Consider the following 53524-nt stretch of genomic DNA (forward strand, 5'->3'; position numbering starts at 1 on the left):
ACACGTGGGACGCGATCATCGCCTTCCACTCCCCCAAGGGCTTCGGCTTCGGGCTGGGCAACATCATCCTGCTGATCAACGTGGTGGCGCTCTGGGCGTACACCATCTCCTGCCACTCCTGCCGGCACATCATCGGCGGCCGGCTCAAGCACTTCTCCAAGCACCCGGTGCGCTACCGCGCCTGGACCTTCGTCTCGGCGTTGAACGTCCGGCACATGCAGCTCGCCTGGATCACCCTCGGCACCCTGGCGCTGACTGACTTCTACGTCATGGCGCTCGCTGCGGACTGGTTCCCCGACCTGCGGTTCATCAACTAAAGGGCCCCCGACATGACCACAACCACGCGAATCGAACGACACCACTACGACGTCGTCGTGATCGGGGCCGGCGGCGCCGGCCTGCGCGCGGCGATCGAGGCCCGGCTCGCCGGCAAGAAGACCGCGATCATCTCCAAGTCGCTCTTCGGCAAGGCCCACACGGTGATGGCCGAGGGCGGCGCGGCCGCCGCGATGGGCAACGTGAACAGCCGGGACAGCTGGCAGGTGCACTTCCGCGACACCATGCGGGGCGGCAAGTTCCTCAACAACTTCCGGATGGCCGAGCTGCACGCGAAGGAGTCGCCGCAGCGGATCTGGGAGCTGGAGACGTACGGTGCGCTCTTCGACCGCACCAAGGACGGCAAGATCTCCCAGCGCAACTTCGGTGGCCACGAGTACCCGCGCCTGGCGCACGTCGGCGACCGGACCGGCCTGGAGCTGATCCGCACCCTCCAGCAGAAGATCGTCTCGTTGCAGCAGGAGGATCAGCGGGAGCTCGGCTCGTACGACGCCCGGATCAAGGTCTTCTCCGAGACCACCATCACCGAGCTGCTGCTCGACGGTGACCGGGTCGCCGGCGCGTTCGGCTACTACCGGGAGTCCGGGGAGTTCGTTCTCTTCGAGGCGCCGGCCGTGGTGCTGGCCACCGGCGGCGTGGGGCGCTCCTACAAGGTCACTTCGAACTCCTGGGAGTACACCGGGGACGGGCACGCGTTGGCGCTGCGCGCCGGGGCGACTCTGATCAACATGGAGTTCCTCCAGTTCCACCCGACCGGCATGGTCTGGCCGCCCTCGGTGAAGGGCATCCTGGTCACCGAGTCGGTCCGGGGCGACGGTGGCGTGCTGAAGAACTCCGAGGGCAAGCGGTTCATGTTCGACTACGTCCCCGACGTCTTCCGCAAGCAGTACGCGGAGACCGAGGAGGAGGCGGACCGCTGGTACACCGACGCGGACAACAACCGCCGCCCGCCGGAGCTGCTGCCCCGCGACGAGGTGGCCCGGGCCATCAACAGCGAGGTCAAGGCCGGCCGGGGCTCCCCCGCCGGTGGCGTCTTCCTGGACATCGCCAGCCGCCGTTCGGCCGATGAGATCCGCCGGCGGCTGCCGTCGATGTACCACCAGTTCAAGGAGCTCGCCGACGTCGACATCACCGCCGAGCCGATGGAGGTCGGGCCGACCTGCCACTACGTGATGGGCGGTGTCGAGGTGGACCCGGATTCGGGTGCCGCCTTCGGCCACGTCCGGGGGCTGTTCGCCGCCGGCGAGGTCTCCGGTGGCATGCACGGCTCCAACCGACTGGGCGGCAACTCGCTGTCCGACCTGCTGGTCTTCGGCAAGCGGGCAGGCGGGCACGCGGCCAGCTACGCCGACGGGCTGGCCGCCCGGCCGAAGGTGGCCGTGGACGCGGTCGAGGCGGCGGTGGAGACCGCGCTCGCCCCGCTGCAGCGGGACACCGGCGAGAGCCCCTACACCCTGCAGCAGGATCTCCAGGCCGTGATGGGAGATCTGGTCGGGATCATCCGTCGGGAGGGCGAACTGGAGGACGCGCTCCGCAGGCTCGCCGAGCTGCGCGAGCGGGTGGCGAAGGTGAGCGCGTTCGGCGGCCGGCGCTACAACCCGGGCTGGCACCTGGCTCTGGACCTGCGCAACATGCTGGTGGTCTCGGAGTGCACCGCGAAGGCGGCGCTGGAGCGGCAGGAGTCGCGTGGCGGGCACACCCGGGAGGACTATCCGGCGATGGAGCCGGCGTGGCGGCAGGTGAACCTCGTCTGCTCGCTGGACGGCGACACCGTCCAGCTGGTCCGCAAGCCGTTGCCGAAGATGCGGTCCGAGCTGCTCGGGCTCTTCGACCGAGCGGAGCTCGGCAAGTACCTCACCGACGAGGAGCTCGCCGACTTCGACGCTTCCGTCGCCGACGCTGGAGAGGCGGACAACCGATGAGCGCGAAGCGTCAGTTCCGGATCTGGCGGGGCGACGAGACCGGCGGTGACCTGCAGGACTACATGGTCGAGGTCAACGAGGGTGAGGTCGTCCTCGACGTGATCCACCGGTTGCAGGCCACCGACGCGCCCGACCTGGCCTGCCGGTGGAACTGCAAGGCCGGCAAGTGCGGCTCCTGCTCGATGGAGATCAACGGCAAGCCACGGCTGGGCTGCATGACCCGGATGTCGACCTTCGGGGACGACGAAACGGTCACGGTCACCCCGCTGCGGACCTTCCCGGTGATCCGGGATCTGGTCACCGACGTCTCGTTCAACTACGAGAAGGCTCGGGAGACGCCCGCGTTCGCCCCGCCGTCGGACGTCGCGCCCGGCGACTACCGGATGCAGCAGGTCGACGTCGAGCGCTCGCAGGAGTTCCGCAAGTGCATCGAGTGCTTCCTGTGCCAGACCGTCTGCCACGTGATCCGCGACCACGACGAGAACAAGCAGGCGTTCTCCGGGCCGCGGTACTTCATCCGGGCGGCCGAGCTGGACATGCACCCGTTGGACACCCGGACCGACCGCAAGCAGTACGCACAGTCCGAACAGGGTCTCGGTCTGTGCAACATCACCAAGTGCTGCACCGAGGTCTGCCCCGAGCACATCAAGATCACTGACAACGGGATCATCCCCATGAAGGAACGAGTCGTCGACCGCAGGTACGATCCCCTTGTGTGGCTTGGTAGCAAGATCTTCCGTCGGGGCGAGACGCCCCAGACCAGCGTGACCACCGCCCGTCGGGGCTCGGCTTCGTCGCCGGCCGCGGCCGGTGGCGGGTTGCACTCGCATGCGGGCGGCTCGCACGACCCGCGGGCCGAGGCGCAGGCGCAGAGCGGCGTCAACTGGGACCGGGAGGTGCCCCACCCGACCGCGCCCGCGGTCGACGACCGGGGCAGGCTGCCGCTGACCGAGCTCACCTTCGACCGGGCCGCCGCGCCGTCGCCGTTCGGCGACGACGTGACCTTCCCGCTGCCTCCGGAGCACCTGAACTTCGCCCACCCGGAGCAGGACAACAAGCACTGAGCACGACCACCAAAGACGGGGGCCCCGGCTAACGCCGGTAGGCCCCCGTCCCCATACCCGCACCCCACGCCCCAGCCCCCGCGCGCGCCCCACGCGCGCGCCCCACGCGCGCGCCGCGAGCCCCGCGAGCGCCCCGCGAGCGTTGATCATGAGGTTGACGGGCGATCCGCAGTCCGGCGAGCCCGTCAACCTCATGATCAACTGGTTGGTGGGTTGGCTGGTGGGCGGGACTGGGTCAGGAGGGGGCGGAGGGCGGCGACGATGGGAGCGTCGGCGGGGAGCCAGGTGACCGAATTCAGCTCGTCGGCCCCGAGCCAGCGGAGCGCCTCATGTTCCAGGGCCTGCGGCTGGTCGTCGTGCAGCAGTCTCGCGGCGTACACCTTGAGCACTGAGCGACCGTGGGCCATGCGTACGTTGCGGCCGACCCGGGCGCCGATTTCCACCCGGACGGCCAACTCCTCGACGCACTCCCGGACCAGCGCGTCGGTTTCGGTCTCCCCCGGCTCGACCTTTCCGCCGGGGAACTCCCACATCCCCGCCACCTCCGGAGGGGCGGAACGCGCACAGGCGAGCACCCGCCCGTCCTGGATGATCGCCGCTCCGACGACCACCTTCAGTTCCCGTCGCTCGGCCTGCCCGCCACTATTAGCCCGTTCGGTCCGCACGGGCGTCCAGGGTGCCAGATCAATCGGCGGTTTGGGTACCGTAGCCGTCCGCTAGGTCAATAGAACACGGAAGTGTGGGCGTGGACACCCCTTCCATGCGGCGACAGACTAGAGGGCACCGACAAGACACGGGATGGCGACGATTTGGCCACAAGCCGGCAACGGCGCTTGGGAGGTGCGGTGATGCGCGTGCTGTTCAACAGCCGGGCCAAGCACGACTACCTTTCCGACGCGTTGACCTTGCTATCTGGTTGGACGCGTGAAGGCGAGCAGATCCGACGGACGCTCGTGATCGACGATACCCAGCACGCGGCGCTGACCGAACGGGTGAAGGTGGTCGCTGACGCGCTGCACCTACGCCCCGAGATCAGCCGGCATTCCGACCGCACCCAGATCCGGGTCGGGCACGGCAACGGTGAGCCGCTGACCGAGGGCGAGGTCCTGCTGGCCGCCCGCATCGAGGACGCCTACCGGGCGGTCACCGAGTCTTGACGGTCCCGCGAATACCAGCGCAACTCCACCGAGTTGTCGTCCGGGTCGCGGACGTGGATCGAAGTCGCCGAGCCACGGGTGCCGAACCGCCTGACACGGCCCGGGTCCGTGAGTTCGTCCGCGCCGAGGCGAACGGCCGATGAGGCACGGGGAGTTCCGCCACTCCCGATTGGTCCAGGTGTACGACGCCGAGTGCGTCTGGGGGCCCGACGACGACTTCTTCCGGGCGGTGGTCGACGAGACCCCGGCGGCACGGGTCCTCGACCTGGGCTGCGGCACCGGCCGGCTGACCGTCGCCCTCGCCGCCGCCGGCCACACCGTCACCGGGGTCGACCCGGCCGCAGCATCCCTGGCCGCCGCACGCCGCCGCCCGTCCGGCGACCGGGTGACCTGGATCGAGGGCACCTCGGCGCTGCTGCCGGACCGGTCGTTCGACGTGGCGGTGCTGACCAGCCACGTGGCGCAGTTCTTCGTCGACGACGACGAGTGGGCTCGTACCCTCGATGACCTGCAACGGACGTTGGTGCCCGGCGGCCGGCTGGTGTTCGACGCCCGCGACCCGGCGGACCGCCGGTGGGAGCGGTGGAACCCGGTCGACTCGCGGCGATCGATCGGGCTGCCGGACGGCGGCGAGGTCGAAGCGTGGACCGAGGTGGCCGGGGTACGCGACGGCGCGGTCAGCTTCATCCACCACTACCACTTCGCCGACGGCGAGGCGTTGCTCAGCTCGGCGACCCTGCGTTTCCGCAGCGAGGCGCAACTACGCGACTCCCTGGCCGCGGCGGGCTTCACCGTCGAGGCGATCCACGGCGGCTGGCACCGCGAGCCGATCGGCCAGGGCGACGGTGAACTCCTGGTCATCGCGCACGTCGGTGGGCTGGCACCGGTTTCCTAGCCTGGGTTGTATGGCGAACATCGCGTACGACCGCAAGGAGCAGGTTCAGCAGATCGAGAGCGGACTCCTCGACGGTGAGCAGATCATCGCCGTCTACGACGCCGTCGGCACCGGCACCGGGTTCATCGGGCTGACCGACCGACGCGTGATCATCCAGGACCGCTCATTCGTCGGCAAGCGGTACGCGATCACCAGCATCCCGTACTCGAAGATCACCAGCGTGAGCGTGGTCAGCAACAAGTCCTGGGGCGGGGCGTTCTTCTCCACTGGTGCGATCGCCATCCACGTCGGGACGCACACCTACGAGGTGGAGTTCCGGGGCGCGCAGAAGAGCCACCACGTGCACAACGTCATCCTGCACCACATCTCCTGAACACCCGGCCGTCGAGGGCTCGGCGAGCGTAAATGCCTTGCCGAGCCCCGGCGGTCTCTGATGTCCTCACTCGACAGCCGCGCGAAGGGAGCAGCAACCATGCCGGAAAAGACGAAGTCCCCCCGATCGAACGTCATCCGACTTGAGGAATCGAGGCTTCGTGAGCAGGTCTGCTCCAACCACGGCGTCGCAGGCGCGCGCCGCTGACCCCCTGATCCACCCCGGCGGCCAGTGATGTCGGTCTTCGATGATCCCGGGCTCTTCGGCCGACTGTGGGCCGCCGGCTATGACGACGGACCCAACCCCGACCCAATGCCGGCCGTCGACTTCCTGGCCGACCTGGCCGACGACGGCCCAGTTCTCGAGCTGGCGATCGGCACCGGCCGGATCGCACTGCCGTTGGCCGAGCGCGGCCTGACCGTGCACGGTGTCGAGGCATCCGAGGAGATGCTGGCGACGATGCGGGCCAAGCCCGGCGGCGACCGGATCCCCGTCGTCGTCGCCGACATGGCGGACGTGCCGGTGCCCGGCCCGTTCCGCCTGGCGTACCTGGTCTTCAACACGCTGTTCAACCTGGTGGACGCCGAGCGGCAGGCGGACTGCTTCCGCAATGTCGCCCGGGTGTTGGCGCCCGGCGGCGCGTTCGTCATCGAGACGTTCGTGCCCGACCCGCGGAGCTTCGACCGGGATGAGCAGGTGCAGGTCCGTGCCGTGAGCGAGGACTCCGCGACGATCCGACTGCATCGGTACGACCGGCCGGCGCAGCGGTTCATCCGGCAGACCATCACCTTCGACGGCGAGGGTGTGCACCTGAAACCCTTCGCCATGCGGTACGCCTGGCCGCACCAGATCGATGCGATGGCCGAGCAGGCGGGACTCCGGCTCACCGAGCGGTACGCGGACTGGCACCGTCGGCCGTTCGAGGCCGACAGTCCATCGCACATCTCCGTCTACCGGGCGGGCTAGCGACGCGCCTGCGGCTTGGCGCAGCGCGGCGCTTGATCGACTCCGGTTCCCGGAAGTCGGGGTATCACAGCCCCGACGACACCCCGATGTCAGGGAACCGGAGTCGATCTCGCCGCCCAAACGGCAGGGGGTCCCCATGGGAGCCGGTGCCCTCGAGGAGGGGCTGCTCCAGAAGAGCGTGGTCGGCATGTACATGCCCGGGTTCGACCTCGACGCGTCGATCGACAACTACTTCGAGTCGCCCGAGTGGAATGACCTGATCTGCAAGTGGGAGGCGCAGGTCCGGGCCGTCGTCGACCGTAAGGGCCTGCCGCCGCAGCTCTACTGACAGGGGCGCCACTGCCCGCCCTCTTTGACCAGCGGCAATACCTGCGTGGCCTGCGCCCCGGTCGTGTCCTGGATGTACCGGACGGTTACCTCCGCGCGAACCTTGCCGTTGTAGTTGGCGACGTACACCCCGGTGACCTCGTAGCTCCTGATCTTCAACTGAGCCGACTGGACGCGGGTGAAGTCCGCCCGGGTGACGGCGTCGCGCGACTTCTGGCACAGCCGCCCGTAGGCGCCGTCGTAGTTGGCGGCCATCAGGTCGTCCAGGTACGCCGTGGTGGCCTCGCGGGCCGGGCCGGCAGCGTTGTTGTAGGTGCGGTAGAGCCAGGTCCCGCCACCGACACCGCACAGACAACAGAGTGCGAGCACCACGGCGACGACAATCAGGACGGTACGGGTGGTCCGGCTGGCTTTCGGCGTGGGCACAGGCATCGGCTCGTACGTCATGCCTGCGATGGTAGGTAAGCCGCAACAGTTGCCGGCTCCCCTTACGATCGGGACGGCTACGCATCGTCCTGTCGTACCTGGCGGGCAGGATGCGGGGCATGACTTCTCCGCAGCGGCACCACGCCATCGACTACGTAGAGCTCACGGTCACCGACCTCGACCAGGCCAAGCGGTTCTACGCCGAAGCGTTCGGGTGGCAGTTCACCGACTACGGGCCGGACTACGCCGGCATCCGTAGCCCCCACGGTGACTCCGCGCCCGAGGTGGGTGGTCTGCGCGCCGACCATGAGGTCCGGGCGGGCGGCCCGTTGGTGCTGCTCTTCTCGGCCGACCTCGACCAGTCCGTGCAGGCGGTGCAGGCCGCCGGCGGCCAGGTGGTCAACGGGCCGTACGAGTTCCCCGGCGGCCGCCGGTTCCACTTCACCGACCCGAGCGGCAACGAGTTGGGCGTCTGGGCCGAGAAATAGCGCGCGCCAACCGCGCTGTCAGATGCCCTCTGCGTCCAAGTCCTGCTCGCGTCTCGCTTGGTCATAGACAGCATCGGGGACGTCCAGCGACTCCCGCTGTAGCGAGTTGAGGCCCTCGGTCAACTGGGACAACCGCTCGTACGCCTCCGCTGGACCGATCGAAGCCGTCTCGAGGCCCAGCTTGAGGATGTCCATCTCACGCTTCAGGGCGGCGTACGCGGCCCCGGCGTTGCGGTGCTTCTCGGCGCGCTCGGAGAACTTGAAAAACGTCTGCAGCGAAGCAAGGACCGCGGCCAGCAGCGACAGGGCGCCGGCGAGAATCACCCACGCGGTCTGGGGCTTGCTTGAGATGTTGGCGAAGATGGAGGTGCCGACGATGGCCGTCGAGACGACGACCGGAATGCCGAGAAAATTGTGCCACCAATTGGCACGTTTGCCGGCTAGGTACTGAGCGCGGGAGCTCCGATGAGCCCGCAACCTCAGCCGCTCCAACAAGGTCAGCGCCGTAGGACCCTCGCCCTGCTCCCCGCCAAACGCTACGGCGGTGTCCCTGTCCACCAGCCACCGCCCCTTCGACATCGACCAAACTAGCTGACACTCGCCAGCGCGCAACCCTGCTCCGGCGCTACTCAGACCACTCCAAGGTTGAAGGCGAGTTCGGTGATCGTCCCAGGCGCGTCCGGATCGCGGGCCACCCTCGCGACCACCTCGCGGGCCGCGCTGGTGAGGTCGTCGGTCTGGAGGTAGGCACGAGTGGCGTCGACCAGGTGTGCGGCTCGGAAGATCGACGGGCAGCCACCGCCACCCTCACGCTGGGATGCACTCAGAGTCCGTCCCGGCGGAAGCTCGGCAGTCGCGTCCCACCGAGCGCTTGGCATGATCGCGTCGTGGACGTTGACGAATGCCTTGACCGCTTCGGCCTTCACCCGCCCGCCGCCGACCTGCCGCACATCAGGGACATCCTCGAAGCCCAAGCGGATCTTGATCAGTACGACCAGGACACAGACCTCATGAATCTGTGTTGCTTGCAACTGTTCAACGCCGGCCAGCTCACCGACGTGCTCACCATCTGGCAGGCCAAGGAATCAAGCTGGGACGCCCACTGCTCGATTGACGTCCAACTGCTGTGCGGAGCAGGGCTCAACGCCACGAAGGCGTACCTGGAGGCCGACGGCTCCGAGGACGCGGCCGAGGCATTGCGCTACCTCCGTGAGTGCGAGGTCACTGGCGACTTCGCCAACTTCTCGGTCGAGGAGCAGACACGCTGGCGGACCGAGTACTACCTCAGCTGAGCCGCATCCCGATCCGCCCACGTTGACGAGGAGTCGGTGGGCTCATCCGACGCTGCCCCGCCCAACCGGGGGGATCGTTCTCGGCCCATCCTCAACCCCGAAATACCAGAGGGTGCCCGCTGGGGCGGGTGGCAGGTCCCCGCGTACAAGGTCAATCAGTGCCTGTCCGAGATCCGCAATCGGCTGCGTATCGAGTGCCTCGATAGGTGACCGCCACGGCAACTTTTGGTCGTCAACGATTCGCCACCCTTCGATCTCGGCGCGGGTGACAGCGTCACGTTGACGCAGCCGCCGGCTGGCCTCGGAAACCATTCCCAGCAACTGCTCTCGCTGGGAGTCGTTCAGGTCAAGGTCCAAGTCCAGGTACGCGTGAGCGCCGAGCAGGGCGTGCCGACGAAGCTCGACGAGCGTGGGCGCCAGCCAAGGATTCTCCGGCTCCGCCGCGAGCGCTTCTTCCCCGACTTGTACCGTCTGGGCCAGCAAGATTCCGAGGCTGACGTCCCAGGCCCACATGCTGCATCCGCGGAAACCCACGGGGACGGTCCTGCTCATCAGATTCTCCCAACTCCTGGCTTTCGTGGCCGGCGCAAGCGTGCTGATGGCGCGATGATCGACGCTTCGGTGTTCAGCAACGACCGATCGGTCCACGGATTCGGCTACCGCTGGCTCGTATGGTCGCAGGCATGATCGGCAGGGTGCTCGCCGCCACGGCACGCCACAGGCGCGTTGTCTTGGCACTTGGGCTGTCGCTGGCGGGAGTGACCGCTGCCGCCGTCGGGTTTGTGCCGACCTTCGGGCGGCATTTGTTCTGGCCAGGGCTCTGTCTCACCCTGGCGGCCATGGTCCTGGCGGTCATCGCCATGGGAACCCGTCCGGCCCACTTCGTGGTGCAGCCAACGACTCCGGCCTTCGCCACCCCCGCACCGACGTGGAAGGTGTTCTTCGCCCTCGGCTACCTCGGGCCCACATCGGTCAACATCGGCGCATTGGTGCGCTCGGCCAGGCAGGGCACGATGTCGACGTTCGACCTGAGTATTGATGTCGGTTGGTTCCTGCTGGCCGCATTGCTGGTCGTCGAGGCGTGGCGGGGTCACGGGATGCAGCTCCGACCTCACGGGCTATGGCAGAGATCCCCTCTCGGCTCCCTCACCGTGCCGTGGGAGGCCCTACGGGCGGTGCGGAATCCCCCGGGCACCAATCGCCCCCTGTGGGCTCCGGATGGCGTTCGCGGAGCCACGGCTCGTTCGACGGCGTGGCATTCCGTGGAGCCGGGAGGCTCTTCGCACGGACGGCGTCGACGCCGAATTCCTTGTGGCTGTGATCGGGGACTACATCAGTCACCCTGAGCACCGCGCTGCGATCGGCAGCCAGGCCGAGTACGAACGGCTTCTGGCCGGGCAGCCCCAGCGGGGGATTTGTGTGGGCCCTGCCAAGAGATACGGCTGATGCCCCGAGGTACGGAAGCCGACCGCGACAGCTTGGTTCGGATTCTCCGAGTCGGACCAGGCGCGAAATCGCGTTCCGGTCCACCCGTCGCCAGGCCAGTGCGAAACTGGGTGCGTGCCAGCGCCGTCGGCGCCTCGGCACCGGTCGACCCGACCCGGCAGGTGGTCAACAATGTCCAACGGCAACGAGATTCGTCCCTACCGGCTCGACACGCCGGAGGAAGCGATCGCCGACATGCACCGCCGGATCGCGGCCACCCGCTGGCCCACCCGCGAGTTGGTCACCGACCGCTCCCAGGGCGTGCAGCTAAAGACGCTCCAGGAACTGGCCCGTTACTGGACGACCGATTATGACTGGCGTGCGCTTGAGGCACGGCTGAACGCCCTGCCGCAGTACACGACCGAGATCGACGGCGTCGAGATCCACTTCATCCACGTGCGGTCGCCGCACGAAAACGCCCTGCCCCTGATCATGACGCACGGCTGGCCAGGATCAGTCGTCGAACTGCTCGGGGTCGTCGGCCCGCTCACCGATCCGACGGCGCACGGCGGACAGGCCGAGGACGCCTTCCACCTGGTGCTGCCGTCCCTGCCCGGCTACGGCTTCTCGGGCGAGCCGGCCGTGCTCGGGTGGAACGCCGCCCGCATGGCAGGCGCGTGGGCGCAGCTGATGAGCCGCCTCGGCTACACGCGTTACGTCGCCCAGGGGGGCGATGTTGGCGCCGCCGTCACGGACGCGATGGGCCGGCAAGCACCCGAAGGGTTGCTCGGGATCCACGTCAATCTGCTCGCCGGGGCGATCGGTATCAAGGACAAACTGCCAGCGGAGTCCGAGCAGGAACGCACCACCCTCGACGCGCTCAACGCGTTCACGAAGGACGGCTTCGGCTACTTCCTGGAGCAGTCCACCCGGCCGCAGACGATCGGCTACTCACTGCTGGATTCGCCCGTCGGGCTGGCGGCCTGGATGCTCGACCACGACACGGACAGCTACTACAAGATCTCCCGCGCGTTCGTCGACGGCAAGCCGGCCGGCAGCCTCACCCGGGACACCATCCTCGACAACATCACGCTGTACTGGCTGACCGGCACCGGCACCTCGGCCGCCCGGTGGTACTGGGAGCAAGGACGGTTCCAGGCGGCAGCCAGCGCGGCGGGCCAGGCTCCTCCGCCGGTCACCGTCCCGGTGGGCTTCACGACGTTCCCCGGCGAGATCTGGGCCGCCCCGCGCAGTTGGGCCGAATCGGTCTACCCCGGCCTCGCGTACTTCAACGAGGTCGACAAGGGCGGCCACTTCGCCGCCTGGGAAGAGCCGGAGCTCTTCACCACCGAGGTGCGGGCCACGTTCCGGCCGCTGCGGTAATCCTGAGCCCGCTGCCACAGGTCATCCCAGCCCGGTGGGCACAGGGTGCTCGAGGCGCAAACGACCCTGACCAAGGGCGCGTGGGGCCATTCAGGATCCGGTCGTCTGGTATTTCCGAAGCGCAGCTTCGGCGAGCTGGATGAGGTAGGTGTCGCCACCGGGTTTGTTGCCCATCTCCTGCACGACCACCAAGGTGGTTCCGATCCGGACGACGATGCTGTCGCATTCCAGCACGTCAGACCCGGACGTCATGCTGCAACTGACGTGGACACTGTCATCGCCCAACCGCGGCCCTGTTGCGAATGCGAAGCGGTAGCTGCCGCCGACGCCCTGGCCGGTCGACGCGACGGTGGGGCAACGGTCGATGATGGTCCGTAGGTCGGTCATTGCTCGTCGTGCACCGTCATCGGTGTACGTCCTGAGGACTTCGCTCCCCACCCAGAGGCCATCCGGATCCGCGTCATAGCTGAGGGTGGCTGCGGCCATCTCCGACGGAGTCCCGGTGAGCCGCGTGGCTGACAGCAGCGGGATCAAGCTGGTCGAACAGGAAACTCCGACGCCTGGGCGTTGTTCTCCAGCATCCTTCGGCAGCACTGTCGCGATCTGCACAGAGAATCCGGGCGGCACCGAGTCCGTGGCGACCAGGCGCGCGGATAGCGTCGCGGAGTAGCCCGATCCGCCGGTCGCCGGAACTGCTGGCGAAGTTAATTCCGTGACTGTGGCCGAGCCCGTCGCTGGCGGGCTAGAGGGTGCTTTGCCCGCCGATCGATCCGCTGTATGAGCCGTTGACGAACCGCACGCGGCCACCATGCCGACGGCCAGTACAGCGGCTAACCCACGCAGCACCATCCTGAGCACCGGGCAGACCCCACCTCTCGCGCGAGACGCGTCAGGCTAGCAGCGCGCGTCCGGTCGACGCCTTTCAACGGTGGGCGTCGTCGAGCTGCCTTCTATGGCACTTAACCACTTCGGCATGGAGCAGCTGCGCGACCTTGCCATCTGGCTGGCGATGTATGAGCCGGTCGGCGATTACCTGCCGATGGCGGCTGCTCACGCTCTAACCCGAGGTGTTGACTCTCCGAGCCTGCGTGATCTCGCTGGCCTCTCGAAGGGCCAGTCACGGGAAGCCGTTGACCTGTTCCGGCAGGCGATGGACGAGCTCGGCTTCCGGTCCCGGACAAGAGCAGCGCCCGGCTACACCTCATGCGTAAGGCAGCGGCGAACATCGTTGCTGGAAAGGGCGACCCCGAGGACCTGGCCCACGAGATTTACTGGCAGGCGTGCTACTCCGGAATGCCGGAGCTGCGAGCGGTGGGCGATCGCTTCTTCGAGCCGTACGCCGGATGGGGCGCAACGAATGACCAAGCAGAGGAAGCGGTAGCGGCCATGAAGGCAGCTGCGCAGTCGTTCCTTCGCGACCATCCAGCAGATGACCCGACTCCTTGACCCCCAGGCAACCATCACAACTTGTTGACCTGCGGCTATGTGAGGTTGAGCTGCGGCAACAGTGCACCTACGTCCGCAGACCTCCGCTGGTATTCGTCCCCTTTGTCTCAGTTCGTCACCCACTCAGCGTCGTTGACTTCCATAGCGGTTTCGGTCAGCCCTCAGAGCCTGACTCCACTGGCTATGGTTGGCGCCATGATTCTTCGTCACATCACGATTGACTGTGCCGATCCCTACAGGCTGGCGACCTTCTGGAGTGAGACGACGGGATGGCCGGTGTCCGACGTGGACGTGCCGGGTGACGACGAGGTGCTCATCGAAGCTCCCTCGCCCGTGCCCGGCATCCTGTTCATCCGGGTGCCCGAGGCCAAGACAGTGAAGAACCGTATGCACTTCGACTGGCAGCCGACGGATCTGACCCGCGACGATGAGGTGGAACGCATCATCACCCTCGGGGCGAAGCTCCACGAGGACCACCGCACCGCCGACGGACGCGGCTGGGTCACGCTGCTCGACCCTGAGGGCAACGAATTCTGCATCGAGCAAGGTAAGGACCAAGCGACGGCACAAGCTTGACCAGCGGCACGTCCGTAGCGTCCGTCGTCGGCCGTCACGTCCTGGTCGTCGCCGCGGTGGGCGCACCTTCGTTCGTCGCCGTCCGCGATAGTTGATGTCAGCGGTAGACGTCGGACCGGCCGCACCGGCTGACCAGCACGGCAGCGCTGACCCTGGTCAGGTGGGCTCGTAGGGCCTCGGGGGCGGCGGCGACCAGGCCGCGCATCTGATTCAAGGCCGCGGTGCGGGCCTTGACCGCTCCTCGACGGGCGACCCGCAGGGCGCGGATCGCCTCAACCGGCCCAGTGCGGGCCTTCGGCGTGCCCATCGCGGTGCCCAGCAAGGGTCGCTCGGGCGGCGGCGATCGCGTCGATCGGATCGGACTTGCCCTGTGCGCGGCGGGCGCGGCGGTCCGGCCGGTCTACTTCCGTGACGACGATCTTTTTGCTGGTCAAGTAGCGGGCGAGGCCGGCCCCGTAGCTGCCGGTGCCCTCCACGCCCACGGCAGTCACTCGCCCGAAGGAGCGCATCCAGGCCAGCAGATCCGCGTAGCCGGCGGTGGTCGCTGGGAACTCGGCGTCGGCCAGGAGCCCGCCGGTGCCGTCGATGACAGCGGCGTGGTGGGTGTCGCGGTGGGCGGGAACCTGATTCGCGGGAACCGCCATGTCAGAGGCGGTGAGTAGCTTCTATGCAACACCGACAACCACGCCGAGGAAGGCCGCAGATGGAGCTACCGCTCAGGCGAGTCGAGCGCACCGAGACGCCCGTCATGTTCGTGGCCGCCAGAGACGGATCAGACGAGATCGGGCCAGCCTGGGACCACCTGGAGACCATGCTCGGGTCGCTGCACGGGCGCAAATTCCTCGGCGTGTTCGACGACTCCGGCATCTACCGCTGCTGCGTACGAATCCGAGACGGCGACGACCCTGACCAACTCGGCCTGCAATCAGGCGTCGTGCCGGGCGGCCAATACCTGAGCGCAACCGTGCGTGGTCCCCAACCCGCCGCCTACGCCCTGCTCACCCCGACCTTTGAACAGCTGCGGCGCTCCGGGGAACGAGACAACGCCCGCCCCAGCATCGAGTACTACCGCCGCCACGACCGGATCGACCTGCTCATGCCGATACGAGGCCGAGCCTGAACCGACCCCCCTTGTCCACGGCCCAACTAATGATCGTCTAGCCGGACGTGTCACCCACGTCCCGAGACTGATCTGTCACGCAGGTCCTGAGACCCGACACCTCCGGCAGGCGGCCGGTCGTGTCCCGCCTGGTGCCCTACGCCGGCGTCCCACGAGACGCTCGGCATGATCGCCGTGGGCAGCATTTGTCGGTGGGTGAGTTAAGCCTCCAGCGGCTTCCAGCGCTTGATGACAACCGGTTCGGTATGCGGGGCAGGCCATACCTGTACCCGAAGTCGCTCCATGGTCGCCGGATCGTCGTCGGATTCGATGCCGAGACGGTCAGCCTCGATCAGATTGCTTCTCGCGGCTCGAACGCGAATCGATCCCGCTGCTACCCCGAACCGTGCAGCTTCCGGCTCGTAGTCGGTGCAGCCCATGACGACGAGCCGGCCGGAGGGAACTTGCAGGCTTCCCTCCACGACATGGTCGAACTCCGCGCTGTCGTCTTCTGGCGCTGCCTCCAACACCTCCACGGTCACGGCCACGTTGACGTTGACGGTGGTGCCGACGGCCATGGCGTCCGTGTCGACGGCAAGGTTGTTCAGCACGGCCTCTTCGGTCCAGGCATTCCCCAGATCGGTCGCGGACCCGTCATCGAGCAGATGGATCTGGTAGTAGTCCGCGAAGAGCTCTAGTTCCGTGGAGACCAAGTCACCCTCCCAGTCTTGTGCCCAGCGACGTCTCGCCGCAGACCAAGGTCGACTGTCAAGCATCAGGTGGGACTCGACGCTCCGCAGGCGGCCAGCGGTTGGATCAAAGGATCGCCGGCCTGTCGTTGGAGGGGTCCGCAGTACCTTTGCCCGAACTCGGAAGGACGCACCCGCCGCGCCGTCGATGACGCGTGGGGTTGTGCCAACGATGCGCCCCAGGGCAACGACTCACCCGGCTGACCTGCGGGAACAGGCCGGATTCAGACGTTGAAGCGGAACTCCACCACGTCGCCGTCCTGCATGACGTACTCCTTGCCCTCGATGCGGACCTTGCCCGCCGCCTTGGCCGCGGACATCGATCCGTGCTCGACCAGGTCGTGGTACGAGACCACCTCGGCCTTGATGAAGCCCCGCTGGAAGTCGGAGTGGATGACACCCGCGGCCTCCGGCGCGGTGGCGCCGACCGGGACGGTCCAGGCCCGCGCTTCCTTGGGCCCTGCCGTGAGGTACGTCTGGAGCCCGAGGGTGCGGAAGCCGACCCGGACGAGCTGGTTGAGGCCGGGCTCGTTCTGCCCGATCGACTCCAGCAGCTCGCGGGCCTCCTCCTCGGGCAGGTCCACCAGCTCGGATTCGATCTTGGCGTCCATGAAGACCGCCTCGGCGGGGGCGACCAGGGCGCGCAGCTCGTCGAGGAACGTCTCGTTGGCCAGCTCGGCCTCGTCGACGTTGAAGACGTACAGGAAGGGCTTGGTGGTGAGCAGGTGCAGCTCGCGCAGGTGCTCCAGCTCGATCTTGGCAGCGGCGGCCCCGGAGTACAGGGTGGTGCCGCCGTCGAGCACCTCGATGGCCTGCTTCGCGGCGGTGACCGCGGCGGCCCGGTCCTTGCGGAGCTTGGCCTCCTTCTCCAACCGGGGCAGCGCCTTGTCCAGGGTCTGCAGGTCGGCGAGGATCAGCTCGGTGTTGATCGTCTCGATGTCGTCGGCCGGGGAGATCTTGCCGTCGACGTGCACCACGTTCGGGTCGGAGAAGGCCCGCACCACCTGGCAGATCGCCGAGGCGTCGCGGATGTTGGCCAGGAAGGCGTTGCCCCGGCCCTGCCCCTTCGACGCGCCCCGGACCAGGCCGGCGATGTCGACGAACGACACCGGGGCCGGCAGGATCTTCTGCGAGGAGAAGATCTCGGCCAGCTTGCCCAGCCGCTCATCGGGCAGCCCGACCACGCCGACGTTGGGCTCGATGGTGGCGAACGGGTAGTTCGCCGCCAGCACGTCGTTCTTGGTCAACGCGTTGAACAGCGTGCTCTTGCCGACGTTGGGCAGGCCGACGATGCCGATGGAGAGACTCACGACGGGCCAGCTTACGCCGGTGCCGCCCGGGCAGGTCCACGCGGCTCGGATTCTGCCGGGTCGGGCGAGCATTCGGTGGTCCCGTCCCTGGTGTCCCATTGCTACCCTCTTCGATGGCACAGGCGTGCGGGGAGGCGTTGTGGACCAGGTAGCGGAATTCGACCGATTGTTCCAGCAGACCCGGCAGGCGCTGGCGTCGATGCGGGCGACGGGTCCGGCACCCGACGATCCTGCCGCCGAGCCGGCGCGGGGCGCCGGCTCCGCTGCCGGTGGTCAGGTCGAGGTGGTGGTGGTCGGCCAACGAGTCGAGTCGGTGACGCTGGATCCCCGCGCCCTGCGGATGGGCGCCGAGATGCTCGGCGAACAGATCACCTTGGCGATCAACTCCGCCCTGGATGACCTGCGCCTCCAGGCCGGCGAAGCCGCCGTTGACGCGCCGGAGGTGGATCCGGCGGCTCTCGGCCGGCAGCTCGACGATTTGCAGAACGAGTCGGTGCGCAGCATGGCCGCGATGACCGAGGCCCTCACCGACGCGGTGCGGCGCATCCAGCAGACAGCGAGGTGACGACGTGCGCGACGACCTCCAGGTGCACCCACCCGCGCTACGCCAGGGCGGCAGCCACCTGGCGACGGTTGCCGAGCAGCTCGCCGCCCAGTGGGAGGCGCTGCGCGCACAGACTGCCTCGATGGGCGACGTCTTCGGTGACGACGACGTCGGCGGTCTGATCGGCATGTCGTACCAGGCCGCGGAGGAGATCGCGGCGGAGTGTCTCGGGTCGGTCATCGAAGGGCTGCGTGGCTTCGGCGACGGGCTGGGCCTGATGGCCGACCAGTACGACCTGGTCGAGCAGGACAACCACGCACAGTTCAACACGAGCTGGTAGGCGGACGACGATGGGCATCATGCTGCCCGGTGAACTCGCCGGACTGCTCAATGAACTGGGCTACACGTGGCCCAAGTCGGACGAGACGAAACTGTTCGAGCTCGGCCAGCTCTGGCTGGGGCTTGCCGATTCGATCCAGCAGGCGGCGGCGGAGGGCACAGCGGCCGCGCAGCGAGTGCTGGACGGCAACCAGGGCGACGCGCTCGATGCGTTCCGGCAACGGTGGGAGGCCGACGGCTCGTCGATGTCGGTGCTCCAGGACGGCGGCGCCGGAGCGCGGATGGTGGGCGCGACGCTCTTCGTGTGCGCGATCATCGTCCTCGCCCTGAAGATCAATGTGATCGTCCAGCTGGTCATCCTGCTGGTGCAGATCATCCAGGCGATCGCGACGGCCGCACCTACATTCGGTGCCTCGCTGCTGGAGATCCCGATCTTCAAGAAGCTCACCGACATGGTCCTCGGCATGCTGGTCGACCAGGCGATCGGTGTGGTCCTCGGATGACCTCGCCCCTGCCCGAGCTGTACATCGCCGTCGACGTGGAAGCGGACGGCCCGATCCCCGGGCCGTACAGCATGATCTCTCTCGGTATGGCCGTGTCCGGCCGTCCGGACCTGACCTTCTACACCGAGTTGCGCCCCATCTCGGCGGAGTTCGTTCCGGCCGCGCTGGCCGTCTCCGGCCTGGACCGGGACCGCCTGCTGCGAGAGGCGCCCTCCGCGGAGGAGGCGATGTCCGCCGCGGCGGCCTGGGTCAACGGGCTCCGCCGGATCGGGCGTCCGGTGTTCCTCGCCGCTCCCGCCGTCTGGGACGGCATGTTCGTGCACTGGTACTTCGTCCGCTTCGTCGGCCACAGCCCGTTCGGTGCCACCGGTTCCGGCATCGACTTGCGCAGTTACTGGATGGGGCTGACCGGCAGCGAATGGGTCCAGACCCGGAAAGGCAAGATCAAGCACGAGCTGGGCCTGCACGACGTACCGCACACGCACCACGCCGGGGAGGACGCCGCCGAACTGGCGCAGGTCTTCGACGCGGTGCTTCGCCGTCGACAGCTGGACGAGCCGGCATGACCGGGCGGCGGGACCTGCCGGACGGGGCCACGACGGCCGCCCGCGGCATCATCGCCCGCGCTGCCCGGAGCATGATGCGCAAGGCCGACGACGTGGCTGGCGAGGCGGCCGAGCACGCGGCCCCCCGGGCTGCCCGACGGATCCCGCAGGGCTTCACGGAACGCCAGTGGACCCGGTTCGCCCGGGGTGCCCGGCAGACTCAGCGGCAGGCCGGGCTCCCCGACGGCGACCTGGTCGCGCACGGCAGCCGGGTACGCGGCACCGCCCGCCCGGACTCGGACATCGACGTGGCGCTCATCGTGGACGACAAAACCTTCTTCGACCTCGCCGAACGCTCGCTGTCCCGGGCACCGGACGGGACCCGGCTGCGCAAGACCATGCTGCGCCGGATCAACGAGAACGGGCAGCTCGCGAGCTTCGACCTGGGCACCGATTTCACGCACCTGCGTCGTGAGCTGATGGACACGCACGTGCCGCACAAGGTGCAGTTCTCGGTGCTGCGCCGAGGCGGCAAGTTCGACAACGGCCCGTTCCTCCCGCTCGATTGAGCGGATCCGCATCTGGCAAGGTGACAGACGTGCAGACGACGTTGCAGTTCCTCATCATGGTCGACGGCCCGCTGACGGCGGCGGACCTGCTGGACCGGATCCGCACCGGCCTGCCCGACGCGGTGCCCTACCGACGGGACTCGGTGGACGTCCGCGGCAACCTGTTGGAGATCAACCCGAACGAGGGTGCGGACCCGCAGCTGGCCGCCACCGACGAGGACGACTACCTGTACTTCCCGTGGCGGGTGGAGCTGACCCCGATGGAGAGCTCCGTCGACGAGGGGCACCAGATCGCCCTGGCCCGAGAGCTGCTGCGCGCGCTCGGTGGGTCGGACGTGCGGGCAACCGTCTGCGCCGCGTTCGAGGACCGGGTCTGACCGGCCCGCGTCGTCAGCCGAGCAGGCGCGGGGCGATGACCGCCTCCCGGACGCTGCCGTCCGCGCCACGACTGATCTCGTACGCCGAAACGCCCTCGCGGTCCGCGATGGCCTCGACCAGCCGGGTGCCCCGGTAGACCAGCCCGACGCCGTCGTCGGTGCAGTGGCTGGTCGGCAGCGTCTCGTTGCCGACCAGCTCGTGCATCAGCGGTCGCCGCTGGTCCTCGCTGTCGTAGTGCACACCGTTGCCGTACGGCAGCCAGCCCAGGCCCTCGGTGAAGCCGCGCAGTCGGGGGCCGAAGCTGTCGGTGGCGCCGCCCTGGTGCCAACAGATCGAGCCGGCGGAGACGCCGCCGAGCACCACGCCGGCCTGCCAGCACTCGTGCAGGATCTCGTCGAGCCCGTGCACCCGCCAGACCGCGACGAGGTTGGCCACGCTGCCGCCACCCACCCAGATCAGGTCCTGGGCGAGCAGGTGGGCGCGGACGTCCTCGACGTTGGGCATCGGGAACAGGGCGAGGTGCGACAGCCGGAACCGGGTGTCGGCGAACGCGCCGTAGACCGCGGTGAGCGAGGTGGGCTGGTCGCCCACGGCCTGCCCGAGGTAGCAGACCCGCGGGTGCGCGCCGGCCTCGGCCAGCTCGGCCCCCAACTCGAAGACCGGGCCGGGCCGCAGGTCCGCCGGGCCGCGGTCGCCCCGGAAGAAACCCATGCTGGTGGCGAGGATGGTTGGTTCGCTGGCGGGCATCGCGCGGTCCTTCCGACGGTACGGGCGGCGTCCATCCTGCCGCAGCCACCCGCCCGCCGGTGCGACGACCAGGCGGGTCAGCCAGCGCGGCGCTGGTGGGGCACCAGGGCGAGCGCACCGGTGATCGGCCCGGTCGGCTCGGGCCCGGCGGGCACGTCGGCCGACCCGACGGGCTCATCGGGGGACGCCTCGCCGGCCGGCCCGCCACCGGCCACCGGCTCACCCTCGGGCCACTGGCCGGGGGTCAGCTCCACGAACTCGGCCGGGGTCAGCTGCCCGGCGGCGGCGCGGGGCAGCGTGAACCGTTCGGGCGCGGCCGGGCCGGCGGCCGCCGACTCGCGCAGCATCCAGCGCACCTCATCGGCCGTCCAGCCCAGCCCCGACCGGCCGGCGATCTCCCGGACCAGCCGCCGACCGACCCGGGTGTCGTCGTCGTAGAAGCGCATGCACCAGTGGTGCGTCCACATGCCGAGCGCCCGCAGGCCAGCGTCGTCGAGCGAGCCGGCCAGCCGGCCACACGCGGTCTCGCCGAACGCCCGCTCGGGGTCGCCCGCCCGGTCGCGGTCCAGCGCACCGACGGCCGCCGGCGCGACGGCCCGCATCCGGCGGTAGAAGGACTGCACCACAGCGCGGGGCAGCGACGGGAACCCGTCCCGTGTCGATGCCGCCGCCCGTCCCGCCAAGCCCGCCATCGCCGCACCCCTTCTTGAGTTGGTGACGGGACGCTACCCACCAGGACCGACAATTTCGGGCGGAAATTGTGGATAGCGGGGATGAGCTGGGACGTCTGTACAGGTGACAACGAAACGGAGGTGGTGGGTGGACGAGGATGAGCGGGCCCGGTTGGCCGAGTTCGTCGCCAGCCGTACTCCGGCGCTCATGCGGGTCGCGTACCTGCTGACCGGAGATCGCAACGCCGCCGAGGACCTGTTCCAGTCGGCGTTGGCGCGGACCATCCCGAAATGGGGCGACATCCGGCACACCGACCCCGAGGGCTATCTGCGGGTGGTGATGTACCGCGAGCAGATCAGCTGGTGGCGGCGACTGCGCCGGTGGCGGGAAACTCCGCTCAACCCGGCGGACGAACCGGTCGGCGCCGACCCGAGCGGGGGGTCGGACGTGCGGTTGGCGATGCGTGCCGCGCTGCGCCACCTGCCACCGGCGCAGCGGACGGTGGTGGTCCTGCGTTACTACGAGGACCTGCCCGAGGCCCGGGTGGCCGAGCTGCTGGGCTGCTCGGTGGGCACCGTGCGCAGCCGTACCCATCGGGCGGTCACCCGCCTGCGGGAGCTCCTGCCGGAAGTCGCACTGCTGGAGGTACGGCGATGACCGATCCCTTCGAGCATCTAATCCGTTCCACCCTCACCGACCTGGCCGAGGAGGCACCGATCGTGCAGGACCAGTTGAGCCAAGCGGAGCGGCGGGTACGTAACCGGCGCCGCGCCACGGTGGGTCTCGGGGCGGTGGGCACCCTGGCGGCCCTCCTGATCGCCACCCCGATCGCCCTCGCCGCGACCGGCTCGGATCAGCCGCAACCAGCCGCGCCCAGCCCGTCGAGCCCGGCGGTCGTGCCCAGCCCGCCGGTACCCAGCCCGTCCGAGCCGACCGCGGTGCCGAGCCCGTCCGACCCGATCGCCTCGCCCACCCCCGTGGGGCCGCCCGGGGTGCCCGGCCGACCGACGCCCACTCCCCTGGGGCCGCCCGGCGTGCCGGGCCGGCCGACGGCCTCGCCCACCCCCGTGGGGCCGCCCGGGGCGCCGGGCGAGCCGACGCCCACTCCGATTCCGTCGGGGCCGCCCGGGGTGCCGAGCCCCGCCAGGTGAGCAGGACCGGTCAGGTCGGCGGCCTACCCGCCCCGGCCTGACCGGCCACCACCCACCGCCGATGCCGACGGCAGCGGCTGGGCGCGGAGATCCCCGTCACCCTCGCCGGGGTGTTCGCCGCACCGACGCACACCGCGCCACCCCGCGACCATGGCGTAGCTCACCTGCGCTTTGCCAAGGTCGGTGGGGCCGCCCACTCTTGTGCCATGACCAATCACGGACACCCGGCGCGCGAGCTGCGAGGGCGGCGATGAGCGCCGCCCTGGCCCGGGTGCCCGGGTCGCTCACCGGGCAGTTGGTCACCCCCGGCGACCGCCGGTATGCGCAGCTGCGTTCGACGTACACGACGACGGCGTCGCCGGCCGGCGTCCTGCTGCCGAAGAGCACCAACCAGGTGATCGCCGCGATCCGCTACGCGCGGGAGCAGCGGCTGCCGATCGCCGTCCGCAGCGGCGGGCACGGCCTCTCCGGCGTCTCCTCCAACAACGGCGGGCTGGTCATCGACCTGTCCATGCTCAACCGGGTGCAGGTGCTCGACGAACGGGCCGGGCTGGTCCGGGTCGAGGCCGGTGCCCGCTGGGCGAACGTCGCGAAGGCGCTGGCCCCGTACGGCCTGGTCATCAGCTCGGGTGACTTCGGCAATGTCGGCGTCGGCGGCCTGGCCACCGGCGGCGGCGTCGGTTGGCTGGTCCGCTCCTCCGGCCTCACGATCGACCGCGTCCGCGCGGTGGAGGTGGTGCTCGCGGACGGGACGCTGGTACGCGCGGACGCCGAGCACGAGCCGGAGCTGTTCTGGCTGGTCCGGGGCGCCGGCGCGGGGGCGGGCATCGTGGTGGCGTTCGAGATCGAGGCCACCGAGCAGCGCAACGTCGGTGTGGCCCAGTTGATCATCGAGGCGGACCCGGACGGCAGCACCGTTCGGGACTGGACCCGCTACCTGGCGCAGGCGCCCCGAGAGCTGTCCGCGGGCGCCGTGCTCTACGCGGAGGGCCGGTCGACCCTCATGTCGATCACCGCCGTGGTCGCCGCCGAGAGCCTGCGCCGGGCCCGGCCCCTGGTGGAGCCGTTGCTGGCCATCGGGAAGGTGCTCGAACACCGGGCCGATCTGCTGCCCTACCCGTCGCTGGTGCCGACCGCACACCTGCAACCGAACGTCGGACAGCAGCGGGGCACGACCACCAACGGCCTGTTCACCAAGCTGGACGACGCCGTCGCGCGAGCCCTGACCCGGGCGACGACCGGGCCGGGACGGGCCGTGATCCAACTCCGGTCGGTCGGTGGGGCGGTCAACGACGTCGACCCCGGCGCGACGGCCTACCCGCACCGGCACCAGAACACCCTGGTCGTCGCCTCGGTGTTTCCGCCGCAGGGGGGAGCGGCGCTGGAAGCCGCGTGGCGGGGTGCCGCCGGACGGGCCGACGGCGCGTACGTCAACTTCGAGAGCCGACCGGACCCGGCCGCGTTCGCCCGGATCTACCCGGGTGAGACCGGCGCCCGGGTGCGCCGGCTGTGGAAACGGTACGACCCGGACGGCGTCTTCCGGTCCGCCCTGCTGACCGCTCGGCCTGCCCGGTCCGGCCAACCCGCCCGATCCGGCCAAGCCGCTCGATCCGCGCAGCCTGCTCGCTCCGGTCAGCCCCGGTCCGGTCAACCACACCGTCGCCGCCGCTGACGGGTGGTGGGCCGGCGGACGCGCGGCGGCACGGAGGCCGCACGCCCAGGTCCGATTCCCGCCAGCCGAGGGCCCGGTTCGCGGGGCATCATCGGTGGCGTGGAGTTGGACTTTGAACGGTGCTACCGGGCCGTGGACAGCCGTGACCAGCGGTTCGACGGGTGGTTCTACACGGGCGTGACGTCGACCGGGATCTACTGCCGGCCGTCCTGCCCGGCGACCACGCCCAAGCGGCAGAACGTCCGATTCTTCCCGTCCGCCGCCGCGGCACAGGGCGCCGGGTTGCGCGCCTGCCGCCGCTGCCGGCCCGACGCCGCACCCGGTTCGCCGCAGTGGGACGTACGCGCCGACGTGGTCGGCCGGGCGATCCGCCTGATCTCCGACGGGGTGGTGGACCGGGACGGCATCCCCGGGCTGGCCGCCCGACTCGGTTACACCGAACGACACCTGCACCGGATGCTCCGCGCCGAGATGGGTGCCGGCCCACTCGCGCTGGCCCGGGCGCAGCGGGCGCAGACCGCCCGGATCCTGATCGAGACGACCGGCCTCGGCATGGCCGAGATCGCGTTCGCCGCCGGTTTCGGCAGCGTGCGGCAGTTCAACGACACGGTCCGCGAGGTGTACGGGATCTCCCCGTCCGAGCTGCGAACGGTCCGTGGCCGGCAGGCCGCGGCAGCCGGGGCGGGAACGATCACGCTTCGGCTGGCGTACCGCCCGCCGCTGCACGTCCGGGCGCTGCTGGACTTTCTCGCGGTGCGGGCGCTGCCCGGCGTCGACGAGGTTCGCGACGGGACGTACCACCGGGGGTTGCGGCTGCCGCACGGCGCCGGCGAGGTGGCGCTGACCCCGGCGGACGGGCACGTGTCGGCGACCTTGCGGCTGACCGACCTGCGTGACCTGGCGCCGGCGGTGGCTCGCTGCCGCCGGCTGCTCGACCTGGACGCGGACCCGGCCGCCGTCGACGCCACGCTCGCGGCCGACCCGGCGCTCGCTGCGGCGGTCGCCGCCGAGCCCGGCATCCGGGTGCCGCGCGCCGTCGACGGGTTCGAGCTGGCCGTCCGCGCCATCATCGGCCAACAGGTCTCGGTCACCTCGGCCCGCACCACCCTCATCCGCCTCCTGAGCGCCCACCCGCACAAGCGGGCCCCCGAACGGGTTGATCATGAGGTTGACGGGGCGGACAGAGATCCAATCCCCGGTCAACCTCATGATCACCGGAGCGGGGGCGAGAGCGGGGGTGGGGACGGGGGTGGGGGGTTGCTGGGGTTTCTTTCTCCGGAGGAGGTGTTGTCGGTGCCGGATGAGGGGTTCGGGATGCCGGTCGGGCGGCGGGAGACCGTGCGGAGCCTGGCTCGGGCCGTTGCTGACGGGTCGCTGGATCTCGCGCCCGGCGGGGACCGGGAGGAGACGGTCCGGCGGCTGCTGGCGCTGCCCGGCATCGGCCCATGGACGGCCGGCTACCTGGCCATGCGCGCCTTCGGCGATCCGGACGTCCTGCTCCCCACCGACCTGGCGGTCCGGCGCGGCGCGGCCGCGCTCGGCCTGCCCGACGACCCGAAGACCCTCGACGCGTACGCCGACCGTTGGCGCCCCTGGCGTTCCTACGCCACGATCAGACTCTGGAGAGCGGCATGAGTATCGACAGCAGCGTGCTGAGCACCCCGACCGGCCCACTGAGCGTCCTCGTCGGCCCGGACGGCGAGGTCCGGGCGGCCGGCTTCACCCCGGACCCGGAGTCGCTGCTCGCCCTGGTCCACCCGACCCTGCGGGCGCCACTGCGGCAGCGGGCCGACCTGGGCCCGGTCAGCGCGGCCGTGCGGTCCTACCTGGATGGTGATCTCACGGCCATCGACGAGGTGCCGGTGCGACAGCGCACCGGTGGCGAGTTCATGGCGCACGCGTGGCAGGTGCTGCGCGACGTGCCGCCCGGTACGCCGGTCACCTACACCGGATACGCGACGCTGGCCGGTCGGCCGCCAGCGGTACGGGCCGCGGCGGCCGCCTGCGCCCGCAACGCGGCAGCGCTCTTCGTGCCCTGCCATCGGGTGCTGCGTACCGACGGCACGCTCGGGGGCTACCGGTGGGGGTTGGACGTGAAGAAATGGCTTCTCGGTCATGAGCGGCGCTCGACGACAAGCTGATACAAATATCGACGGGTATTAGCTACCGTCAGGTAGTGCCAGTGGAGAGCGACGGCAACCCGGCCGCACGGGTCGCCGCGCGCCCCCACTCCGTGCACAACCTCTGGCGGCTTCGCCGTTACCTCCGCCCGTACGCTGCCGAGTTCGCCTGGCTGCTGTTCGCCGGGATCGCGGGCACGACGGCCGGGATCGCCGTACCCCTGGTGGCGCAGCGCGTGGTGGACGGCCCGGTGGCCCGGCACCAGCCCGCCGGGCTGCTCCAGCTCGGCGGCCTGGCGCTGGCACTCGGGGTGACCGAGGCGGTGTTGATCTTCATTCGTCGGTGGGTGCAGTCCTCGTCGGCGGTGGGCATGGAGGCGGCGCTTCGCGCCGACGTCTACGCCCACCTGCAACGACTGCCGGCCAGCTTCCACGACCGTTGGCAGTCCGGCCAACTGCTCTCCCGCATCACCAGTGACCTGTCGGTGATCCGCCGGTTCCTCTCCTTCGGCGTGTTCTTCCTGGTGCTCAACCTGACCACCTACCTGGTCGTGGTGGTGCTGCTGATCCGCCTGCACCCGGCGCTCGGGCTGCTGGTGGCCGCCAGCACGGTGCCGCTGCTGCTGATCAGCCGGCGCTTCGCCCGGCACTACCACGCCGCGTCCCGCCGGATGCAGGACCAGCAGGGCGACGTGGCCACCCTGGTCGAGGAGACCGCGCAGGGGCTACGCACCATGAAGGCGTACGGCCGGGGGCCCGAGCTGGCCGCCCGCTTCGCCGGCGGGGCCCGCACGCTGCACGACACCGGTGTGGGCAAGGGGCGGCTGCTGGCGAACACCGCGGCGCTGCTCGACCTGGTGCCCAACCTGACCCTGGGCGTGGTGCTGGTGTCCGGGGCCACCGCCACCGCTCAGGGCGTGCTCACCATCGGCGAGCTGGTCGCATTCGTGAGCCTCCAACTGATGCTCATCTGGCCGGTGCAGACCCTCGGTTGGATCATCGCCAACGGCCAGGAGGCGGCGACCGCCGCCGACCGGGTCCAGGAGGTACTGGACACTCCGGCGCAGATCGTGGACGCGCCCGGCGCGCTCGCGCTGCCCCGCGACGCGGTCCACGGCCGGCTCCGGTTCGAACGGGTCACGTTCCGCTACCCGGGCACCACCGCCCCGGTGCTGCACGGGATCGACCTGACCATCGAGCCGGGCGAGACGCTGGCCCTCGTCGGCGCCACCGGCTGCGGCAAGAGCACGCTGCTCTCCCTGCTGCCCCGGCTGCACGAGGTGACCGACGGCCGGATCACCCTGGACGGGCACGACCTGCGCGAGCTGCGTCTGGATTCGCTGCGCAAGCTCGTCGGGGTGGCGTTCGAGGAGCCCACGCTGTTCTCCATGTCGGTCCGGGAGAACCTCACCCTGGGCCGCCCGGACGCCGACGACGACGAGATCCGCGCGGCCCTCGCGCTGGCCCAGGCCGACTTCGCGTACGACCTGCCCTGGGGATTGGGTACGCGGGTGGGTGAGCAGGGGTTGTCCCTCTCCGGCGGGCAGCGGCAGCGGTTGGCGCTGGCGCGGGCGGTGCTCGGCCGTCCGGCGCTGCTGGTCCTGGACGACCCGCTCTCCGCCCTCGATGTGCACACCGAGGCGCTGGTGGAGGCGGCGCTGCGCCGGGTCCTGCGGGACAGCACCGCGCTGCTGGTGGTGCACCGGCCGTCGACGATCGCGTTGGCGGACCGGGTCGCTCTGCTCGACGGTGGCCGGGTCGCCGCGATCGGCCGGCACTCCGAGCTGTTGGCCACCGTGCCGGCGTACCGCGCGCTGCTCGCCGCCGAGCCGTCGGCCCGCCAGCCGGACGCGGCCAGCCTGCAACCCGGCGACGCGGCCGACGGCTCCGCGGCACCCACGTCGGACGGACGCGGGCTGGTGCGCTCGTGACCGCGGCGGATGCGGCGGACCCACCGCCCGGTGATGCACCGGCGCTGACCCGATGGCGGGGGACGGCCACCGACCCGGAGGCCGACCGGAGCCGGGCCGAGGACACCACGCCCGAGGCCGTCGCCCTGTTGCGCCGGCAGAGCCGGGTGCTGCTGGCCGACCTGCTCCGCCCGCACCGGGGGCGGCTCACCGCGGCGGTCGGCCTGCTGCTGGCCCAGAACGCCGCGGCGATGTCCGGCCCGTACCTGGTCATGGTCGGTATCGACCAGGCCATCGCACCGCTGCGGGCCGGGAACGCCGGCCCACTGGTCGCCGTCGCCGGCGCGTTCGCGGCAGCCACCGTGATCGAGTACGGGGCCCGCCGTGGCTTCCTCGCCCTGTCCGCCCGGATCGGTCAGGCCGTCCTGCTGGAGCTCCGGCAGCGGGTGTTCGGGCATTTCCTGCGACTGTCGGTGGGCTTCCACGAGCGGTACACCTCGGGCCGGATGGTCTCCCGGCTCACCAGTGACCTGGACTCGATCGCCGAGCTGGTCGACGGCGGCATCGACAGCCTGGTGCTGGCCGCGCTGTCGATCCTGTCGGTGGCCGCCATCCTGCTCTGGCTGGACCTGCCGTTGGCCGCGGTGACGCTGCTCGCCTTTCCGTTCCTGTTCTGGCTCTCCCGCTGGTTCGCCCGGGCGTCGGCCAGCGCGTACCGCCGGACCCGGGAGTCGGTCGCGCTGGTCATCGTGCACTTCGTCGAGTCGATGCGGGGCATCCGCGCGGTGCAGGCGTTCCGGCGGGAACCCCGCAACCAGCAGATCTTCGTGGCGCTCGGCGACGACTACCGGCGGGCCAGCCTGCGCGCGTTCCGGTTGATCGCCACGTACTCACCGGCGATCAAACTGATCGGCAACGTCACGGTGGCGGTCGTGCTCTGCTACGGCGGCTGGCGGGTGCTCGGCGGGCGGACCGAGGTCGGGGTGCTCGCCGCGTTCCTGCTCTACCTGCGCCGCTTCTTCGAGCCGATGCAGGAGTTGAGCCAGTTCTACAACTCGCTCCAGTCGGCCACCGCCGCGCTGGAGAAGCTCGCCGGGGTGCTGCAGGAGCGGCCGGCGGTCGCCGAGCCGGCCCAGCCGGTGCCGCTACCGACCGGCGCCGGCCGTGGCGAGCTGACCTTCCGGGGGGTCTCCTTCGGCTACCGCGCCGATACCCCGATCCTCGCCGGGCTGGAGCTGACCGTGCCGGCCGGGCAGACCGTCGCGCTCATCGGTCCGACCGGCGCCGGCAAGTCGACCATCGCCAAGCTGGTCGCCCGGTTCCACGACCCGGAGACCGGCACGGTACGGCTCGACGGGGTCGACCTGCGCGAGGTGTGCGACGCCGACCTGCGCCGCGCCGTGGTGCTGGTGACCCAGGAGAACCACCTGTTCAGCGGCACCGTGGCGGAGAACATCCGGTTCGGCCGGCCGGGGGCCGACGACGCCGCGGTGCAGGCCGCCGCCCGGGCGATCGGCGCGCACGACTTCATCGTCGCGCTGCCCGACGGGTACGCCACCGAGGTGCGCCGGCGCGGTGGTCGACTCTCCGCGGGGCAGCGGCAGTTGGTCGCGTTCGCCCGCGCGTTCCTGGCCGACCCGACCGTGCTGATCCTGGACGAGGCGACGTCCTCGCTGGACGTACCGACCGAGCGGATGGTGCAGCGGGCGCTCGGCACCGTCCTCCGGGACCGCACCGCGCTGGTGATCGCACACCGGCTCTCCACCGTGGAGACCGCCGACCGGGTGCTCGTCCTCGACGGGGGGCGGGTCGTCGAGGACGGTCCGCCCGCCGAGCTGGCCGAGGCCGACGGCCGGTACGCGGCCCTGCACCGGCAGTGGCGCGAGTCGCTGGTCTGACCCGGCGATGCGGCAACTCCGTGGCCCGAGCCTGCGGTGGTGCCTACGATCGCAGGATGACCGACACGGCGAGGACGGCCCGCACCGGCCTCCCCGAGCGTCCGACCCTGGACGGGCTCGAGGAGCGCTGGGCACGCCGCTGGCAGGAGGACGGCACGTACGCGTTCGACCGGACGAAGAACCGGGCCGACGTGTACGCCATCGACACCCCGCCGCCGACCGTATCGGGCGAGCTGCACATGGGGCACGTCTTCTCGTACACGCACACCGACACCGTCGCGCGGTACCAGCGGATGCGCGGCAAGACGGTCTTCTACCCGATGGGCTGGGACGACAACGGTCTGCCCACCGAGCGTCGGGTGCAGAACGTGTACGGGGTGCGCTGCGACCCGGCCCTGCCGTACGACCCGGTGTGGCGACCGCCGACGACCCCGGTCGACGAGGCGGCCCGACGCGACGCGATCCCGGTCTCCCGGCGGAACTTCATCGAGCTGTGTGAGCAGTTGACGGTCGCCGACGAGCAGATCTTCGAAGTGCTCTGGCGGCGGCTCGGGCTCTCGGTGGACTGGTCCCTGACGTACACCACGATCGGGCTGGTCGCCCGGGCGACCAGTCAGCGGGCGTTCCTGCGCAACCTGCGCCGCGCTGAGGCGTACCAGGCGGAGGCGCCGACGTTGTGGGACGTCGGCTTCGCCACCGCGGTCGCGCAGGCCGAGTTGGAGGACCGGGAGCGCCCCGGCGCCTACCACCGGCTGCGGTTCACCGGGCCGGCCGGGCGTGAGGTGCTCATCGACACCACCCGACCGGAGCTGCTGCCGGCCTGCGTGGCGCTGGTCTGTCATCCGGACGACGAGCGGTACGCCGACCTGGTGGGCCAGACGGTGCGCAGTCCGCTGTTCGCCGTCGAGGTGCCGGTGCACGCCCACCCGCTCGCCGACCCGGCCAAGGGCACCGGCGTCGCGATGGTCTGCACCTTCGGCGACCTGACCGACGTGACGTGGTGGCGCGAGCTGCGGCTGGGCACCCGGGTGGTGATCGGCCGGGACGGTCGGCTGCTGCCCGAGCCGCCCGCCGGGGTGCCGGCGCAGCCGTACGCGGCGCTCGCCGGGCAGACGATCAACGGCGCCCGGCGGGAGATCGTCGCGATGCTGGGCGATGCCGGCGACCTGGTCGGCGAGCCGCGTCCGATCACCCATCCGGTCAAGTTCTACGAACGCGGCGACCGGCCGCTGGAGATCGTCTCGACCCGGCAGTGGTACCTGCGCAACGGCGGCCGGGACGAGGCGCTGCGCGCGACGCTGCTGGCCCTGAGCGAGCAACTGCGCTGGGTGCCGGCGCACATGAAGCACCGCTACGACCACTGGGTGGGCGGCCTGACGGGCGACTGGTTGGTGAGCCGGCAGCGCTTCTTCGGTGTGCCGGTGCCGGTGTGGTACCGGCTCGACGACACTGGCGAGCCGGACTGGAGCCAGCCTCTCACGCCGGACGAGTCCGCGTTGCCGGTCGACCCGTCCAGCGACCCGCCACCCGGCTACGACGAGTCGCAGCGCGGCCGGCCGGGCGGTTTCGTCGGCGACCCGGACGTGTTGGACACCTGGGCGACCTCGTCGCTGACCCCGCAGATCGTCGGCGGCTGGGAGACCGACCCGGACCTGTTCGCCCGGGTCTTCCCCATGGACCTCCGCCCGCAGGGGCAGGAGATCATCCGCACCTGGCTCTTCTCCAGCGTGGTCCGATCACACCTGGAGCACGGGGTGCTGCCCTGGCGGGACACCGTGCTCTCCGGCTGGATCCTCGACCCGGACCGCAAGAAGATGTCCAAGTCCAAGGGGAACGTGGTCACCCCGCTGGCGTTGCTCGAGCAGCACGGCTCGGACGCGGTGCGCTACTGGGCGGCCAGCGGCAAGCCCGGCATGGACCTGGCCTTCGATCCGGCGCAGATCAAGATCGGTCGGCGGCTGGCCACCAAGCTGCTCAACGCGTCGAAGTTCGCGCTGGGGCTGGGCGCCGCCGACGCGCTGCGTACCCCGTACGACAACTCCAGCTCGGCGCGTCTGACGCCGCGCCGCGACCTGGAACTGTCGGCGACCGCGCCACTGGACCGGGCCATGCTCGCCGAGTTGGCCACGGTGGTGAGCGCGGCGAGCACCGCCTTCGACTCGTACGACCACACGGCGGCGTTGCAGGTGACCGAGGCGTTCTTCTGGCGGTTCTGCGACGACTACATCGAGCTGGTCAAGGAGCGCGCGTACGGCACCGGCCCGGCCGCCGACTCGGCACGTGCCGCGCTGGCCTCGGCGCTGTCGGTGCAGTTGCGGCTGTTCGCCCCGGTGCTGCCGTACGTCACCGAGGAGGTCTGGTCCTGGTGGCGGTACGGCTCGGTGCACCAGGCACCGTGGCCGACCACGTACGAGGTGACCCGGACCATCGAGGGGACGGGTGAGCCCGCCCTGCTGCGGCTCGCCGGTGACGCGTTGAGCCAGGTGCGCCGGGCCAAGTCGGAGCGGAAGCTGTCGATGAAGGCGGAGGTGCCGCTCGCCGAGGCGCTCGGGCCGGCGGCCCTGCTGGAGCAGCTCACCCTGGTCGCCGACGACCTGCGCGCGGCCGGCCGGATCGGCAAGCTCGACCTGCTGCCCGACCGCACCCCGACCCTCGTGGTCGCCTGCGCCTTCTGACCCGTCACGCCGCCGCCCGCCCCCTCTCGGGCGGCGGCGGACGGGCCCTCACCAGCCGCGGAGGAACCGCAGGCCGAGCAGGATCGCGACCACGGCGGGCCCGACCAGCAGGGTGATCGCCTGGAGCCGGTACGGCATCCGGTGGCGGGTCAGCTCGCCGGCGTTGCCCAGGACGATCACCCCGGCCAGCATCAGGAAAGCCCCCCACCAGCCGGTCTCGAGGTGGATCAGATCCGTCCGGATCAGTTGCAGCGTCAGGCCGACCAGCGCGCCGGTCAGCGCGAGCAGGGCCACCGCCCGGTGCAGGCCACGGGCCAGCGGGTGGGCCGCCCGCCACTGGTAGGTGCCGGCGACCGCCAGGCAGGGCAGCACGACCATCACCGGCCATCCCTTACCCATCACCCCGAACATCAGCAGCGCACCCACCGCGAACACCAGCGTCCCGACGCAGGCGATGACGTACCCGGCGAACGCCCGACCGCCGCCTCGAGCCAGCAACGGCCCGCCGCTGGCCGCGATCAGCGCGGCCGGGATCAGGATGAAGCCCGCCCACCAGTGGAACCGGCCGCTGCCCTGAGCGGCCGTGGCGACCGTGGCGCAGGCCAGCCCGGCGACCGCCAGGCTGGTCAACCAGGGCCGGCTGCTCCGGGAGTACGGCTCAGTCAACGACGTCTGCTCCGCTTCGACGCTCACGTCCACCAGCGTGGCCCTCGGCGCCCCGCCCGGTCCATCCGGCCAGCCCTACCGTAGGACGGTGGCTGGCCGGAACAGCGAACCGCACGGGCTTCAGCTCGTCTCGCCGGCCACGCTGAACGAGCGCAGACGGTCGATGGCCAGCACGGTGAAGCCGACGCTGACCAGCGCCGTCATCACCGACGCCACCGGCACCGACACGCTGGTCTCCAGCAGCCCGGTCGGGGCGATCCGGTCGGCGAGGGCGATCACGTACTGCTGGATGGAGAGCACCTTGGTGCCGCTGACGAAGTTGCCCAGCAGCCCCTCCCAGATCAGCACGTAGACCAGGCCGAGCAGCACCGGCCGCCGGGTGAGCAGGCTGAGCGCGAGGAACAGCGCGGAGTACGCCAACGCGCCCAGCGCCGCCGCGGCGGCGAGCGCCAGGCCGAGGCGTACCGAAGCGGCCAGCACGCCCGCGACGTAGAGCGGCAGCGCGACGGTGACGGCGGTGACCCCGGCCGCCACCGCGAGCTTGGGCAGCACGATCTGCCAGCGCGGCAGCGGCTTGGTCAGGATGTGCACGACCGTGCCGTCGTCGATCTCGGCGCCCAGCACACCGGTGCCGATGATCAACGCCACCACCGGCAGCACCACGGCCAGCCCCAGCCCGACCAGCACCGGCGGCCCCCACTCGCCCGGGTCCACCCCCAGCGAGCGGCAGAGCACGGCCAGCCCGAGCAGCACCAACGGCAGCGGGAGCAGCAGCAGGAACCGGCGCCGGCCGAACAGCCCGCGCGCGGTGATCCAGGTAACGGTCGACATCTCAGGCCTCCACCAGGTAGGAGAAGACGCTCTCCAGGGACTCGTCCGACGGCACCAGCTGGCGCACCCGGATGCCGCGGTCGAGCGCGATCCGGGGCAGCGCCCGGGTGAAGGCGCCGTAGTCGCCGGCGCGCACGGTCAGGCCGGTGCGGTCCAGCTCGACACCGCTCACCGACGGCTCGGCGATCAGCGCGACGGCCAGCCCCCGGTCGTCGGTGGAACGCACCGCGAAGACGTGCGGGCGGTTGGTCATCAGTCGGCGGATGGTCCGGAAGTCACCGGAGGCCGCCAGCCGGCCGGCCACCATCACCTGCACCGTCCCGGAGACCTGCTCGACCTCCTCCAGGATGTGCGAGCTGAACAGGATCGTCCGGCCCGCGTCACCCAGGCTGTGCAGCAACTGCATCATGTGCAGCCGCTGGCGCGGGTCCATCCCGTTGAACGGCTCGTCGAGCAGCAGCACCTGCGGGTCGTGCACCAACGCGGCGGCCACCCGGGCCCGCTGCCGCATCCCCTTGGAGTACGTGCCGATCCGGCGGTCCTGCGCCGACTCCAACTCCACGAGATCGATCGCCCGCCGGGCCGCCGCAGCCGGGTCGGCCAGCCGGTGCAGCTTCGCGCTGGCCAGCACGAACTCGTACGCCGTGAGGAAGCCCTGCACCGCCTCGCGCTCGCTGACCAGCCCCAGCCGCCGGTACACGTCCGGGTTGCGCCAGGTCGGCTCGTCGTCGAGGGTCACCGTGCCGCGCGACGGGTTGAGGAACCCGGCCATCATGTGCAGCAGCGTGGTCTTGCCGGCGCCGTTCGGGCCGAGCAGCCCGGTCACGCCCGGCTCCAGGGCCATGCTGATGTCGTTGACCGCGACCACGTTGCCGTACCACCGGGACACCCCGGTCAGGCTCAGCGTGCTCATCAGGAGGCGACCTTCCGGTAGCGGGCCAGCAGGAGGGCGGTGGCGCCGGCGACCAGCAGCACCGCGGCCAGGGCGTAGACCGGGCCGAACCGGCCGATCATCATCTCGCCCGGATCGCCCTCGACCAGCAGGTCACCCAGCGACCAGATGCCCACTCCCTGCACCAGCGTGGAGGGCGAGGCGAGCCCAGCCAACTCGTTGGCGGCGCGCGACGGCAGGATGCTCAGCACCCCGACGATCGGGGTGGTCATCAGGAAGACCGCCACCACCCCACCGGCGGCGAAGGCGCGCTTGCCGGTCAGCGAGGCGACCAGCAGCCCGACCGAGGCGAAGACCACCGCCCACAGCCCGGCGTAGAGCAGCCCGGGCAGCAGGTCGAGCAGCTCGTTCCACACCCCCCGTATGCCTGCCTTGGTGGTGAACGCGGCGCCCAGGAACATCACGATCTGCGGCCCGCCGAGCAGCAGCCAGAGCGCGGTGACCAGCGCCAGCAGCTTGGCCAGCGCGTAGTCGGCGCGCGGCAGCGGCCGGGAGAAGTACAACGGCAGCACACCGCTGCGCAGGTCCCTCGAGACCAGCTCCGGAGCCGCCACCGCGACGAAGAAGATGACCAGCCAGCTCATCGCGTCGGCGAACTGGGCGTACGTGGCGACCGGCTCACCGATCTGGCTGCGTACGGCGGTCAGCGCCACCGCGACCAGGGTGACGATGCCGACCACCAGCCAGGGAAAGATCTTGGCCTTGGCGCTGCGCCCGAAGCCGAACGTGGTGCGGACCCCGTGCACGTAGAGCGCGCCGAAGACGTGCCGGCGGCCCAGGCGCACGCCACGGTAGCGCTGGTAGCCGATGTCGTGGATGACGCCGGTGGGCGTGGACCGCAACGCGGCGGGTGACGGCTCAGGCATGGGAGAGCTCCCTCGTGGCGAAGAGTTCGGCCACCCGGTGCCGGCGCTGGTCCAGCCGGTGCAGCGGCAGGTCCAGCTCGGCGACCGCGCCGAGGATCTGGTCGTAGGTGCCGTCGTCGGCGAGCGGTACGAGCAGCAGCCGGCCGTCCCGCGCAACCGGCAGCCCGAGCGCGGCGAGCCGGGCCGCCAGCTCCTCGGTGCCCTCACTGACCTCCACGGCGAGCACGTCGGTGGCCGAGGTCATCGCCGAGATGTGGTCGGCGCGCAGCAACCGGCCGCCGTCGATGGCGACCAGCGTGTCGCAGATCCGCTCCACCTCGCCGAGCAGGTGCGAGCAGACCAGCACGGAGATGCCGAACTCGGTGCCGATCCGGTGCACCAGCGCCAGCATGGCGTCCCGGCCGGCCGGGTCCAGGCCGTTGGTCGGCTCGTCCAGCAGCAGCAGGTCGGGGTCGTGCACCAGCGCCTGGGCGAGCTTGACCCGCTGCTTCATGCCGGTGGAGTAACCGCCGACCGGGCGGTAGCGCTCCTCGTACAGACCGACGTGCCGCAGTGCCTCCGAGGCCCGCTCCCGAGCGGCGGTGCGCGGCAGGCCGCTCATCCGGCCGAGGTGGGTGACCAGTTCGGCGGCGGACAGGTCCGGTGGGAGGCAGTCGTGCTCGGGCATGTAGCCCACCCGGGCACGGACCTCCGCCGGGTCGGTGGTCGGGTCGATGCCGAGCACCGAGACCTGACCGCTGGTCGGGGGAATCAGGCCGAGCAGGATCTTGATCAGGGTGGATTTACCGGCGCCATTCGCGCCCACCAGGCCGATGATCCCGGGCTCGACGGCGACGGTGAGGTCGGCGAGCGCGGTGACTCGCCCCCCGTACGTCTTGGTGAGCGACTGGGTCGCGATCAGTGTCACGCAGCCCAGCGTAGGGAGTCGATGGCCGTGCCGGATACCGGCACGCCCCCGGTGCTCCCCTGATCCTCGGAAGGTCCGACCCCTAGGGTCCGTCGGCGGGCCCGGACGACGTTTGCGCCGGTCGCGCGTTTGGCCGTACCCCGCCGCCGGATTGGCCCATCCTGGGTGGCACGATTCACTCTCCGTTCACCGGGCAGTGTTCCGGGGGATATTCGGCCGCCGACGCGGGAGGGATCGTGATGGTCGAGGTAGGCATCCCCAAGGTGAGTGTCGTGGTGCCGGCGTACAACTGCGGCTCACACATCGAGAAGCTGGTCGCGTCGCTGCTGCGCCAGTCGCTGCCCGCCGGCGAGTTCGAGGCGGTCTTCGTCGACGACGGCTCGACCGATGACACCGGCGAACGGTTGGACCGGCTGGCCGCGAAGCACCCCCACATCCGTGTGGTGCACATCGAGAACTCGGGCTGGCCGTCGCGCCCACGCAACCTGGGCATCGAGCACGCACGCGGCGAGTACATCTTCTTCGCCGACGACGACGACTGGTTCGCCGACCAGGCGCTGGAACGCCTCTACGACTGCGCGAAGGCGAACGACGCCGACGTGGTGGTCGGAAAGATGGCCGGGCATGGGCGCAGCGTGCCGCGGGAGCTGTTCCGCAAGAACCGCTTCAACGCCACCCTGGAGAACGCCCCGCTGATCGACAGCCTCACCTGCCACAAGCTGTTCCGCCGGTCGTTCCTCAACGAGCACGGGCTGCGGTTCCCGGAGGGCGGCAAGCGGCGGCTGGAGGACCACGCGGTGGTGGTGCGGGCCTACTTCCTGTCCCGGCGCACCTGCGTGCTGTCCGACTACACCTGCTACCACCACGCCCAGCGGGCCGACGCGCGGAACGTCACCGCGGCGCGACTGGATCCGTCGAGCTACTTCGCGGCGGTGCGCGACGCGTTGGACATCGTGGACGCGTACACCGAGCCGGGTCCGCTGCGGGATCGGCTGCACCGGCGCTGGCTGCGCAACGAGATGATCAGCCGGCTGCGTGGCAAGCGGCTGCTGAAGGCCCCCGAGGACTGGCTGGAGCAACTCGCGCTGGAGATCCAGAAGGTGATCCAGGATCGCTTCGCGCCCGACGTCGCCGCCGGCCTGCCGCCACTGCAGCGCGCCGTGGCGTACCTGGCCGAACGGGGCCGGGTGACCGACCTGCGCCGGCTGGCCCGCTGGGAGGCGGGCATCGTCGCGCACGGCACCGTGGAGGGGTTCGAGCGCTCCGGCAACTCCGTCAAGATCACTGTCGCCGCCGACCTGCGTTCCGCAAGCCGGCCGATCAGCTACCGCGCCGACGACGGCCGCGACGTGCTGGTGGTGCCGATCGACGAGATCGCCCCCGAGGTGCTCGACTGCACCGCCGGGCTCGGCAAGTCCCGGCTGGACGTGGTCGCCCGACGCCGGGAGACCGGCGACGAGATCTTCCTCCCGGTGACCTTCAAGACCGAGCGGGTCACCGACCCGACCGAGGCGGACACCGTGCACGTGGTGCACCGGGCGACCACCACGATCGACTTCAGCGCACTCAACAACGGCCGGACCCGGGGCAGTTGGCTCCTCAAGGCGCGGGTCACCAGCTCCGGCTGGACCGAGGACGCGCCTCTGCCGCTGCTGTTCATCTGCCCGGCGGACGGCGCGGAGCCACGGATTCGGAACGAGCGGATGATCTGGAACCGGCTGCGTTCGGCGGTCGGCCGCCGGATCCGCCGCTGATCCGTCCGCGCGGGTCGTGGAGTGGCGCCCTCGACCGATCGGCAGTCGGCTGCGAAACTGTGTCCCGGTCAGCGAGTGGGGGGTGTGGATGAGCAACGGCTGGGTGCTGCCCGACGATGCGCTCCGAGGCGCATCGGCGTACACGCCGCGCAACGGTGAGCTTGCCGATCTGGAGCTGCTGCTGACCGGCGCATACGCACCGTTGACCGGTTTCATGACCCGCGCCGATCTGGTCTCGGTGAGCCGTCGCGGCCGACTGGCCGACGACACACCGTGGCAGGTTCCGGTCACCCTCCAACTGCCGGCCGCGCTGGCCGAGAGCCTGGATCCCCGCGACCCGGCCCGCCGGGCGCTGCTGCTCACCGACGGCGAGGGCGCGCCCGTGGCCGCCCTGGACGTGGCGGACGTCTGGCCGGTACGCGACGGCGTGGCTGGCGCGGGCGGCCGGGTCCGGCGGCTGGGCGACGGCGGGCACGGCCCGTTCCAGCGGCTGCGCCGCAGCCCGGAGGAGGTTCGGGCGCTGCTGCCCCCGGGCCGGGTGCTCGGGGTGATCGCCGACCGGCCACTGCACCGACCGCAACTCGCCCAGATCGCACACGCCGCCCGCACCCTGGCCGCGCACCTGCTCGTGATGATCCCGGTCGGCACGGGTGGCGCCGACGGGCTGCCCACCGAGGCGCTGGTGCGCAGCGTCTTCGCCGCTCGGGACCGGATGCCGCCGGCCACCCTGGTCGCGGTGCCGCTGTCGCACCGGCGGGAGGAGATCAGCGACGCGCTGCTGCGCGCCCGGGTCTCCGCCGCGTACGGGGTCACCCACCTGCTCTCCACCGGGGAGATGCTCTCCGGTGCCGGGCTGCGGGTGCTGGTGCCGCGCGAGCTGGCGTACGACAACCGGGACGGGCAGTGGCGCTGGCGCGAGGACATCCCGCCGCGCAACCGCCGGCTCGCGCTGACCCAGCGTGAGATCGACGACCTGCTGGACCGGGGCTTCCCACTGCCGGAGTGGCACACCCCGCCGGCCGTCGCGAAGGAGCTGTCCCGGGCTCGGCCGGCGCGCCGGCACCGGGGTCTCGTGGTCTTCCTGACCGGCCTCTCCGGCTCCGGCAAGTCGACCATCGCCCGTGGGCTGGCGGACGCGCTGCGCGAGAGCGGCGACCGGACGGTGACCCTGCTCGACGGTGACGTGGTGCGCCGTGAGCTCTCCGCCGGGCTGGGCTTCAGCAAGGCCGACCGGGACAGCAACGTCCGACGGATCGGCTGGGTGGCGGCCGAGATCGCCCGACACCGGGGGGTGGGCATCTGCTGCCCGATCGCCCCGTACGCCGCAGCGCGCTCCACCGCCCGGGAGATGGCCCTGGCGGCCGGGGCGGGTTTCGTGCTGGTGCACGTCGCCACCCCGCTCGAGGTCTGCGAGCAGCGGGACCGCAAGGGCCTGTACGCGCGTGCGCGAGCCGGCCTGCTCACCGGCATGACCGGCATCGACGACCCGTACGAGGCACCGACCGACGCCGACCTGGTGGTGGACACCACAGAACTGAGCGTGGCGGACGCGGTGCAGACCGTGCTGCACCACCTGACCGAGACCGGCTGGGTGGAGCTGAAACTCCAGTCCGCCTGAGCGGTCGCCGTACCCCGCGTCTTTTTTCGCTGCGTGCTACGCGCTAGTGTTCATCTTTGTTGGAACACGTTCGACCGCGTGAGAGTACGTGACCCCCGGGGAGGCACCGCGGATGCTCGCTCAGCAGCGACAGGCGGCCATCCTGGAGCGGGTCCGGCTGACCGGTGGTGTCCGGGTGACCGAGCTGGCCGTCGAGTTCGGCGTCTCCGACATGACCATCCGGCGTGACCTGGAGGCGCTGCACGAGCGCGGCCTCCTCGCCAAGGTGCACGGCGGCGCCACGGTCGCCGGCCCGAGCTCGACCGACGAGCCGGGCTTCCACGCCAAGTCCGTCCGCCAGTTGGCCGAGAAGGCCGCCATCGCGGACCGCGCGGCGCAGTTGGTCCGCCCGGGCGCGGCGGTCGCGCTCTCCGCCGGCACCACCACCGCCGAGTTGGCCCGGAGGCTGGTGGACGTGCCCGGCCTGACCGTGGTGACCAACTCCTTGCCGGTGGCCGAGATCCTGCACGCCGGCGGACGACCGGACCAGACGGTGGTGCTCACCGGCGGTGTCCGTACGCCGTCGGACGCGCTGGTCGGCCCGCTCGCGGTGGGCGCCGTCCGGGCGCTGCACCTGGACCTGCTCTTCCTCGGCGTGCACGGCATCACCGAACGGGCCGGCTTCACCACTCCGAACCTCATGGAGGCGGAGACCGACCGGGCGTTGGTGGCGGCGGCGGACCGGCTGGTGGTGCTCGCCGATCACACCAAGTGGGGCACGGTCGGCATCTCCTCGATCGTCGAGCTGGCCGCGGCACACGTACTGGTCAGCGACGACCAGTTGTCACCGCCCGCTCGACGGGTACTCGGCGAGCAGGTGGGCGAATTGATCATGGTGAAGGCGACGGGGGCGAGCCGCGTGACGGGCACGCCGACGAGTGAGGGGACGGCGCAGTGAAGCGCACCGCGATCGACCTGGCCGACGGCCGGGAGCTGATCTACTTCGACGAGCGCGACGACGCCGTCCGCGACCAGCCGGACCGCCGGGACCTGCCGCCGCCGCCCCCCGCGTCCCAACTGCGCTACGACCCGCTGACCGACGAGTGGGTGGCGGTCGCCGTGCACCGGCAGACCCGCATCTTCCTGCCACCGGCGAACGAGTGCCCGCTCGACCCGTCGGAGGGCGACCGGCTGACCGAGATCCCCGCCCCCGACTACGACGTGGTGGTCTTCGAGAACCGCTTCCCGTCGCTGAGCGGCCGGGTGTCCGACGAGCCCGGAGAGATCACTCCGTTCACGCCGGTCCGGCCGGGCCTCGGCCGGTGCGAGGTGGTCTGCTTCACCTCCGACCACAACGCGTCCTTCGCCAGCCTGCCCCCGCGCCGGGTCCGTACCGTGCTGGACGCCCTCGCCGACCGCACCGAGGTGCTCGGGGCGCTGCCCGGCGTGGAGCAGGTGTTCTGCTTCGAGAACCGGGGCGTCGAGATCGGTGTCACGCTGCACCACCCCCACGGGCAGATCTACGCGTACCCCTTCGTGACGCCGCGCACCCGGGCGCTGCTCGCCGCGGCCCGCCGCCACGCGGACCGGACCGGCGGAGGCAACCTCTTCGCCGACGTGCTGGCCGCCGAGCGTGCCGCCGGCGACCGGGTGGTCACCTCGAACGAGCACTGGACCGCGTTCGTTCCGGCGGCGGCCCGCTGGCCGTTCGAGGTGCACGTGGCGCCGCACCGGGCTGTTCCGGACATCCCCGCGCTCAGCGACAGCGAGCGGGACGCCTTCGGGCCGCTCTACCTGGACCTGCTGCGCCGCTTCGACGGGCTGTTCGACATGCCGATGCCGTACATCGCCGCGTGGCAGCAGGCACCCGTGCGGATCGACCGCGAGCTGGGCCACCTGCACCTTCAGCTGTTCAGCACCCGACGGGCCAAGGACAAGCTGAAGTACCTGGCCGGCTCCGAGTCCGGGATGGGCGTCTTCATCAACGACATCGCCCCCGAGCGCGCCGCCGACCTCCTGCGCGCCGCCTGAGACGAGCGGAGCGAGGGCGCGGGGGGCCCGGGACAGGGCCCCCCGCAGGGAAGGGACGGCAGGCTGTGCACCACACAGCCGGGAAGGCTGGCTGGTCGGGCACGCATGTCGCGAGGCGACCGCAGTCAACCTTCCTGGACGCGACTGGCATCTCGTCCACCCTGGTCAACGAGGCGCGCCGACCGGGGTGACGCCGGGTCGCGTGTCACCGCCGGACACGCCGGAGCCCGCCGGCACGTGCCGGCGGGCTCCGATTCTGCGGTACGCGAGGATCAGGCGAGCTTGCGCGCCAGGTTCTCGTCGAGCGCGTTCATGAACTCGTCGGTGGTCAGCCACGGGGCGTCCCGCGAGATGAGCAGCGAGAGGTCCTTGGTCATCTGGCCACCCTCGACGGTGTCGACGATGACCTGCTCCAGGGTGTTGGCGAACTCGGTGACCGCCGGAGTGCCGTCCAGCTTGCCCCGGTGCGCCAGGCCCCGGGTCCAGGCGTAGATCGACGCGATCGGGTTGGTCGAGGTCTTCTCGCCCTTCTGCCACTGCCGGTAGTGCCGGGTGACCGTGCCGTGCGCGGCCTCGGCCTCGACGGTGCGGCCGTCCGGGGAGAGCAGGACGGAGGTCATCAGACCCAGCGAGCCGAAGCCCTGCGCGACGGTGTCCGACTGCACGTCACCGTCGTAGTTCTTGCAGGCCCAGACGTAGCCGCCCTCCCACTTGAGCGCGGCGGCGACCATGTCGTCGATCAGCCGGTGCTCGTAGGTGATGCCGGCGGCCGCGAACTCGGCCTTGAACTCGCTCTCGAACACCTCGGCGAAGATGTCCTTGAAGCGACCGTCGTACGCCTTGAGGATGGTGTTCTTGGTCGACAGGTAGACCGGGTAGTTGCGGTCCAGGCCGTACCGGAACGAGGCCCGGGCAAAGTCCCGGATCGACTCGTCGTAGTTGTACATGCCCATGGCGATGCCGCCGCCGGGGAAGTTGGCGACCTCCATCTCCATCGGCGCGCCGCCGTCGGCCGGGGTGTAGGTGATGGTCACCGTGCCCGGGCCGGGGACGACGAAGTCGGTGGCCTTGTACTGGTCACCGTGGGCGTGCCGGCCGATGATGATCGGCTTGGTCCAGCCGGGGACCAGCCGCGGCACGTTGGACATGATGATCGGCTCACGGAAGACGACGCCGCCGAGGATGTTGCGGATGGTGCCGTTGGGCGACCGCCACATCTTCTTCAGGCCGAACTCTTCCACCCGGGCCTCGTCCGGGGTGATGGTCGCGCACTTGACGCCGACGCCGTGCTCCTTGATGGCGTTGGCGGCGTCAACGGTGACCTGGTCGTCGGTCTCGTCGCGGTGCTGGATCGACAGGTCGTAGTAGTGCAGGTCGACGTCGAGGTAGGGCAGGATCAGCTGCTCCCGGATCTGCTTCCAGATGATCCGGGTCATCTCGTCGCCGTCGAGCTCCACGACCGGGTTGTTTACCTTGATCTTCGCCATCGGCCGGCGCTCCTCTCGAGGGACACGTGCTCAAGCAGTACGAGCGTACTGGAAACTCGCCGGCAGCTCCCAGCCGGCCTCGACCTGCCGGTCTCGACCGGCCGCCGGAAACCGGGCTGCACCGCCCGGGCACTCCCTGACACCATCGCCGGATGCCACTGAGCCGCACCCTCGGGTCTATCACGGTCACCGCGCTGACGGACGGTGGGGGCGCCTTCTTTCAGCCCCGGACGGAGGCGTTTCCGCAGGCCACGCCGGCCCACTGGGCGGAGGCCGACCGGCGCGACCCCGACACCGTGACCACTGACGGGCAGTGGTGGCTGCCGTTCCGGAGCTTCGCGATCCGCGCTGGCGACTGCCCGGTCACCCTCGTCGACGCCGGAATCGGCCCGGCCGACGCGCCCGCCGCGAGCTGGGCGCCGGTGCCCGGCCGGCTGCCCGCCGAGCTGGCCGCCGCCGGCATCGACCCGGCCGACGTCCACACGGTCGTGCTGACGCACCTGCACAGCGACCACATCGGCTGGGCGGTCACCGGCACACCGGGACGACCGTTCTTTCCCAACGCGAGCTATCTGTTACAGCGCGCGGAGCTGGCCGCGGCGGAGTCGATCAACCCGGGGCTGCCGGCCGGCCTGATCGCACCGCTGCGCGCCGCCGGCCAGCTCCGGGTGGTCGACGGCGAGACCACCCTCACCCCGGGGGTACGCCTGCTGCCCACTCCCGGGCACACCCCCGGCCACCAGTCGGTGCTGCTGACGGCGGCCGACGAGCGAATGCTGCTCACCGGCGACCTGCTGGTCCACGCGGTGCAACTGGTCGACCCCACTCTGGCGTACGCCCACGAGGTCGACCCGGCCACCGCCCGACTGTCCCGGATCACCACCCTGCGCACCCACTCCCCCACCCTCCTGGCCACCCCGCACCTGGGCACCCCCTTCACTGCCCTGTGATCCCCATGACCACCAGGCGAAACGGCGCTCGCTCGATGCAGTCGAAAGCCCGGCCCGCCTGGCGTCACCCCCACCCTTTCCACCCACCCCAGCCCTGGTGATCAAGAGGTTTGCGTCACCGTGACCGCGATTCCTGACGCAAAGCTCTTGATCACCACGGTCGGGGCGGCCGGGGGTGGGGTGGCCGGGGGTGGGGTGGGACGGCGAAGGGCCCGCCGGCTGGCCGGCGGGCCCTTCGTGTGGGTCTGGCGCGATCACATGCTGGAGATGTCGCCCTGCTTCGCACGGACGGCCTCGGCGGCCTCCTTGAGGCTGGCCAGCTCGTCGGCGTCCAGGTCGGTCTCGACGACCCGCTTGACGCCCTCGGCGCCGATCGCGGCCTCGACACCCAGGTAGACGCCGGAGATGCCGTACTCGCCGTCGACCCAGGCGCAGACCGGCATGACCTCGCCGGAGTCCTCCGCGACGGCCTTCGCCATCCGAGCCGCGGCGGCCGACGGGGCGTAGTACGCCGAGCCGGTCTTGAGCAGCGCGACCACCTCGGCGCCACCGTTGCGGGTCTTGACGACCAGCTCCTCGATCTGGTCGGCCGGCATGGCGTCACGCAGCGGCTTGCCGTCGACCGTGCTCTTCGACGGCACCGGGACCATGGTGTCGCCGTGCGAGCCCAGGGTCAGCGTCCGGACCGACGCCACCGGAACGCTGAGCGCCTCGGCGACGAAGTTGCTGAACCGGGCAGTGTCCAACATTCCGGCCTGGCCGAGCACCCGGTTCTTCGGGAACTGGGTGGCGATCTGGGCCAGCGCGGTCATCTCGTCCAGCGGGTTGGAGACCACGATGACGACGGCGCTCGGGGCGTACTTCGCGACGTTCTCGGCGACCTGCCGCACGATCTTGGCGTTGGTCTCGAGCAGGTCCATCCGGCTCATGCCCGGCTTGCGCGGCAGGCCGGCGGTGATGACGACGACGTCGGAGCCCTCGATGGCCTCGTAGCCCTCGCCGTTCGGGCCGGTGGTCGCGCCGACAACCTTGGTCTCGAAGCCCTCGATGGCCCGCGACTGGTTGAGGTCGAGCGCGAGACCGGCGGGCTTGCCCTCCACGATGTCGGTGATCACGACGGTGTCGAAGACGTCGTACTCGGCCAGGCGCTGTGCGGTGGTGGAGCCGTAGAAGCCGGCCCCAACAACAGTGACCTTCTTACCCATGGTCGTCCCACTCCCTGATACCAGTCGGTTTTCCGGACCGTATCAGTCATCCTGGCACCGTTCGGGCCAGGGGCGGACGGTTACGGCCCGGGTGGGCGGGACGTCAGCCCCGCTCGGCGCGCTCGACGACGTTGCTGAGCAGCATGGCCCGGGTCATCGGGCCGACGCCGCCGGGCATCGGGACCAGCGCGCCGGCCGTCTCGGCGACCTCCGGGGCCACGTCGCCGGTGTAGCGGCCCTTGCCGTCCGAGCCGATCACCCGCGTGATGCCGACGTCCACCACCACCGCGCCGGGGTTGATCATGTCGGCGGTGAGCAGGCCCGGTACGCCGGCCGCGACGATGACGATGTCGGCGGCCCGGGTGTGCGAGGCGAGGTCGAGAGTGCCGGTGTGGCACAGGGTCACCGTGGCATTCTCGCTGCGTCGGGTGAGCAGCAGGCCGAGCGGGCGACCGACGGTGTTGCCCCGACCGACCACCGCGACGGTGGCACCGCGCAGCGCCACGTCGTGCCGGCGGAGCAGCTCGACGATGCCGCGCGGGGTGCAGGGCAGCGGACCGTCGTAGCCGAGCACCAGCCGGCCGAGGTTGACCGGGTGCAGGCCGTCGGCGTCCTTGTCCGGGTCGATGAGCTCCAGCACCCGCTGGGTGTCCAGGTGGGCCGGCAGCGGCAGCTGGACGATGTAGCCGTGGCACGCCGGGTCGGCGTTCAGCTCGGCCAGCACGTCCTCGACCTGCTGCTGGGTGGCGTCGGCCGGCAGCTCCCGGCGGATCGAGGCGATGCCCACCTCGGCGCAGTCCCGGTGCTTGCCGTTGACGTACGCCTGGCTGCCCGGGTCGGCCCCGACCAGGACCGTGCCCAGTCCCGGGACGATGCCGCGCTCCGCGAGTGCCTTGACCCGTATCCGCAGCTCGTCCTTGATCTCCGCCGCGGTTGCCTTGCCGTCCAGAAGCGTCGCCGTCACGATCCGATCGTCTCACGGCCGCCGTTCACCATTCCGACGACCTCGCTCGGGCCACCGGTCGACCTCCCCACCAGTCCCGTCGACCGTGACTATGTGTGACGTGCTTCTCATCACGCTCAGTGAGATTCTGTGCAGCTGATCACCCGCCAACCGGACAGGTCCGCCGCACTGGGCAGAGACCGGGCAACCGGTCGACATCTGGCGAGTCGGGCCGAGGCGGGTACGGCAGGTGCCGACGATGGGCGAAGAATCCGCACTTCAGCGCGTTTAAACACCAGTCGCACTAGCAAATCCGTCGCCCGTCGGCAAGCAGGGAAGCCCTGGACCGTTACGCACCCGCAACCGGCCCGTTGTCGAAGAGCCACGGCCGACCTACCGTTGCCGTTTGTTGCGCAGAGTTACCCAGCGTCGGGTCTGACTGCGCAGCGTGAGGAGATGAGGAGGCTCAATGCGAGTTCGTAGACTCGCCGCCTGGACCGCCCTCCCGCTCGCGGTGACGCTGGGCCTCGCGGCCTGCGGCAGCGGCGGAGACGGTGGATCCGACGGCAACGGCAGCTCAGCGGTCAGCATCCAGATCGGTGAGCCGAAGCACCTGGTTCCCACCAACACCACCGAGACGTCCGGTTCGCAGGTGATCGCCGGCCTGTTCGCCCCGCTCGTCGACTACGACGCCCAGAACAAGCCGTACGAGGTCGCGGCCCAGTCCGTCACCTCGTCGGACAACAAGGTCTGGACGATCAAGCTCAAGGACGGCTACACCTTCCACAACGGTGAGAAGGTCACGTCCGAGGACTACATCAACGCCTGGAACTACGGCGCGTACGCCCCGAACGGTCAGGACAGCAACTACTTCTTCGAGAAGATCGCTGGCTACCAGGACCTGCAGGGCAAGGCGCCGAAGGCGAAGACGATGACGGGGCTGAAGAAGGTCGACGACCTGACCTTCGCCGTGACGCTCTCCGCGCCGTACATCGACTTCCGCACGATGCTCGGCTACAACGCGTTCTTCCCGATGCCGGACGCCGCGTTCTCCGCTCCGGGCGTGCTCAAGGACTCCTACGAGCAGGCGCCGATCGGCCAGGGCCCCTTCAAGATGAAGGGCACCTGGCAGCACGACAGCAAGATCGACGTCGAGCGGTACGACGCGTACCCGGGCGAGAAGCCCAAGGTCAAGAACGTCGAGTTCCGGATCTACCAGCAGCTCACCGCGGCCTACGCGGACGTGCTGGCGGACAACCTGGACGTGCTGCCGACGATCCCGACCGAGAGCCTGAGCACCGCGCCGAGCGACCTCGGTGACCGGTACCAGACCAGCCCGATGTCGTCGTTCCAGTTCCTCGCGTTCCCGACGTTCGACAAGGCGTACAGCAGCCCGGACGTGCGCAAGGCCATCTCGATGGCGATCGACCGGGACGAGATCTCCAAGTCGGTCTTCAAGGGCTCGCAGCAGCCGGCCCGCTCGTTCGTCTCGCCGGTGCTGCCGGGCTACCGGGACAACACCGCGGGCAAGGCGGGCGAGTTCAACCCGACCGAGGCCAAGAAGCTCTACCAGGCCGCCGGTGGCCCGTCGAAGATCGTCATCTCCTACAACGGCGATGGCGGTCACAAGGACTGGGTCGACGCCACGGTCAACCAGCTCAAGGCCAACCTCGGTGTCGACGCCGTCGGCGTGGCCGAGCCGAAGTTCGCCGACCTGCTGACCAAGGTCGAGAAGAAGCAGCCGGTGGGCGCGTTCCGGATGGGCTGGGTGATGGACTACCCGACCATGGAGGACTACCTCGGCCCGCTGTACAGCACCAACGGCTCGTCGAACTACTACGGCTACAGCAACCCGCAGTTCGACAAGCTCGTCACGGAGGGTTCGGCCGCCAAGACGCAGGACGAGGCGATCGCCAAGTACCAGCAGGCGGAGGACATCCTGGCCAAGGACATGCCGGTGATCCCGCTCCGCTTCGGCGAGAACGTGTTCGGCCACTCGGCCAAGGTCAAGAACGTCGAGATGGACCTGTTCCAGCGGGTCAACCTCGTCAAGATCGAAGCGGCCAGCTGAGCTGACCATGGTGCGGGCCACCCGGGCGACGTTGCCCGGGTGGCCCGGACCGCGCTGTCACCGCCGGGCCGCTCACGCGCCCGGCGTCGGTGGCAGCGCCGGCCTCCCCCGGGCCGGACGGCGCGCGTCTCGGATATTTCGGGTACGACCAGAGATGCCGTCCTGCGACCCTTTCGCATATTTCCGGAGAGACTGCTAAGCATGTTCCGCTACATCTTGCGGCGCCTACTGCAGATGGTCCTGGCGTTCTTCGGGACCACCCTGATCGTCTACGCGCTGACGTTCGCCGGCCAGGGCGACCCCATCCAGGCCCTCGCGGGCGAGCGACCGGTGACGGCGGCCCAGCGGGCGTACCTGACCGAGAAGTACCACCTGGACGCCACCGGCGTCGGTGGCTTCTTCTACCGCTACTTCGACTACGCCAAGAGCCTGCTCCAGGGCGACCTCGGCCAGTCGCTGACCGGCCGCCAGATCGGCGACATCCTGGCCGGGGCCTGGCCGGTCACCGTGAAGCTCGCGCTCATCGCGCTCGCCGTGGCGATCATCTTCGGGGTCTCCGCCGGCGTGATCGCCGGCATCCGCCGAGCCAGCATCTTCGACAACTCGACGTTGGTGCTGACCCTGCTGGTGCTGGGCATCCCGACCATCGTGCTGGCACCGCTCGCGCAGTACTTCCTGGGCGTCAAGTGGCAGCTCTTCCCGCCGACCGCCGGCTCCGACCCGACGTTCTACGCGCTGCTCCTGCCCGGCATCGTGCTCGGCTCGTTGTCGCTGGCCACCGCGCTGCGACTGACCCGTGCCTCGGTGGCGGAGAACCTGCGCGCCGACTACGTCCGGACCGCCCGGTCCAAGGGCCTGGTCAAGCGCCGCATCGTCACCGTCCACGTACTGCGCAACTCGCTCATCCCGGTGATCACCTTCCTCGGTGTCGAGCTGGGCAACCTGATGAGCGGCGCGATCATCACCGAGGGCGTCTTCAACATCCCCGGCGTGGGCTTCAACCTCTTCCGCGGCATCCGCACCGAGGACGGCCCGCTGGTGGTGGGCATCGTCAGCGTGCTCGTCGTGGTCTACCTGGTCTCGAACCTGGTGGTGGACGTCCTGTACGCCGTACTCGACCCGAGGATCCGCTATGAGTGAGCGCAGCGAACGAATCATCAGCGCAGCGTGCCTGGGCGCTCCTGCCGGCACCGAGCGCAGCGAGGTGCAGGCATGAGTGACTTCGAAACCGTGGCGGCCACCGAGAACCAGGCCGCCCGGCGTGGGCCCTCGGGCGAGCCGGGCACGCCGAACCAGATCGGCGCCGCGCACAAGCCGCGCAGCCTGGCCGGGGACGCGTGGCGCGACCTACGCCGCAACCCGGTCTTCTGGATCTCACTGGCGCTGGTCGTCATCTTCACCCTGATGGCCCTGGCCCCCGGTGTGTTCACCTCCACCGACCCGAAGGACTGCCTGCTCTCCCGGCAGCACGCGGGACCGTCGGGCGGGGCCATCTTCGGGTACAACTTCCAGGGCTGCGACACGTACTCCCGGGCGGTCTACGGCACCCGGGCCTCGCTGCTGGTCGGTGCGCTCGCCGCGCTCGGCACCGGGGTGATCGCGCTGGTCGTCGGCATGCTGGCCGGCTACTTCGGCCGCTGGGTCGACGCGGTGCTCTCCCGGGTGATCGACGTGGTGCTCGGCATCCCGCTGCTGCTGGCCGCCATCGTGCTGCTCAAGCGGGTGTCCGGCGACGGCCAGTGGACCCGGCTCGTCGCGGTCGTCTTCGTGCTGGCCCTCCTCGGCTGGACCACCGCCGCCCGGGTGGTCCGCTCCTCGGTGATCACCGCCAAGGAGCAGGACTACGTGGCCGCGGCGCGGATGCTCGGCGCCGGCAACGGCCGGATCATGTGGCGGCACATCCTGCCGAACTCGCTGGCCCCGGCCATCGTCGTGCTGACCATCGCGCTCGGCTCGTTCATCGCCGCCGAGGCCACGCTCTCCTTCCTGGGCATCGGTCTGAGCCAGGAGACCATCTCCTGGGGCCAGGACATCGACACCGGCCGGATCCACATGCGGGAGGCGGCCACGCCGCTGATCGTCCCGTCGGCCTTCCTGGCGCTGACCGTGCTGGCGTTCATCATGCTCGGCGACGCGATCCGTGACGCCTTCGACCCGAAGCTGCGGTGAGATCATGACCAACCCCACCGTTCAACCGACACCTGCCTCCGCCACGCCCGAGGGCGGCCACCTGCTGGAGCTTCGGGACCTCCACGTCGAGTTTCGGACCAACGAGGGTGTGGCCCGGGTGATCAACGGCGTGTCCTACCACCTGGACGCCGGCGAGACGCTGGCTGTGCTCGGTGAGTCCGGTTCGGGTAAGTCGGTCACCGCCCAGGCGATCATGGGCATCCTGGACACCCCGCCCGCGGTCATCCGCTCCGGCCAGATCCTCTACCAGGGTCAGGACCTGCTCACCCAGTCCGAGGGGCAGCGCCGGCAGGTCCGCGGCAAGGAGATCGCGATGATCTTCCAGGACGCGCTCTCCGCGCTGAACCCGGTCTTCCCGGTCGGCTGGCAGATCGGCGAGACGCTGCGCCAGCGCGCCGGCATGTCCCGCAGCGACGCCCGCCGCCGGGCCATCGAGCTCATGGACCTGGTGAAGATCCCGGGTGCCGCGAAGCGGATCGGCGACTACCCGCACCAGTTCTCCGGAGGCATGCGGCAGCGCGTCATGATCGCCATGGCGCTGGCGCTGGACCCGAAGGTGCTGATCGCCGACGAGCCCACCACGGCACTCGACGTCACCGTGCAGGCCCAGATCATGGACCTGTTGGCCGACCTGCGCCGGGACCTCAACATGGCGATGATCCTGATCACCCACGACCTGGGTGTGGTCGCCGGCGTCGCGGACCGGATCGCGGTCATGTACGCCGGCCGGATCGTCGAGCACGCCGACGTCCGCTCGCTGTACAAGGCGCCGGCCCACCCGTACACCAAGGGGTTGTTGGAATCGATCCCGCGCCTGGACGTGCGCGGCCAGGAGCTGTCGACGATCAAGGGTTTGCCGCCGAACCTGATGCGCATCCCGTCCGGCTGCCCGTTCCACCCCCGGTGCCCGTACGTGCAGCAGGTCTGCGTGGACGTGGTGCCGCCCGACCTGGTCCTCGGCGACGGCCGGACCAGCGCTTGCCACTTCGCGCAGGAGGTCCGTGATGACAGCGCCCGCTAGCTCCACCAAGGTCCGGGGCGAGACCATCCTCGCCGTCGACAACCTGGTGAAGCACTTCCCGATCAGTCAGGGCGTGCTGTTCCAGCGGCAGATCGGCGCGGTCAAGGCGGTCGACGGCGTGAGCTTCGAGCTGCGCCGGGGCGAGACGCTGGGCGTGGTCGGCGAGTCCGGCTGCGGCAAGTCCACCCTCGCCCGGCTGCTGATGCGGCTGGAGACGCCCACCTCGGGCCGGGCCACCCTGGAGGGCAAGGACCTGTTCAAGGCCTCCGGGGGCGAGCTGCGTCGACTCCGCCGCAACATGCAGATGGTGATGCAGGACCCGTACACCTCGCTGAACCCGCGGATGACGGTCGGCGACATCATCGGCGAGCCGTTCGAGATCCACCCGGACGCCGCACCGAAGGGCAGCAAGGCCAAGCGGGTGCAGGAGTTGCTGGACCTGGTCGGCCTCAACCCCGAGCACATCAACCGGTACCCGCACCAGTTCTCCGGCGGTCAGCGCCAGCGCATCGGCATCGCCCGGGCACTCGCCCTGCGGCCCGAGATCATCGTCTGTGACGAGCCGGTGTCGGCACTGGACGTCTCCATCCAGGCCCAGGTGATCAACCTGCTGGAGCAACTCCAGGACGAGCTCGGGCTCTCGTACATCTTCATCGCGCACGACCTGTCCGTGGTGCGGCACATCGCCGACCGGGTGGCCGTGATGTACCTCGGCAGGATCGTCGAGATCGGCACCGAGGACGAGATCTACGAGCGGGCCACCCACCCGTACACCCAGGCCCTGCTCTCCGCGGTGCCGGTGCCGGACCCGGAGGCGCGCGATCAGCGCACCATGATCCGGCTGGTGGGCGACGTGCCGAGCCCGGCCGACCCGCCGAGCGGCTGCCACTTCCGCACCCGCTGCTGGAAGGCCCAGGACATCTGCGCCGTCGAAGACCCGCAGACGGTCCCCAGAGCAGCGGACCCGCACCCCTCGGCCTGCCACTTCGCCGAACTCCGCCCCGCAGGCACGCCAACCCCCTAACCCCGCCCGCACGCCGGCGCGCGGGCGGCGGCGCCGCGCCCCGCGCCCCGCGCGCCGCGAAGTCGGAGGGCA

The 53524-nt window shown here is 70.4% G+C and carries 57 protein-coding genes and 1 pseudogene (1 of these 58 running past the window's edge); 38 read left to right on the top strand and 20 right to left on the bottom strand.

Features of this window, described 5'->3' with window-relative positions; translation table 11 throughout:
• The 3 genes in view from V6V47_RS22030 to V6V47_RS22040 are tightly spaced (at most 12 nt apart) and all read left to right on the top strand, a layout consistent with a single transcriptional unit that may run on beyond the window.
• Positions 1–317 carry the final stretch of a hypothetical protein gene (locus V6V47_RS22030; RefSeq protein ID WP_334630189.1) on the top strand. The gene continues 490 nt to the left of window position 1, outside the view, so the window shows 317 of its 807 coding nt (coding positions 491–807); the start codon falls outside the window, past its left edge; the stop codon is at positions 315–317.
• Between the two features lie 12 nt (positions 318–329).
• Positions 330–2258, top strand: coding sequence for a fumarate reductase/succinate dehydrogenase flavoprotein subunit (locus tag V6V47_RS22035; protein ID WP_334630190.1), 1929 nt, complete (start codon positions 330–332; stop codon positions 2256–2258).
• Positions 2255–3322, top strand: a complete 1068-nt coding sequence (locus V6V47_RS22040) for a succinate dehydrogenase/fumarate reductase iron-sulfur subunit (protein ID WP_334630191.1) — start codon at positions 2255–2257, stop codon at positions 3320–3322. The genes V6V47_RS22035 and V6V47_RS22040 overlap by 4 nt, the downstream gene beginning before the upstream one ends.
• 197 nt (positions 3323–3519) lie before the next feature.
• On the opposite strand, the gene V6V47_RS22045 is transcribed toward V6V47_RS22040, so the two are convergent.
• A complete protein-coding gene (locus V6V47_RS22045) occupies positions 3520–3987 on the bottom strand; it encodes a (deoxy)nucleoside triphosphate pyrophosphohydrolase (RefSeq protein ID WP_334630192.1) in 468 nt (155 codons plus the stop codon).
• Positions 3988–4170: 183 nt separating this feature from the next.
• Here V6V47_RS22045 and V6V47_RS22050 point away from each other — a divergent pair, with 183 nt between their 5' ends.
• The 5 genes from V6V47_RS22050 to V6V47_RS22070 all read left to right on the top strand — a co-directional run bounded on the left by V6V47_RS22050 (position 4171) and on the right by V6V47_RS22070 (position 7041).
• Positions 4171–4479, top strand: a complete 309-nt coding sequence (locus tag V6V47_RS22050) for a 4a-hydroxytetrahydrobiopterin dehydratase (protein WP_334630193.1) — start codon at positions 4171–4173, stop codon at positions 4477–4479.
• Between the two features lie 139 nt (positions 4480–4618).
• Positions 4619–5374 carry a class I SAM-dependent methyltransferase gene (locus tag V6V47_RS22055; RefSeq protein ID WP_334630194.1) on the top strand — a complete coding sequence of 252 codons (756 nt, stop codon included), beginning with the start codon at positions 4619–4621 and terminating at the stop codon, positions 5372–5374.
• A 10-nt stretch (positions 5375–5384) separates the two neighbouring features.
• The gene (locus tag V6V47_RS22060) at positions 5385–5747 is read left to right on the top strand and encodes a PH domain-containing protein (RefSeq protein WP_334630195.1); all 363 of its coding nucleotides are present in this window, start codon (positions 5385–5387) and stop codon (positions 5745–5747) included.
• 234 nt (positions 5748–5981) lie between these two features.
• A complete protein-coding gene (locus V6V47_RS22065) occupies positions 5982–6713 on the top strand; it encodes a class I SAM-dependent methyltransferase (RefSeq protein ID WP_334630196.1) in 732 nt (243 codons plus the stop codon).
• Between the two features lie 136 nt (positions 6714–6849).
• Positions 6850–7041: a hypothetical protein gene (locus V6V47_RS22070; RefSeq protein ID WP_334630197.1), complete on the top strand. Its 192-nt coding sequence runs from the start codon at positions 6850–6852 to the stop codon at positions 7039–7041.
• On the opposite strand, the gene V6V47_RS22075 is transcribed toward V6V47_RS22070, so the two are convergent.
• Entirely contained in the window at positions 7035–7487 is a 453-nt protein-coding gene (locus V6V47_RS22075) for an Rv0361 family membrane protein (RefSeq protein WP_334630198.1), read from the bottom strand. The genes V6V47_RS22070 and V6V47_RS22075 overlap by 7 nt on opposite strands.
• A gap of 98 nt (positions 7488–7585) precedes the next feature.
• Here V6V47_RS22075 and V6V47_RS22080 point away from each other — a divergent pair, with 98 nt between their 5' ends.
• Entirely contained in the window at positions 7586–7954 is a 369-nt protein-coding gene (locus V6V47_RS22080) for a VOC family protein (RefSeq protein WP_334630199.1), read from the top strand.
• Positions 7955–7972: 18 nt separating this feature from the next.
• Here V6V47_RS22080 and V6V47_RS22085 read toward each other — a convergent pair whose 3' ends face one another.
• Together V6V47_RS22085 and V6V47_RS22090 are read right to left on the bottom strand one after the other, a co-directional pair.
• Complete coding sequence (locus V6V47_RS22085; protein WP_334630200.1) at positions 7973–8512, bottom strand: SLATT domain-containing protein; 540 nt, start codon at positions 8510–8512, stop codon at positions 7973–7975.
• Positions 8513–8583: 71 nt separating this feature from the next.
• Positions 8584–8985: a hypothetical protein gene (locus V6V47_RS22090; protein WP_334630201.1), complete on the bottom strand. Its 402-nt coding sequence runs from the start codon at positions 8983–8985 to the stop codon at positions 8584–8586.
• On the opposite strand from V6V47_RS22090, the gene V6V47_RS22095 reads away from it, so the two are divergent.
• Positions 8980–9246 carry a hypothetical protein gene (locus tag V6V47_RS22095; protein WP_334630202.1) on the top strand — a complete coding sequence of 89 codons (267 nt, stop codon included), beginning with the start codon at positions 8980–8982 and terminating at the stop codon, positions 9244–9246. The two genes, V6V47_RS22090 and V6V47_RS22095, sit on opposite strands and share 6 nt — an antisense overlap.
• Before the next feature lie 42 nt (positions 9247–9288).
• Here the strand turns inward: V6V47_RS22095 and V6V47_RS22100 are convergent, their stop codons facing one another.
• Positions 9289–9798: a hypothetical protein gene (locus V6V47_RS22100; protein ID WP_334630203.1), complete on the bottom strand. Its 510-nt coding sequence runs from the start codon at positions 9796–9798 to the stop codon at positions 9289–9291.
• A gap of 1065 nt (positions 9799–10863) precedes the next feature.
• Here V6V47_RS22100 and V6V47_RS22105 point away from each other — a divergent pair.
• Positions 10864–12054 (top strand): epoxide hydrolase family protein, encoded by a 1191-nt coding sequence (locus V6V47_RS22105; protein ID WP_334630204.1) that lies wholly within the window; start codon positions 10864–10866, stop codon positions 12052–12054.
• A 90-nt stretch (positions 12055–12144) separates the two neighbouring features.
• Here V6V47_RS22105 and V6V47_RS22110 read toward each other — a convergent pair whose 3' ends face one another.
• Positions 12145–12663: a hypothetical protein gene (locus V6V47_RS22110; protein WP_334630205.1), complete on the bottom strand. Its 519-nt coding sequence runs from the start codon at positions 12661–12663 to the stop codon at positions 12145–12147.
• A 594-nt stretch (positions 12664–13257) separates the two neighbouring features.
• On the opposite strand from V6V47_RS22110, the gene V6V47_RS22115 reads away from it, so the two are divergent.
• Together V6V47_RS22115 and V6V47_RS22120 are read left to right on the top strand one after the other, a co-directional pair.
• Complete coding sequence (locus tag V6V47_RS22115; RefSeq protein WP_334630206.1) at positions 13258–13500, top strand: hypothetical protein; 243 nt, start codon at positions 13258–13260, stop codon at positions 13498–13500.
• A 195-nt stretch (positions 13501–13695) separates the two neighbouring features.
• Positions 13696–14076, top strand: coding sequence for a VOC family protein (locus V6V47_RS22120; RefSeq protein ID WP_334630207.1), 381 nt, complete (start codon positions 13696–13698; stop codon positions 14074–14076).
• Between the two features lie 97 nt (positions 14077–14173).
• On the opposite strand, the gene V6V47_RS22125 is transcribed toward V6V47_RS22120, so the two are convergent.
• Positions 14174–14383, bottom strand: a complete 210-nt coding sequence (locus V6V47_RS22125; protein ID WP_334630208.1) for a hypothetical protein — start codon at positions 14381–14383, stop codon at positions 14174–14176.
• A complete protein-coding gene (locus V6V47_RS22130; protein WP_334630209.1) occupies positions 14349–14720 on the bottom strand; it encodes an IS110 family transposase in 372 nt (123 codons plus the stop codon). Before V6V47_RS22130 ends, V6V47_RS22125 begins: the two co-directional genes overlap by 35 nt.
• Before the next feature lie 59 nt (positions 14721–14779).
• Between V6V47_RS22130 and V6V47_RS22135 the strand changes: the two genes are divergently transcribed.
• Positions 14780–15196 carry a GyrI-like domain-containing protein gene (locus V6V47_RS22135; protein WP_334630210.1) on the top strand — a complete coding sequence of 139 codons (417 nt, stop codon included), beginning with the start codon at positions 14780–14782 and terminating at the stop codon, positions 15194–15196.
• A gap of 200 nt (positions 15197–15396) precedes the next feature.
• Here the strand turns inward: V6V47_RS22135 and V6V47_RS22140 are convergent, their stop codons facing one another.
• Together V6V47_RS22140 and ychF are read right to left on the bottom strand one after the other, a co-directional pair.
• Positions 15397–15888: a hypothetical protein gene (locus V6V47_RS22140; RefSeq protein ID WP_334630211.1), complete on the bottom strand. Its 492-nt coding sequence runs from the start codon at positions 15886–15888 to the stop codon at positions 15397–15399.
• Between the two features lie 260 nt (positions 15889–16148).
• Positions 16149–17234 carry a redox-regulated ATPase YchF gene (gene ychF / locus V6V47_RS22145; protein WP_334630212.1) on the bottom strand — a complete coding sequence of 362 codons (1086 nt, stop codon included), beginning with the start codon at positions 17232–17234 and terminating at the stop codon, positions 16149–16151.
• 139 nt (positions 17235–17373) lie between these two features.
• Here ychF and V6V47_RS22150 point away from each other — a divergent pair, with 139 nt between their 5' ends.
• The 6 genes from V6V47_RS22150 to V6V47_RS22175 are packed head-to-tail and all read left to right on the top strand — an operon-like array spanning position 17374 to position 20111.
• Entirely contained in the window at positions 17374–17799 is a 426-nt protein-coding gene (locus V6V47_RS22150) for a YbaB/EbfC family nucleoid-associated protein (protein ID WP_334630213.1), read from the top strand.
• Positions 17800–17803: 4 nt separating this feature from the next.
• Positions 17804–18118 (top strand): type VII secretion target, encoded by a 315-nt coding sequence (locus V6V47_RS22155; protein WP_334630215.1) that lies wholly within the window; start codon positions 17804–17806, stop codon positions 18116–18118.
• 10 nt (positions 18119–18128) lie between these two features.
• On the top strand, positions 18129–18620 hold the full coding sequence (locus V6V47_RS22160) for a WXG100-like domain-containing protein (RefSeq protein WP_334630216.1): 492 nt from the start codon (positions 18129–18131) through the stop codon (positions 18618–18620).
• Complete coding sequence (locus tag V6V47_RS22165) at positions 18617–19186, top strand: exonuclease (RefSeq protein WP_334630217.1); 570 nt, start codon at positions 18617–18619, stop codon at positions 19184–19186. The genes V6V47_RS22160 and V6V47_RS22165 overlap by 4 nt, the downstream gene beginning before the upstream one ends.
• Positions 19183–19734, top strand: coding sequence for a nucleotidyltransferase domain-containing protein (locus V6V47_RS22170; RefSeq protein WP_334630218.1), 552 nt, complete (start codon positions 19183–19185; stop codon positions 19732–19734). The genes V6V47_RS22165 and V6V47_RS22170 overlap by 4 nt, the downstream gene beginning before the upstream one ends.
• A 29-nt stretch (positions 19735–19763) precedes the next feature.
• Complete coding sequence (locus V6V47_RS22175) at positions 19764–20111, top strand: hypothetical protein (protein WP_334630219.1); 348 nt, start codon at positions 19764–19766, stop codon at positions 20109–20111.
• Positions 20112–20124: 13 nt separating this feature from the next.
• On the opposite strand, the gene V6V47_RS22180 is transcribed toward V6V47_RS22175, so the two are convergent.
• Positions 20125–20859 (bottom strand): peptidase E, encoded by a 735-nt coding sequence (locus V6V47_RS22180; RefSeq protein WP_334630220.1) that lies wholly within the window; start codon positions 20857–20859, stop codon positions 20125–20127.
• A gap of 263 nt (positions 20860–21122) precedes the next feature.
• Positions 21123–21551: pseudogene (locus V6V47_RS22185) on the bottom strand (hypothetical protein); the annotation flags it as partial.
• Positions 21552–21678: 127 nt separating this feature from the next.
• Here V6V47_RS22185 and V6V47_RS22190 point away from each other — a divergent pair.
• From V6V47_RS22190 to valS, 8 genes are all read left to right on the top strand, one after another.
• The gene (locus tag V6V47_RS22190) at positions 21679–22188 is read left to right on the top strand and encodes a SigE family RNA polymerase sigma factor (protein ID WP_334630221.1); all 510 of its coding nucleotides are present in this window, start codon (positions 21679–21681) and stop codon (positions 22186–22188) included.
• Positions 22185–22682 (top strand): hypothetical protein, encoded by a 498-nt coding sequence (locus V6V47_RS22195; RefSeq protein WP_334630222.1) that lies wholly within the window; start codon positions 22185–22187, stop codon positions 22680–22682. The genes V6V47_RS22190 and V6V47_RS22195 overlap by 4 nt, the downstream gene beginning before the upstream one ends.
• A gap of 250 nt (positions 22683–22932) precedes the next feature.
• Positions 22933–24354 (top strand): FAD-dependent oxidoreductase, encoded by a 1422-nt coding sequence (locus tag V6V47_RS22200; RefSeq protein WP_334630223.1) that lies wholly within the window; start codon positions 22933–22935, stop codon positions 24352–24354.
• Positions 24355–24453: 99 nt separating this feature from the next.
• A complete protein-coding gene (locus V6V47_RS22205) occupies positions 24454–25989 on the top strand; it encodes a DNA-3-methyladenine glycosylase 2 family protein (RefSeq protein WP_334630224.1) in 1536 nt (511 codons plus the stop codon).
• Positions 25986–26495 carry a methylated-DNA--[protein]-cysteine S-methyltransferase gene (locus V6V47_RS22210; RefSeq protein WP_334630225.1) on the top strand — a complete coding sequence of 170 codons (510 nt, stop codon included), beginning with the start codon at positions 25986–25988 and terminating at the stop codon, positions 26493–26495. Before V6V47_RS22205 ends, V6V47_RS22210 begins: the two co-directional genes overlap by 4 nt.
• 35 nt (positions 26496–26530) lie before the next feature.
• The gene (locus V6V47_RS22215; protein WP_334630226.1) at positions 26531–28405 is read left to right on the top strand and encodes an ABC transporter ATP-binding protein; all 1875 of its coding nucleotides are present in this window, start codon (positions 26531–26533) and stop codon (positions 28403–28405) included.
• On the top strand, positions 28402–30282 hold the full coding sequence (locus tag V6V47_RS22220; RefSeq protein WP_334630227.1) for an ABC transporter ATP-binding protein: 1881 nt from the start codon (positions 28402–28404) through the stop codon (positions 30280–30282). Before V6V47_RS22215 ends, V6V47_RS22220 begins: the two co-directional genes overlap by 4 nt.
• 56 nt (positions 30283–30338) lie before the next feature.
• Complete coding sequence (valS, locus tag V6V47_RS22225; protein ID WP_334630228.1) at positions 30339–32957, top strand: valine--tRNA ligase; 2619 nt, start codon at positions 30339–30341, stop codon at positions 32955–32957.
• Positions 32958–33005: 48 nt separating this feature from the next.
• On the opposite strand, the gene V6V47_RS22230 is transcribed toward valS, so the two are convergent.
• From V6V47_RS22230 to V6V47_RS22250, 5 genes are all read right to left on the bottom strand, one after another.
• Positions 33006–33650 carry a hypothetical protein gene (locus V6V47_RS22230; protein ID WP_334630229.1) on the bottom strand — a complete coding sequence of 215 codons (645 nt, stop codon included), beginning with the start codon at positions 33648–33650 and terminating at the stop codon, positions 33006–33008.
• A gap of 93 nt (positions 33651–33743) precedes the next feature.
• Positions 33744–34454 (bottom strand): ABC transporter permease, encoded by a 711-nt coding sequence (locus tag V6V47_RS22235; protein ID WP_334630230.1) that lies wholly within the window; start codon positions 34452–34454, stop codon positions 33744–33746.
• A 1-nt stretch (position 34455) separates the two neighbouring features.
• Positions 34456–35367: an ABC transporter ATP-binding protein gene (locus V6V47_RS22240; protein ID WP_334630231.1), complete on the bottom strand. Its 912-nt coding sequence runs from the start codon at positions 35365–35367 to the stop codon at positions 34456–34458.
• Positions 35367–36272, bottom strand: coding sequence for an ABC transporter permease (locus V6V47_RS22245; RefSeq protein ID WP_334630232.1), 906 nt, complete (start codon positions 36270–36272; stop codon positions 35367–35369). Before V6V47_RS22245 ends, V6V47_RS22240 begins: the two co-directional genes overlap by 1 nt.
• A complete protein-coding gene (locus V6V47_RS22250; RefSeq protein WP_334630233.1) occupies positions 36265–37179 on the bottom strand; it encodes an ABC transporter ATP-binding protein in 915 nt (304 codons plus the stop codon). The genes V6V47_RS22245 and V6V47_RS22250 overlap by 8 nt, the downstream gene beginning before the upstream one ends.
• Positions 37180–37418: 239 nt before the next feature.
• Between V6V47_RS22250 and V6V47_RS22255 the strand changes: the two genes are divergently transcribed.
• The 4 genes from V6V47_RS22255 (at position 37419) to galT (ending at position 42561) form a co-directional block, all read left to right on the top strand.
• On the top strand, positions 37419–38933 hold the full coding sequence (locus V6V47_RS22255; protein ID WP_334630248.1) for a glycosyltransferase family 2 protein: 1515 nt from the start codon (positions 37419–37421) through the stop codon (positions 38931–38933).
• Positions 38934–39021: 88 nt separating this feature from the next.
• Positions 39022–40551 carry an adenylyl-sulfate kinase gene (gene cysC, locus V6V47_RS22260; RefSeq protein WP_334630234.1) on the top strand — a complete coding sequence of 510 codons (1530 nt, stop codon included), beginning with the start codon at positions 39022–39024 and terminating at the stop codon, positions 40549–40551.
• Between the two features lie 112 nt (positions 40552–40663).
• Positions 40664–41488 carry a DeoR/GlpR family DNA-binding transcription regulator gene (locus V6V47_RS22265; RefSeq protein ID WP_334630235.1) on the top strand — a complete coding sequence of 275 codons (825 nt, stop codon included), beginning with the start codon at positions 40664–40666 and terminating at the stop codon, positions 41486–41488.
• Positions 41485–42561, top strand: coding sequence for a galactose-1-phosphate uridylyltransferase (gene galT, locus V6V47_RS22270; protein WP_334630236.1), 1077 nt, complete (start codon positions 41485–41487; stop codon positions 42559–42561). Before V6V47_RS22265 ends, galT begins: the two co-directional genes overlap by 4 nt.
• Before the next feature lie 272 nt (positions 42562–42833).
• Here the strand turns inward: galT and V6V47_RS22275 are convergent, their stop codons facing one another.
• The gene (locus V6V47_RS22275) at positions 42834–44048 is read right to left on the bottom strand and encodes an NADP-dependent isocitrate dehydrogenase (protein WP_334630237.1); all 1215 of its coding nucleotides are present in this window, start codon (positions 44046–44048) and stop codon (positions 42834–42836) included.
• Between the two features lie 152 nt (positions 44049–44200).
• Between V6V47_RS22275 and V6V47_RS22280 the strand changes: the two genes are divergently transcribed.
• Positions 44201–44998, top strand: a complete 798-nt coding sequence (locus tag V6V47_RS22280) for an MBL fold metallo-hydrolase (RefSeq protein WP_334630238.1) — start codon at positions 44201–44203, stop codon at positions 44996–44998.
• 254 nt (positions 44999–45252) lie between these two features.
• On the opposite strand, the gene V6V47_RS22285 is transcribed toward V6V47_RS22280, so the two are convergent.
• On the bottom strand, positions 45253–46203 hold the full coding sequence (locus V6V47_RS22285) for a malate dehydrogenase (RefSeq protein WP_334630239.1): 951 nt from the start codon (positions 46201–46203) through the stop codon (positions 45253–45255).
• Positions 46204–46306: 103 nt separating this feature from the next.
• On the bottom strand, positions 46307–47167 hold the full coding sequence (locus tag V6V47_RS22290) for a bifunctional methylenetetrahydrofolate dehydrogenase/methenyltetrahydrofolate cyclohydrolase (RefSeq protein WP_334630240.1): 861 nt from the start codon (positions 47165–47167) through the stop codon (positions 46307–46309).
• Positions 47168–47615: 448 nt separating this feature from the next.
• On the opposite strand from V6V47_RS22290, the gene V6V47_RS22295 reads away from it, so the two are divergent.
• From V6V47_RS22295 to V6V47_RS22315, 5 genes are all read left to right on the top strand, one after another.
• Positions 47616–49217 carry a peptide ABC transporter substrate-binding protein gene (locus V6V47_RS22295; RefSeq protein ID WP_334630241.1) on the top strand — a complete coding sequence of 534 codons (1602 nt, stop codon included), beginning with the start codon at positions 47616–47618 and terminating at the stop codon, positions 49215–49217.
• Between the two features lie 201 nt (positions 49218–49418).
• Entirely contained in the window at positions 49419–50357 is a 939-nt protein-coding gene (locus tag V6V47_RS22300) for an ABC transporter permease (RefSeq protein ID WP_334630242.1), read from the top strand.
• 72 nt (positions 50358–50429) lie between these two features.
• Positions 50430–51386 carry an ABC transporter permease gene (locus V6V47_RS22305; protein WP_334630243.1) on the top strand — a complete coding sequence of 319 codons (957 nt, stop codon included), beginning with the start codon at positions 50430–50432 and terminating at the stop codon, positions 51384–51386.
• Positions 51387–51390: 4 nt separating this feature from the next.
• Positions 51391–52428 carry an ABC transporter ATP-binding protein gene (locus V6V47_RS22310; protein ID WP_334630244.1) on the top strand — a complete coding sequence of 346 codons (1038 nt, stop codon included), beginning with the start codon at positions 51391–51393 and terminating at the stop codon, positions 52426–52428.
• Entirely contained in the window at positions 52412–53452 is a 1041-nt protein-coding gene (locus V6V47_RS22315; protein WP_334630245.1) for an ABC transporter ATP-binding protein, read from the top strand. Before V6V47_RS22310 ends, V6V47_RS22315 begins: the two co-directional genes overlap by 17 nt.
• Positions 53453–53524: the final 72 nt, after the last annotated feature.

Source organism: Micromonospora sp. CPCC 205539 (assembly GCF_036906815.1).
Taxonomy (GTDB): domain Bacteria; phylum Actinomycetota; class Actinomycetes; order Mycobacteriales; family Micromonosporaceae; genus Micromonospora.

What these genes read in the sequence shown, in the direction of transcription:
- V6V47_RS22035 (WP_334630190.1), top strand. Translation starts at nt 330, where the DNA reads ATGACCACAACCACGCGAATCGAACGACACCACTACGACGTCGTCGTG.
- V6V47_RS22040 (WP_334630191.1), top strand. Translation starts at nt 2,255, where the DNA reads ATGAGCGCGAAGCGTCAGTTCCGGATCTGGCGGGGCGACGAGACCGGC.
- V6V47_RS22050 (WP_334630193.1), top strand. Translation starts at nt 4,171, where the DNA reads ATGCGCGTGCTGTTCAACAGCCGGGCCAAGCACGACTACCTTTCCGAC.
- V6V47_RS22055 (WP_334630194.1), top strand. Translation starts at nt 4,619, where the DNA reads ATGAGGCACGGGGAGTTCCGCCACTCCCGATTGGTCCAGGTGTACGAC.
- V6V47_RS22060 (WP_334630195.1), top strand. Translation starts at nt 5,385, where the DNA reads ATGGCGAACATCGCGTACGACCGCAAGGAGCAGGTTCAGCAGATCGAG.
- V6V47_RS22065 (WP_334630196.1), top strand. Translation starts at nt 5,982, where the DNA reads ATGTCGGTCTTCGATGATCCCGGGCTCTTCGGCCGACTGTGGGCCGCC.
- V6V47_RS22070 (WP_334630197.1), top strand. Translation starts at nt 6,850, where the DNA reads ATGGGAGCCGGTGCCCTCGAGGAGGGGCTGCTCCAGAAGAGCGTGGTC.
- V6V47_RS22075 (WP_334630198.1), bottom strand. Translation starts at nt 7,487, where the DNA reads ATGACGTACGAGCCGATGCCTGTGCCCACGCCGAAAGCCAGCCGGACC.
- V6V47_RS22080 (WP_334630199.1), top strand. Translation starts at nt 7,586, where the DNA reads ATGACTTCTCCGCAGCGGCACCACGCCATCGACTACGTAGAGCTCACG.
- V6V47_RS22100 (WP_334630203.1), bottom strand. Translation starts at nt 9,798, where the DNA reads ATGAGCAGGACCGTCCCCGTGGGTTTCCGCGGATGCAGCATGTGGGCC.
- V6V47_RS22105 (WP_334630204.1), top strand. Translation starts at nt 10,864, where the DNA reads ATGTCCAACGGCAACGAGATTCGTCCCTACCGGCTCGACACGCCGGAG.
- V6V47_RS22115 (WP_334630206.1), top strand. Translation starts at nt 13,258, where the DNA reads ATGCGTAAGGCAGCGGCGAACATCGTTGCTGGAAAGGGCGACCCCGAG.
- V6V47_RS22120 (WP_334630207.1), top strand. Translation starts at nt 13,696, where the DNA reads ATGATTCTTCGTCACATCACGATTGACTGTGCCGATCCCTACAGGCTG.
- V6V47_RS22125 (WP_334630208.1), bottom strand. Translation starts at nt 14,383, where the DNA reads ATGGGCACGCCGAAGGCCCGCACTGGGCCGGTTGAGGCGATCCGCGCC.
- V6V47_RS22130 (WP_334630209.1), bottom strand. Translation starts at nt 14,720, where the DNA reads ATGGCGGTTCCCGCGAATCAGGTTCCCGCCCACCGCGACACCCACCAC.
- V6V47_RS22135 (WP_334630210.1), top strand. Translation starts at nt 14,780, where the DNA reads ATGGAGCTACCGCTCAGGCGAGTCGAGCGCACCGAGACGCCCGTCATG.
- V6V47_RS22160 (WP_334630216.1), top strand. Translation starts at nt 18,129, where the DNA reads ATGGGCATCATGCTGCCCGGTGAACTCGCCGGACTGCTCAATGAACTG.
- V6V47_RS22165 (WP_334630217.1), top strand. Translation starts at nt 18,617, where the DNA reads ATGACCTCGCCCCTGCCCGAGCTGTACATCGCCGTCGACGTGGAAGCG.
- V6V47_RS22170 (WP_334630218.1), top strand. Translation starts at nt 19,183, where the DNA reads ATGACCGGGCGGCGGGACCTGCCGGACGGGGCCACGACGGCCGCCCGC.
- V6V47_RS22180 (WP_334630220.1), bottom strand. Translation starts at nt 20,859, where the DNA reads ATGCCCGCCAGCGAACCAACCATCCTCGCCACCAGCATGGGTTTCTTC.
- V6V47_RS22195 (WP_334630222.1), top strand. Translation starts at nt 22,185, where the DNA reads ATGACCGATCCCTTCGAGCATCTAATCCGTTCCACCCTCACCGACCTG.
- V6V47_RS22200 (WP_334630223.1), top strand. Translation starts at nt 22,933, where the DNA reads ATGAGCGCCGCCCTGGCCCGGGTGCCCGGGTCGCTCACCGGGCAGTTG.
- V6V47_RS22210 (WP_334630225.1), top strand. Translation starts at nt 25,986, where the DNA reads ATGAGTATCGACAGCAGCGTGCTGAGCACCCCGACCGGCCCACTGAGC.
- valS (WP_334630228.1), top strand. Translation starts at nt 30,339, where the DNA reads ATGACCGACACGGCGAGGACGGCCCGCACCGGCCTCCCCGAGCGTCCG.
- V6V47_RS22235 (WP_334630230.1), bottom strand. Translation starts at nt 34,454, where the DNA reads ATGTCGACCGTTACCTGGATCACCGCGCGCGGGCTGTTCGGCCGGCGC.
- V6V47_RS22240 (WP_334630231.1), bottom strand. Translation starts at nt 35,367, where the DNA reads ATGAGCACGCTGAGCCTGACCGGGGTGTCCCGGTGGTACGGCAACGTG.
- V6V47_RS22245 (WP_334630232.1), bottom strand. Translation starts at nt 36,272, where the DNA reads ATGCCTGAGCCGTCACCCGCCGCGTTGCGGTCCACGCCCACCGGCGTC.
- V6V47_RS22255 (WP_334630248.1), top strand. Translation starts at nt 37,419, where the DNA reads ATGGTCGAGGTAGGCATCCCCAAGGTGAGTGTCGTGGTGCCGGCGTAC.
- cysC (WP_334630234.1), top strand. Translation starts at nt 39,022, where the DNA reads ATGAGCAACGGCTGGGTGCTGCCCGACGATGCGCTCCGAGGCGCATCG.
- V6V47_RS22265 (WP_334630235.1), top strand. Translation starts at nt 40,664, where the DNA reads ATGCTCGCTCAGCAGCGACAGGCGGCCATCCTGGAGCGGGTCCGGCTG.
- V6V47_RS22275 (WP_334630237.1), bottom strand. Translation starts at nt 44,048, where the DNA reads ATGGCGAAGATCAAGGTAAACAACCCGGTCGTGGAGCTCGACGGCGAC.
- V6V47_RS22280 (WP_334630238.1), top strand. Translation starts at nt 44,201, where the DNA reads ATGCCACTGAGCCGCACCCTCGGGTCTATCACGGTCACCGCGCTGACG.
- V6V47_RS22285 (WP_334630239.1), bottom strand. Translation starts at nt 46,203, where the DNA reads ATGGGTAAGAAGGTCACTGTTGTTGGGGCCGGCTTCTACGGCTCCACC.
- V6V47_RS22295 (WP_334630241.1), top strand. Translation starts at nt 47,616, where the DNA reads ATGCGAGTTCGTAGACTCGCCGCCTGGACCGCCCTCCCGCTCGCGGTG.
- V6V47_RS22300 (WP_334630242.1), top strand. Translation starts at nt 49,419, where the DNA reads ATGTTCCGCTACATCTTGCGGCGCCTACTGCAGATGGTCCTGGCGTTC.
- V6V47_RS22305 (WP_334630243.1), top strand. Translation starts at nt 50,430, where the DNA reads ATGAGTGACTTCGAAACCGTGGCGGCCACCGAGAACCAGGCCGCCCGG.
- V6V47_RS22310 (WP_334630244.1), top strand. Translation starts at nt 51,391, where the DNA reads ATGACCAACCCCACCGTTCAACCGACACCTGCCTCCGCCACGCCCGAG.
- V6V47_RS22315 (WP_334630245.1), top strand. Translation starts at nt 52,412, where the DNA reads ATGACAGCGCCCGCTAGCTCCACCAAGGTCCGGGGCGAGACCATCCTC.